This is a genomic window from Ligilactobacillus hohenheimensis (genome assembly GCF_947381805.1).
Lineage (GTDB): Bacteria > Bacillota > Bacilli > Lactobacillales > Lactobacillaceae > Ligilactobacillus > Ligilactobacillus hohenheimensis.
Window position 1 is genome coordinate 115,344 of record NZ_CANCXC010000002.1, and the last position, 57,358, is coordinate 172,701.

Sequence of the window (57,358 nt, forward strand, 5' to 3'; positions counted from 1 at the left end):
CATTGATGCAAAGGATTCACTGGCACAGATTTTCGCTCAGCGGAAGGATACGACTAAGTCCTATAAGTGGATTTACGTATATATCACTAATATTGATAAGTTTAAGAAGGTCACAGAGATTGACGACTTAAGCTTTGAACAGCTAATGACGAACGCTAATGAGCGAAAAATTGCGATTATCTATGCGGGACTAGCTAATAAGTTCTATTCAGGCGGTCCGTACGCACAGTATGCTGAGAACGCATTGTTCACCCAGTCAATCGGTGAACAAACATTCTTTAACCTGACAACGTACCAGAAGGAGAAGCCATTGGAAAAAGGCCAGGCATATCTGGGAATCGATGGACAAATTGCGCGGTTTAAGCTTGTTGATTGATAAGGAGGATGATTAAAATGTCAGAAATCAAGGTAGAACCCAGTCAAGTACGGAGCGTTGCAAGTCAAATTCGTGGGGCAGCGGGATCGCTTAACAGTTCAAATAACATTTCAACGGACAGTGTTTCATCCCTAGTCGGATGTTATAAAGCAATTTCGGCGACCCAAGCCCTTGATCATATTAGTTCGCAATTAAACGCTGCAATTTCAAGTTACGCCGCGGCCTTTGATAACCTGGCGGAATCATTCGAAGAGACTGATCGGCATATTGCGGGTGATTAGGAATGGATAAGGATGAACTTTTAAAAAAGCGACATCAAGCAGAACAAGAGTATGACGATTTACAGGTCGAGCAGCATAAAATCCGGGAAGCTATTGATCAATTTGACTTATTGATTCAGCATCACCGCAAAAGCCGCGAAAAGGAAGAAGAAATTTTTCGTGGGAGCCGATACCAAGCTTTCTTTCAAGGTGTTGACCAATCAATGCAGAATGAATTTAATAACATAAATGCTGGACTTGATGACGCGTTATCCAATGTCAACAAGGAGATTAAGAAGAAGCAAGATCAGATTACGGCCATGATAAAGAAGGAAGGGAAAGCTGATGGGCAAACAGTTCAGGATTAATCTATCGCAGTTACAGGCTTCAAGTTGTCAAAGTGTTTGCCAGAAATTGGAGGATTCAATCAGTGGAATTAGTGGCGCCGTCAGCGAAGCTGCTTCCTTAGGAAGCATGAAGGGAATGGGGGCAACGCACGTACGGGCGTATGCCACGGAAGTGGTCGTTCCAATGTTGCGGGCGGCTATGATGTTGACGATGGGCGTTAATCAAGATGTTCAGCAACTCCCTAAGCGATACGTAGCGCAGGTTGATAGTAAAAGTCATGATGAGGATGAATTGGAACAAGAAATTCAAGATATTCAAAATGAGATTCAAATGACCGATAATATCATAAACATGGTCGGGAAGATTGATAAAGGAATTGCGAATAAGCTTAAAAATTCGACTAAGGGGGCGCGAAGTGATGAGGAGGCCCGTCTGAGAAAACTAAAGCGGATTTTGCGAGACTTTCGGCGCTATGACCGGGAATCAGGCGGGTTGTTTAGTGATTTAGACGCGTTACGCGAGGCGTTTGATACGGCAACCCGGGAAATTAAGTCATGTACGATTCAGAGTGGAAGTAAAGTCGGTTTCAAAATGCCGAAGGATATGTCGTGGGCGCATTATGTGAATAAAAAATGGAAGCAGATGGAGGAGCGGCAAAAGAATTTTTTGCGCGATGAAAATCGTAAAGTAAAAGAAAATATCGATGACGCTTCGTCTAAGTTAAACGATGGGATTAGCTTTTTAGCAGCTGCTGGGAAAGATTGTGGTAAAGGTTTATCCAAGGCGTTAATGGGCTCTGGTGACAGTCTTATTGCAACCAGTGAAGAGCTCGATAAGGGTAACACTGCATTGGGCTTTTTGATGAGTGGTGAAAAAGTATACAGCGATGTGAAACATGGGAAGAGTTTTGGGACTTCTTTTATGAAAGATTGCGGTGGTACATTAATTGGTGCAGCTGTTGTTGTATTTGCCCCAGAAACTGCTTCAGCTATTACTGTAGCGGCTGTTAGTTATGGGGCAGATAAAGCATATGATTACTTGTACGATCATTGGAAGCCGTTTAGGCATACGATGAACGATATTGGTCATGGAATTGATCATGGTATTCATGATATTAAAACCGCACCACGTGATTATAAGCGCGGCATGAAAAAGGCAAATAAAATTATTAGTCATACGCATGTTAGCGGATTACCCAAAGGTTACGAACCTGGTCCAAATGGATATTCGACAGCAAGCTACTGAAGGGAGTTATATCATCGTGAAACGAAATGCGTATGTTAAATGTGATAGTTCTTTGCGGGGAACATTAAAGCTCGGATCGGGGGAACGATTTGTGTTTGTGAGTGGAGGGAACATTCTGTTTATTTTATTTCCTTTCTTACAATGGTTTCTCCCAATTTCTTGCTGGCGCGATGATGATTTGGCGGAAGATATTACTAAACGTTCGAGTCATAAACGTTCCTTCATAGATGATGTTGTGATTCTAGGGGTGGTTCTTGTGTTAGTCAGGATTCCTTTGAATTACAGTATTCGTTTTCCGTTTCAATTACCTGCAGGCATCTGGACAGTATTGTTGACTTTAATAGCAGTTGAAATAATTCGTTACGTTACGCGAAAAATGCGGATTCCACGCAATAAAAAGATATATCGGGTCCTTTTTTATCCTAAGGGACACGGATTTAATCAAGGAATTCGTGGATTAATTTTGTATGTAGTGTTATTATTTTTCGCATTTGCATGTTTCCCATATGCCGTAAATCATATAATACTCACTTTATTAGTAGTATTGTGTGGAACCGGTGGTTTGTACATGGGACTAGTTGGCTCGATGGATTTACATGAGTGTGAAGTAAGATTTGTTAGTGAGGAATAGATTCATTAATGAATAGAAATTACAAGGCGGCCTACTCCGCCTCTTTGTGTAATAGGAGGTTAACCAGATGTTATTACCATTAGGAACAGTTTTATATTTGAAAGACGGCACGGTAAAGGTAGTTGTAATTAACCGGGCGATTGTTTTCGAAGTTGATGGTGAACAACAGCTTTTTGAGTATGAGGGATGTCGTTTCCCGGAGGGATCTAACGGTGATGATGGCCGGTTCTACTTCAATAACAGTGATATTGAAAAGGTTGTTTATAAGGGTTATGAGGACGAGGAAGAACAACGTTTCCAGCAGGTTTATGCCGATTTGCTTAAGGAAAAGAAGATTAAGCTAGCTGATGTTGATCAACTGCAAAAGCGGGTTGAGAAGCAAGAGGCTAGTCACGAAACAAAGGCAGAACAGGATCTCTTTGGAGAATAGCAGCGATAATGGGGGAATCGAATTATGGGCAAACAGTTCAGGATTAATCTATCGCAGTTACAGGCTTCAAGTTGTCAAAGTGTTTGCCAGAAATTGGAGGATTCAATCAGTGGAATTAGTGGCGCCGTCAGTGAAGCGGCTTCCTTAGGAAGCATGAAGGGAATGGGGGCAACGCATGTACGGGCGTATGCTACGGAAGTGGTTGTTCCAATGTTACGGGCGGCCATGATGTTGACGATGGGTGTTAACCGGGATGTTCAGCAGCTCCCTAAGCGATATGTAGCACAAGTTGATAGTAAAAGTCATGATGAGGATGAATTGGAACAAGAAATTCAAGACATCCAAAGAGAGATTCAAATGATGGATGAACTCACAAAAATGATTGGGAAGATTGACCAAGGCGCTGCAGATAAGCTTAAGAATTCAACGAAGGGAGTGCGAAGTGATGAGGAGGCCCGCCTGAGAAAATTAAAGCGGATCTTACGAGACTTTCGGCGTTACGACCGGGAATCAGGTGGGTTGTTTAGCGATTTAGATGCGTTACGCGAGGCATTTGACACGGCAACCCGGGAAATTAAATCATGTACGATTCAGAGTGGGAGTAAAGTCGGTTTTAAAATACCGAAGGATATGGAGTGGGCGCACTATGTAAATAAAAAATGGGACCAGCAAAAAAAGAAGGAGCATGTTAAAATTCCTGCACCTTCCGATAAAGTAACAAACTTTTTGAGTGATTTAGATAGCTTAATGGTTGGTGGAATGAAAGATGTAGCGAATAGTGGGAAGGTCTTAAAGGCACGAGAACTATACAGGTATTCATCGACAGTTGGTAAATTAGCCGATTGGGGACAGTATTTAATGTCAGCAATGAATTTTACGTCTGATTATAGGAAAAATAAAGATGTCGGCGTTTCGCTTATGAAGGATGTTGCCGGTGTTGCCTTGGGAGTAGGTGCAGGAGCGGTAGTAGGATTTTTTGGTGCGCCTGAAATTGGTGTTGCATTTGCCAGCGTTGGGGCATGTGATTTCTATAATTTGCTATATGACCATAGTAAGATATTCAGACATACGATGAATGACATAGGGCATGGAATTGATTGCGTAGGGCGTAGCATAGAAAAGGGACACCGCGAAATTGAACATGGAATGGATAAGGGTGATAGGATTATCGAGCATGCGCATGTTGGCAAGTTACCTGAAAACTCGATGCCGGGGCCTAACGGATACTCAACAACACCAAGCTTTTAGCAAGTCATTCTAATATGGGAGAAGAAATGAGACAAAAAGCATACGTAAAGGGAAATAAAAGTTTTTTAGGGACGATTACTCTCGAATCGGGAGAACGGTTTAACTTTGTTAGCGGTCAACGGTTTTTATATCTGATGTTTCCGTTTCTTCAATGGTTGATGCCGGTTTATTGTTGGAAGAAAAGTGATGATGTTAATCAAGACAGTAATATTAACTGGCCGTTAGTGCTCCTACTTGTATGTCTAGGACCATTGACTAGAAATTGGGGTGCCGGATTTCCGTCACCGTTTTATATTCCTCCTGTACTGAGTTTGGTAACTGCGTTCATTGTGGGAATAGTGTTTATTAAGTATATGACACATAAATTTAGGGTTCCACGGAATGTTGCCCTGTATAAAATACAGATTCATTTGGGAATAACGGGAGTGGTTATATTATTACTTGATTTATTGTTTTTATTTATCGAAGTAGGAATTATGTGGTTAACGTTTGCTATGCCATATGATTTTAGTGGCCCGTATTTATTAGTACTATTTACGTCGTTCTATTTTTATTTAAATAATATAGCAGCGCTTAACCTTAGAAAGTGTTCTGTCGAATTTCTAGAGAAAGTTGAAAATTAATTACCTTGACCCAATGGTTATTCAACGGTACCTAGTTTTTAATGATTGATTTAGCATTGGAGAAAAGATGAAACAAAAAGCATATATAAAGGGAAATAAAAGTTTTTTGGGAACAATTACTTTAGAGTCGGGAGAGCGCTTCAATTTTATTGGTGGTCAGCGTTTCTTATATTTAATGTTCCCATTTCTTCAGTGGGTGATGCCTGTTTATTGCTGGAAAGAAAGTGATGATGTTAATCAGGATAGTAATATCGAATGGCCGCTAGTATTCATACTTGTATGTTTAGGACCGTTGACTAGAAATTGGGGTGCTGGATTTCCGTCATCGTTTTATATCCCTCCTGTGCTAAGTTTGGTAACTGCATTCATTGTGGGAATAGTGTTTATTAAGTACATGACGCATAAGTTTAGGATTCCAGAGAATGTTACCCTGTATAAAATACAGATTCACTTAGGAATAATGGGGATAGTCATATTATTGCTTGATTTAATATTTTTGCTCATGGAAATAGGAGCTGTGTGGTTAACGTTTGCTATGCCATATGATTTTAGTGGGCCGTATATATTAGTAATAATTACGTCGCTTATCTTTTGTTTGAATAATATGGCGGCGCTTAATCTTAGAAAATGTTCCGTCGAATTTCTAGAGAAAGTTGAGAATTAATTACCTTTATCGAAATCAAGATTGAGAGGCGTAATTAATGAAACGTCAAGCAGAAGTGCGATGTGACAGCAAGTTACATGGTCAGATTAAACTCCAATCCGGGGAAATTTTCCTTTTCTTCGGTGGTGAAAATCTGTTATTTATACTATTCCCCATTTTACAGTGGATTATGCCAATCTATTGTTGGAAAAGCGGTGCTGATGTTGTTAATGTTGAAACTTGGGAAAAATATTATGCGCCGATTGGGACTGCAATATTGTTAGCAGTACTTTTCCCAATAACTGGTAATGCGTATCTTCCGGTAAAAATTACAGCGTTTATTTTAATTTTAATGTTAATAATCCTTAGTATTATTGTTGTGAAATTCGTTATGAAAGGATCACGAGTACCCAGTAATTGTAAGCTTTATAAGATACGACTTTATCCACGAAAGCAAGGACTTAGGAACGCATTTCTAGGATTAGTATTATATGTTTTATTAGGCGGAGGATCACTAATGCTTATTCCGTATGCCGAGAATGATATTGTCCCAATGCTTTTAATTGCACTTGTCGAACCAAGTGTAGTGTATTGCTTATTATTTGCGTTTACTAATTTTGGAAATTGTGTTGTTAGATTCATTAATGAATAGAAATTACAAGGCGACCAATGCCGCCTCTTTGTGTAATAGGAGGTTAACCAGATGTTATTACCATTAGGAACAGTTTTGTATTTGAAAGATGGCACGGTAAAAGTGGTTGTAATTAACCGGGCGATTGTGTTTGAAGTTGATGGTGAACAACAGCTCTTTGAGTATGAGGGATGTCGTTTTCCGGAGGGCTCCAACGGTGATGATGGTCGGTTCTACTTTAATAACAGTGATATTGAAAAGGTTGTTTATAAGGGTTATGAGGACGAGGAAGAGCAACGTTTCCAGCAGGTATATGCCGATTTACTTAAGGAAAAGAAGATTAAGCTAGCTGACGTTGATCAGTTGCAAGAGCGCATCGAAGAGCAACAGGCTAGTCATGAAACAAAGGCAGAACAGGATTTATTTGGAGAATAGTAACGATAATGGGGGGATCAAACTATGGGGAAACGGTTTGACTTAAGTGCTTCGCAAGCGCAAGCAAGTAGTTGTCAGCAGTCATGTGCAGAGTTAGGTAACAGCATTCAACAGATTAGTGCGGCAGTTGTTCAGGCTGCGTCAAGTGATGTAAGTGGAATGGGGAGCACTCACGTTAAAGATTACGCCGAAGCTGTGGTGGTTCCAATGTTGCGGGCGGCGGTAATGCTGTCAGAAGCAGTTAAGCAGGGAACAACTCAGTTACCGCAGCAGTATATCGCTAAGGTGGATTCTAAAAGCCACAGTGAGGATGAATTGCAGGAAGAAGTTGCGAGTGCCAAAAGCGAGATTTCAATGATTGATGATGTGCAAAAAGCACTCAATAAGATCGATAAATCAGTTGGTGATAAATTCGCCAACGCTACTAAGAAGGTACTCACAGATGCGCAAGCCCGCCTTCAAAAGGCAGAACAAATTCTTCAGAACTTCCGGAATTATGACGTGGAATCAGGCGGGCTTTTTGGCGATATAGATGCGTTGGGCGCTGCTTTTGACCAAGGGGCACACGTTATGCAGTCAGCGACTGTTGTGAATGGCAGTGCTTTTGAGGTTCCAAACGTTTTAGATTGGGCAGATTACATTAACGGCAAGTGGAAGAAGTATGGAAAGTTAATAGAGAAGGTTACAGATAGTGATTTAATTCAGACGGGTAAAGAAACTATCTGGGAAAAACTAAAGGACGAAGGCGTTAGTCTCCTAAGGTCGGGAATAGAAAAGGGAACGGGCCACATAAAGGAGGGCTTGCTGGATTTACAGTTGGACTCATATCTTAACGGCGATATTGGAACTAGGAGCATGTTATACCTAACGGGCGCAAGATTTACTCCTGTAGTGGGGGATTATTTAAGTAAAGGAACTGCGGTTACTTATGCTGCATACCAATGGGGAAAAGCTCTTAATGAATTTGGTCATGATTTAAAAACAAAAATGAATCCAGGAACGGCGATTAATAAAGACCTGATGGGACCCATATTAGGAGCAGGAGCAGGTGTTATTGTTTCGTTATTTGGCGGAGAAAAGTTTGCTGGAGATGCCGATATTGCTGGTAATGAATTATGGAATTATATGTATCGGAAGCCATGGTTTAGACATCCCGCTAATCGCGTAACGAATTATATTACTGATACGTATGGCCGTAATGCGCATGATATTGATCGAATTAACAAAAAGTATCACATGAATATCCCTGTATTACCGGAAATTAATTAGGGGGTAAGGAGATTGAAAAAAGGTCATATTACACCAGATACTAATCGCGGGCGAATTGCCGTCGAAGGAATGGGGAATTGGTGGTTTTTTGTTATGGACATTAAGCATATTTTGATGCCATTCTCATTTTTCAACCGACCAATTTCATTATATGAAATTGATGATAAGGGGATTCAGTTACCTGCTGACGACCCTCATCCTTTTCTGCATTCCTTGGATAGAATTGGGATATTGGGACCATTGAGCGTAGTAATCATGCCACTTTTAAGTTTAATAACATTAAAGCACGCCCACCCAATTATGAATATCATTATTATGATTTCTGTAGGATTGACAGTTACTTTATTGGTGTATCGCCGAAACGGGCTCAAAAAGGTACGGATTTTAAGAAAGAGACCAGCGATTATTCACGCCGATCGTTCTGAAGTAATTGCTCGCAGTATCATAGGACCGGCTGGTATGTGTTTTTTTATACTATTTCTTATCGTAGAAATATTTGATAATAATTTACTCGCAGAATTCTTTGCTGGATTAATATTAGCTTTTATATTTCATATGTACGATTTGTCGGCGTTTAATGTTGGTGATGTTCAGGTTGAGTTCCTCGATGAAGAGGAATCAAAAGACAAACCAGAATTGGGGGAATAGGTTATGTTATTACCATTAGGTTCGATTGTTTACTTAAAAGAAGGAACTACAAAGACGATGATTATTAATCGGGCGATTGTGGTTGAAATTAACGGTAAGGAACAGATGTTTGAATACGAGGGCTGCTTGTATCCGTTAGGCTCAGAAGAAAAGAAAAACTATCTTTTTAATTCGGGGCAAATCGACAAGGTAATTTTTAAGGGCTACGCCGATGAGGACGAAGAACGATTCCAACAGGTCTTTACTGAATGGCAGGAGAAGAATCAGATTCCGTTGGCAGAAGTTGAGCAGAGCGAACAGGACGAAGAGGATAAGCTCTTTGGCGGTAAATAACAGTTGTTGCATAGGGAGAGAGTAGGATTATGGGGAAACGGTTTGACTTAAGTGCTTCACGGACTCAAGCAAGTAGTTGCCAACAGTCATGTGCAGAGTTAGGAAGCAGTATTCAACAGATCAGTACGGCAGTTAATCAGGCTGCTTCAAGCGATATAGGCGGAATGGGAGGCACCCATGTTAAGGAGTACGCTGAGGCCGTGGTGGTGCCAATGTTACAGGCGGCAGTAATGCTGTCGGATGCAGTTAAGCAGGGAACGACTAAGTTGCCACAGCAGTACGTTGCTAAGGTGGATTCTAAGAGTCACAGTGAGGATGAATTGCGGGAGGAAATTAATAACGCAAAGACTGAGGTTTCAATGCTTAGTGACATGGAGAAAGTGTTGAGCGCGGTTAGTAAATCATTAGGAGGAGTACCCTTAAATGCCGTTAAAGGGGCGCATGCTGATGCTCAATCGCGCTTACAAAAAGCAGAGCAAATTCTGCAGAAATTTATGGGGTATGATGGTGAATCAGCCAGTTTCTTCGATGATGTGGAGGGATTATGGGAGGCCTTTGCCCAGGGTGCAAATGTCATGCAATCGGGGGTAATTAGTAATGGTGAAGGCTTTATAATTCCAGAAGATCTAGAGTGGGCGGAATATATTTCTGATAGATGGGGAAAGTCCATCAAAAATCATCGTGATGAGATAGAAGATAAAGCGGACGATGTGATTAGTCTTCTTGCAGGATTGGGAAAAGATGTTGCGAAGAAGGGAAAGGTTTTTCACGCACGGGAATTGTATCGGGTAGCTGATAAAGGAGGCAAGGGTGCCGACATATTTCAGTATATTACATCGGCATTTGATTTCCGGCGTGATTTTAAGAAGACGCACGACTTTGGTGTTTCACTTATGAAGGATTTTGGAGGTGTGGGGGCTAGTGCCGTGGCGGTTAAAGTATTTTCAGATTTTTCAGACCCTGCTGTTGCGGTTATTGGGACTATAGCGGGTGATTCTTATAGTTTGTTATATAAACATTTTCCGCCATTTCGACATGTGATGAACGATATAGGCCACGCAGTTGACGTTTTAGGAAAGGAAATAGAAGCCGAGCCAAAAGAGGCTAAAAAAGAGTTACACGAAGAACACCAAGTTACTAATCGTATGAGCCCTAAATTAGACAGTGGAACTATGCACGATATAGAAGAAGAAAAGCAAATAAACAATGATATGGCAAGAGGGTTTAATTAGGATGGAGGTAGTTCATTGAAACAAAAGGCATATGTAGAAGGAAATAAATATTTCTTGGGAAAGATCACCCTTGAATCAGGAGAAAAGTATAACTTTATTAGCGGTCAACGTTTCTTGTTTTTAATTTTTCCGTTTTTACAGTGGTTCATGCCAATTTATTGTTGGAAAACAACCGACGATGTTAATCATAAAAATGATATTAGTTGGCCACTCTATGTTTGGTTAGTGCTTGCAATAATTGGGTATTTATGGAGTAGAAATGGCAGTGCAATTATCTTTCATATTCCGCCAGTGATTAGTATTGCATTTAACGTAGTACTAGGGATTCTTTTTGTTAAGTATGGGTCACATAAATATACAGTTCCGCAGGGTGTCACTCTGTATAGAGTTCGGCTTTATCCGGGGAAAGGTGTTCTTCGGATACTTCTAGGGATTTTACTTTGGATAGGTATCGTTGTTGAGGGGATTTGGCTTACAATTAAAATGCCAAATAATTTAGTGGGGCCATATTTTTTATTGCAGGTTATACCAATGCTTTTTTGGATTGATAGTACCTTTACGTTATATCTTAAAAATTGTCAGGTTGAATTCCTTGGTGAAAAGGAGCCTGCGGAAAGGCAAAAATAATCGTTACTGGGACTGATGGGAAAGGAAAAGACGGTGAAGCAAAAAGCACATGTTGAAGGGAATGATTCCTTCTTAGGAACAGTTACTCTTGAAGCGGGAGAGCGGTATAACTTTATTAGTGGGCAACGCCTCTTATTTCAGGTTTTCCCGTTTTTACAGTGGTTCATGCCGGTTTACTGTTGGAAAGCGGCCGATGATGTTAACCAAGAAAGTGACATTAAGTGGCCTGTTTGGGTTTTGTTGGTGTTTGCAGTGATTCTATATTTATGGAGTCGGCAAAATAACACGATTACATTTTACATTTCGCCAATAATTACTGTTACGTTTAGCGTAATACTCGGAATTATTTTTGTGAGATACAAGACACATAAATATGTGGTTCCTCAGGGGGTAACTTTGTATAAAATTCGGCTCTATCCGGGGAAAAGTGCTATTCGAGTAATTTTAGGGCTCTGTTTACTTACGTTGGCAGAACTTGCTATGGGTTGGCTTGTGATTGCTAAGCCGAGTGTTTTGATAGGACACTGTGGCCTATTAATGATGACACCAATGTTTTTTTGGCTTAGTAATACGGCTACGCTAAATCTTCGGGATTGTCAGGTTGAGTTTTTGGGAGAAATCAATAATTAATGAGGGGGAGTTCCAATGAAACCAATTACACAACATGGTTATGTCTCCATGCAGCAAGCAATTCGTGATTTGATCCAGGGAATAATTAACTTTAGGGGCCGGACAACCCGGCGGGGGTACCTTCCGGCGTTTATTTATTACGTTGTGGTGATTTTCGTTGCCCTAATGGCGCTGGGAATCGCCCTAATTTCAAGCCTAACAAATGACCCGAATATGGCATTAATGCAGTTAATTATTGCGGTAGCTTTGCAGGTAGTTACGGAATTGGCGTTAATGGCCGTAACTGTTCGCCGCTTCCGGGATGCGGGTTTTCGGACATGGGTAAGTGTTATTTTGTTGCTCTTTTCGGGATTGTTAGTTTATTTTGCGGCGTTAATGTTACCAACTGATTGTATGTTGCGGTACCGGGAGACACCGGTGGTCCGGTTGATTGTGCGGAAGAGTGAAGGGTAATTAGCGTCGGAAAGAGTGTCGTTCAGGAGGCTTTAAGCATGAACAAAATTCGGTTTATTAAGTGGGGAGAAATTCCCCGGCTTGGTTCCAACAAGAATGAACGGATGTTAATTTCGTTTGACCTTAAAGAACACAGGTTTGTAAAGATGAAGAACCACTTTAAGGGGCAACGGGTGGAAGAAATGGTCGTTGCTGCACTACTACTAACTGCGATTTTGGGACCCTTCGATCATTTTTCTGATATTCCGATGCACGTCCACTGGATAATCGGAATGATTGTGGGCCTGCTGGGCGCGTGCGCATTTCATTTTAAGCACCAGAATAATCCGGCTGATTTTGAAGCTGCTCCATCCGAGGCAGTCGTAAAGAAGGCTAACCACACTTTACTTAAGGCGGCTGGAACATTGGTTGTAATTGATGCGTTGCTGATTGCGCTTTACTTCTTTAAGAAGTGCTTAGGAACGTGCTTATTGGTTTATTTCGTGATTTTTATAACGGTGATTTTTGCGTTCACCTTTATTGAAATGGGCTATGTTTGGGTGCGGTTTGTATTGCCGCATAAGTATGAAGTGTAAGAAAGATCCGGTATTACTTTCGACAAGAAGTCAAAATTTCACATTTTGTGTTCAATTTGACCTCGCATAAATTATTTGAATTGATAGACTGGTTTTGTTCGGTAACCCAAGGAGGACCAATGAAACCAGTCCATTTTGAATACGTTTTGTCTTCGTCCCGGGAGCGGGTGATTCATGCGGTTTTGCATCGGCTTCACCTTACGCCGGGAACTCCGCTGTATGAAGATCTCTTCGTGGAGGGGCAGCTGCTTTTTGCGGCGGCCTACGCCGATTACTGTACCAGGTTTACCGCTCAGGACGAACACCAGATTATTATGTACGCTAGTCAGCGAATCCGGTGGGGATTAATCGATTATCTCCGGCGGGAACGGCGTCACCAGGCAACGGTCAATTACGGTCTAAGCCCCGCCGCAGTGGGGGGGGGGGTAGCGCGCACCTGGTCACCCATTCCTTGCCGGACGGGGCAATCGAAACCCAGCAACTCCTTGCCCGGGTTTTACGGGAGGCCTCTCCCGGGGAACGAACCTTTTTGATTGGGCGGCTGGCCCGGGACTTGTCGGTCAAGGAAATTGCCCGGGAAGCCGGGGTGGCTCCCGGGACGGTTTACCGGTGGCGCCGGCAGTTGCGGGCGCGGATGATGCGGTTGCGGGATGAGACGTAAAAAGAGTTGTGGTGGGGGTGCGAGGCGGGTATACTGGGCGTAACTAAGAAACATAAATTCACCAAAACAAAACGGGGATGGCCGTGACCATCCCCGTTTGTTCGGTAACCAGCGTGCTTAGTGTGTCACTGGCGCTGCCTTCTCTTCCTTGAAGAGTGGCGCAGCCGTCGTATCAACGTACTCTGCGGCGACCGGATGCGCCAGCAGCTCACTGCCGTCCGCCGTCACAAAGAGCTTGAGTGCGCTCAACTGGTCCATGACCTGGTGAACGGCGTCCTTGTCGTGGGTTGTGGCGACGTTGGTTAGCCGAATATGATGCGTTTTGCCCTGGCTATCCCGGAACGTGAGGTTTAAGACTTTCATTTAATTTCCCCCTTTCAGTGGTGCGGTGGTGACTACTGAACCGCAATCGTGCGGTTCCCCGCCAGCGTGATTGTCTTGACCGGTTCGTCGGTCAGCTGACTAATCAGCTTGGCGAACTGCTGGATGCTTTGGTCGGTTGCCGTGGGGCTGACGTTGTTAAACGCCCGCTGCCGCAACCGGGCACTGTCCTTGACGGTGCATCCCAGCCGGATGGTGAGCTTGTTCCAATGATCGTTGTTCATGGCGTTCCCTCCTGATGATTATTTTGTAAGCTTACACTCTTAATAACGAAGGAGCCGGCGATTTTTGACGCGTTTTGGGATATTTGTCTAAAATAATCCGGCCGCACCCACAAAAAGCATCATGAGCTTTTTTCTCATTAAGTGAGCTGTTTATGAGTAATTGTTGTGAGTAATCTTATTTTCCTGTATAATTGGTAGTACACTTCGCTGTTTGCCGGCGGGTGAACGGCAACGTAAAACTAACGACAAAGGAGACTTGTTATGAACCAGAAAACGAATGACCATTCTTTCTTCGGCCATCCGCGCGGCCTAGCAACGCTATTCTTCACTGAAATGTGGGAACGGTTTAGTTACTACGGGATGCGGGCCATCCTGCTGTACTACATGTACTACGCTGTTTCCCAGGGCGGGCTAGGGTTTGATAAACCGACCGCAATGTCCATCATGTCGATATACGGTGCACTGGTTTACCTTGCCGGGGTCGTCGGCGGGTTTATGAGTGACCGGGTATGGGGCAGCCGGAAAACGGTGTTTATCGGGGGTGTCCTGATTATGCTGGGACATATTGTTCTGGCAACCCCGTTTGGCCGTCTCGCACTGTACGGCTCAATCGCCCTCATCGTGATGGGGACGGGGCTGTTAAAGCCAAACGTTTCTGACATGGTTGGGGGACTATACGCTCCTGGTGATACGCGGCGTGATTCTGGGTTTAATATCTTTGTTTTCGGGATCAACGTTGGGGCCTTTATCGCGCCGTTAATCGTGGGCTGGTTAGGACAAAAGGTGAACTTCCACCTCGGATTCTCCCTGGCCGCGATTGGAATGTTCTTTGGACTCGTTCAGTACGTGATTGACGGGCGGAAGTACCTCCCGAAGGACAGCCTTTACCCGAACGACCCAATTCAACCGGACGAGTTAAAGCGGATTTTAACCAAGGTTGGCCTGGGAGTAGTTGCTGGGGTACTGGTGCTGGTTGTTCTGGGAATCTTTGGGCAGCTGAACATCAGCAACGTTATTTCATTAATCACGCTTGTTGCCGTGATGATTCCGGTGGTCTACTTCGTGATGATGCTGAGCAGTAAAAAAGTATCCGGAACGGAGCGCTCGCGGGTGTGGGCGTACATTCCGCTGTTCATTGCGTCCATTTTATTCTGGTCAATTGAGGAGCAGGGGTCCGTTGTATTAGCGCTGTTTGCGGCCAACCAGACGCGGCTGACAATTGGTAACTTTACGATTCCGGCCAGCTTCTTCCAAAGCATGAACCCACTGTTTATCATGCTGTACGTTCCGGTCTTTGCTTGGCTGTGGACGAAGCTGGGTAAGCGGCAACCATCATCACCAATGAAGTTCTCACTGGGATTATTCTTTGCCGGGATCTCGTTCCTGTGGATGATGCTCCCGGGAATGCTTTTCGGGGTGCACGCTCAGGTTAGTCCGTTATGGCTAATTATGAGTTGGGCGCTGGTAATTATCGGGGAAATGTTGATTTCACCAATTGGGATGTCGGTGACAACTAAACTGGCACCCCGGGCTTTCCAGTCCCAGATGATGAGTATGTGGTTTCTATCAGACGCGGTGGCGCAGGCGTTTAACTCCCAGTTAGTTAAGCTGTACACCCCCCACACGGAAGTCATGTACTTCGGAATTGTGGGCGCCATTACCATCGTATTTGGGGTTATCATGGTGCTGATGGTGCCCCGGTTGAAGCGGTTGATGGCCGGAGTGCGTTAATTCAAGGTTAATAATCAAAAAATGCGCGGAACCCCTTGCGCAAAAGAAAAAAAACGGGTATAGTAATTAGGTCGGTGACGGCAATTACTATTATGGAGGAGTAGCGAAGTCTGGCTAAACGCGGCGGACCGTAAATCCGCTCCTTCGGGTTCGGTGGTTCGAATCCACTCTCCTCCATCATATTGGGCTATGGCCAAGTGGTAAGGCATCAGGTTTTGGTCCTGACATGCGCAGGTTCGAATCCTGCTAGCCCAATCGGTAAAGAGGTTGTGACGTGAGTCCAGCCTCTTTTTTCGTTATACTAGGGCTAAGATCAGAGGAGGGGTTTTGTGTTATTACTAACAGCTTCACTCGCCATTATGGGAATCATCTTTTTGCCGGTGGCGATTTTTTATTTAATCAGTTCGTGGCGGAATTACGGAAAGTGGTTGATGCCCGTCATTACGATTGTGGTCTGCCTGGGCTGCGCGGTTGGCGGTGGCTGGGGGTTCGCCCGGGCGTGGCGTGCGAACCATGCCCCATCGACAGAAGCACCGGTGTCGGCCCCGACTACCCCCCAGTCAGCGCAGGAAAGCCAGTCGCAGCCCTTGGTAATTACGGGGATGCCTGAATTAAACGCGGCGCACGAGCAGGCGAAAACCCAGCAGCAGATTTTAGGGGACATGCAGCGGACCTTCAAGCGAATTGGAACGGTTAGTTTTGACCAGCAAACTAAAACTTACCGGATAATGCCGACTAGCAACCAGGAAGTTCAGGCGATTAACTATGTTTTGCAAAATCCAGGAATGGCCCAGAAGGTGGGGTATAACAAGTTAACCGGAGGAATTAAGCAGACGGCAAAGAACTTACAACCGACGTTGGGTCCTGGTTACACGTATCAGCTCCTTAAACCGGGCGATGCCAATACCGTGATTTACTCCGTCCGGGACGGGAAGGTCTTAGTGGACGTCGTAAACGGAATTAAGTAGTGGGATTGAAAACGCTTGTTTAGATGGTCTATACCGATTATAATAGTGGTATTAACTGTGAAAGCGAAAGGGTGACCAAAATGAGTATAGTGTTACGGCATGCGGTAATTTATACGGGTGAGGAGCGGATCGACGACGGTTACGTGCGCTTCAACAAGCAAATTGAGGCGGTCGGGCCGATGAGTGACCTGCGGATTCAGGCGGGTGATGAACTCGTTGACCTGAACGGGCAGATTGTCGTCCCGGGATTTATTGACGTGCATACGCATGGGGGCTACGGCTTTGATGCGATGGACGGCGATCCTGACCAGATTGATGAACTAGCAACGGACATGGCCCGGAACGAAGGGGTAACGACCTACTTTGCCACGACAATGACGCAGTCGGTTGAAAACATTAACCACGCGATGAAGGGTATTCGGCAGGCGGCGGAACGAAATCCGCTGATTCAGGGGGTGCACCTTGAAGGGCCGTTTGTTTCGGTGAAGTACAAGGGGGCCCAGCCGGAGAAGTACATTCAGGCGCCGAATACTGATTTACTGGCCCAGTGGAATGAGTTATCCGGTAGCCGGGTGCGGATGATTACGTACGCCCCGGAGTACCCGGAAAGCCGGGCATTCGAGGACTACTGCCTGGAAAACGGCATTGTGCCGTCTGCGGGGCATTCCAACGCTACCCGCGAACAGATGCTGCAGTCACGGGCAACCCACATTACACACCTCTACAACGCGCAGCGGGAGTTTAAGCACCGTGAGCCAGGAGTGACGGGGCATGCTGTTCTGGAAGATAACCTGTACTGTGAGATTATTTGCGACGGGTTCCATAACGTTCCAGACATGGTGCGGTTGGCATACGAGTTGAAGGGTGCAGATAAACTGGAGCTCGTAACGGACTCGATGCGGGCCAAGGGAATGCCTGAAGGGGACTACGAACTTGGTGGCCAAAAGGTCATCGTGAAGGACGGCCAGGCGCGGCTAGAAGTCGGAAACTTGGCGGGTTCCGTTTTGAAGTTTAACGTGGCATTCAAGAACATTATCAGGTTTACGGGCTGCCGGATTGAGGACGCCGTTAAGATGTCCTCGGTTAACCAGGCACGCGAATTCCACCTGGAACAGAAGGGCGGCATTGCGCCGGGGAAGGATGCTGATCTAAATGTGTTGGACCAGAACCTTGATCTTCAGCGGACGTACTCCTTCGGGCGGTTGATGAAGTAGTTTTTAAATCGAAGGTACAATGAAGTTTAATAACGAACGTGGTGAAGCGGGAAACCGAACAAATTAATTGGTTCGGGGACGCTTGTGCTGCGTTCGTTTTTTTATGCGACGATAGGGGGAATACCCACGGTTAGATGGGGGATTCTGCGTGATTTGTGCTATCATTAAACCTAACGATAACGGTGAAAAGTGAGGCAAAATGGATGGGATCACCAATCTACATTCAAATTCATAATCAAATTCGGCAGGCGATTGAACAGGGTAAGTGGCAGGTTGGCGACCGCATTCCCGCAGAGCGGATTCTCGCGGAGCAGTTTGGGGTATCGCGGATGACGCTCCGGCAGGCCATCCAAACGCTGGTTGACGAGGGAATTCTCGACCGCCGTGTTGGGGCGGGAACGTTTGTGGCCAGCCAGAAGGTGCAGGACCGGATGGCGGGGGTGACCAGTTTCACCGAGCTGACCCGCTCGCAGGGGAAGGTTCCATCCAGTAAAACCATCTCGTACGTGATTACAACGCCAACGCTCAGTGAACGGGAACGGCTGCGCCTGAACGATAAGGCGCAGGTATTACGGATGGAGCGGATTCGGTATGCCGACCAGGTGCCGATTTGCTTTGAGGTGACGACGGTGCCGGCCGACCTGGTTGCTTCGTTTGCCAGGGAGGAGGTCACCACTTCCCTGTATGAGGCCCTGCAGGACCGGGGATACGCGATTGGGCGAGCCCAGCAGACCGTTTCGGCAACGCTTGCCTCTGAACGGATTGCGGAGTACCTGGATACTAAGCGGGGCGCGGCCCTCTTGCGGCTCCGGCAGGTCACCGAGTTGCGGGACGGGCGGCCGTTTGAATACACCCGGACCCAGTACGTAGGAGACCGGTTTGAGTTTTACTTAGAAAATAACCGGTAAAATCGTTAATAGTGAACCGGCAGGAGAACTGGGGCTGGAGCGTCCACTTTTTCCTGCCGGTTTTTTAGTTTTGTTTATTAGTAAACTTGTGCCATAGAATGAGTGTCAGGTAGTGGGGAAGGGCCATCATCCGTCCTAACCGCCGGGGATCCTGAAGAAGACGGTACAGCCACTCAACGTGGTGCTCCTGCCAACTCTGCGGGGCCCGCTGAACCACGCCGGCTAACACATCGAAACTGCCACCGACTCCCATCCACAGGGCGGGCGTTTGGTCCCGAAATTGATGGATAAACATTTCCTGTTTGGGAAAGCCGAGGGCGACAAAAACAAAGGCGGGGCGGGCGGCCTTAATCTGGGCGGCAACTTCCGCAGCCTCATCGGGGGCAAAGTAGCCGTCGTGGCTTCCAGCGATGACCACCCCGGGATATTGCTTCCGGACGGCGGCAAGGGTTTGCCGGAGTACCGCTGGCTTGGCGCCCAGGAAAAAGACGCGGTCGTGGTGAAGGCCAGCGTGTTGGAGGAGAGTGCGCATCAGGTCAAAACCGGTCACCCGCTCCGGAACGGGATTTCCGAGCAGTGCGGCGCCCTTTACGATGCCAATCCCGTCGGCCGTCACGTAATCGGCTGTTTGGAGTACTTGCATGTAGGCCGGATCCTTGCGGGCAGCGAGGACAATTTCCGGGTTAGCCGTCACAATGAACCGGTTCAGCCCAGCCTGATGGTCAGCAATGAGCTGGGCAACAATTTCCTGCATGGTTGCCTTGACAAACGGAATGCCAAGGATGTCACTAGTACTGAATTTCACGGGGAACCTCCTCTCGTGCCGGCAAACTACTACCGGCAGTCCAAATTTAAAATAAAGTGTGGTAGAATTACCACAAACAATGCTTATTATAAGGTATTCGACGATAAAGAATAAGTGGGGAATTACAGATGCAACAACAATATCCGGATGATAGCCTGGCCCTTCATACTGATTTGTACGAAATCAATATGATTAAAACCTACTGGGAGCAGGGAATTGACCAGCGCCAAGCAGTGTTTGAGGTTTACTTCCGGTCACTTCCATTTGAAAACGGGTATGCGATTTTTGCGGGCCTTGAACGGGTCGTAGACTATATTCGTAACCTTCGTTTCACCGAAAGCGACCTGGCGTACCTGCAACGGGTGGGTGATTATCCGGCTGCTTTTATCGACTATCTCCGGCACTTCAAGTTCCGGTCAACCGTTCGGTCCGTTGTGGAGGGGGAAGTGGTGTTTAACAATGAGCCCCTCATTGAGATTCGGGGACCGTTGGTGGATTGCCAGTTGGTTGAAACGGCGATCCTCAACGCGGTTAACTACCAAACCCTAATCGCAACGAAGGCTTCCCGGGTGCGGTCGGCGTGCGGGGATGACCTTTTGATGGAGTTCGGAACGCGTCGGGCGCAGGAGTTTGACGCGGCGCTGTGGGGAACCCGGGCCGCCTACATTGGTGGGTTTGACGCGACGAGTAACGTCCGCGCGGGGAAGCTGTTTGGGATTCCCGTTAGCGGGACCCACGCCCACGCGCTTGTCCAGGCGTACCAGAACGACTACGATGCGTTTATGGCGTACGCCCAAACCCACCACGACTGTGTTTTCCTGGTGGACACCTACGATACGCTTCGGAGTGGGGTGCCTAACGCCATCCGAGTTGCGCGGGAAATGGGCGACCGGATTAACTTCCAGGGTGTGCGGATTGATTCGGGTGATATGGCTTACATTTCCAAACGGGTGCGGGAACAGCTGGATGAAGCCGGTTTTCCTAACGCACACATCTACGCGTCAAACGATCTGGATGAAAAGACGATTACCAGCCTGAAGATGCAGGGAGCCAAGATTGATGCGTGGGGTGTCGGAACGAAGTTGATCACTGCATACGACCAACCGGCGCTCGGGGCGGTTTATAAGATGGTGGCCATGGAAAATGCGAGCGGCGAGCTGGAGGATACGATTAAGATTTCCAGCAACGCCGAAAAGGTGTCCACGCCCGGGCAAAAGCAGGTGTGGCGGATTACCCGCAAGAGCGACGGAAAGTCGGAGGGAGATTACGTTGCCCTCCTAGACGAGCAACCGCAGAACCAGGATGAGTTGTACATGTTCCACCCCCAGTACACGTACATTAATAAGACGGTGCGGGATTACCAGGCCCGGCCGCTTTTGCGGGAGATTTTTGCGGATGGTAAACAGGTCTACGAGCTCCCGTCACTGGAAACGGTGCGGGACTATTCCCGGGAGCGGCTCAGTAATTTATGGAACGAGTATAAGCGAGACCTCAACCCGCAGGATTATCCGGTGGACTTGTCCCAGAAGTGTTATGACAACCGGATGAGGATGATTAAGAAGGTTCGGCAACAGGTTGCGCAGCAGGCAACCAACGGAAAGGAAGAGAAATAATGCGCCCAATGCAGCAGGAAATTATTAACGCCTTGTGCGTGCAGGCCTCAATCGACCCGCAGACGGAAATTCGGCGGTCGGTTGACTTTTTGAAGGATTACCTGAAGAAAAACACGTTTTTAAAGTCCCTTGTGCTCGGAATTTCCGGGGGCCAGGACTCAACGCTGACGGGGAAGCTGTCCCAGATGGCGATTAGTGAGCTCCGGGAGGAAACCGGCGATGATGAGTACCAGTTCATCGCTGTGCGGCTGCCGTACGGGGAACAGGCTGATGAGCAGGATGCCCTGGACGCGATCGACTTTATCGGTGCTGACCGCACGGTGCGGGTCAACATCAAGGAGGCGGCCGATGCGATGGTGGCGGCCTTGGAGAAAAACGGGTTGACCGTGAGTGACTTTAATAAGGGAAACATTAAGGCGCGGCAGCGGATGATTGCCCAGTACGGGATTGCCGGGGAATTTCACGGTGCGGTCGTGGGAACGGACCATGCGGCTGAGGCGGTCACTGGTTTCTACACCAAGTTTGGTGACGGCGGGGCCGACATTACTCCAATTTGGCGGTTGGATAAGCGCCAGGGACGGGCAATGCTGGAGTTGCTCGGTGCTCCGGCGCACCTGTACGAAAAGACCCCAACGGCTGACCTCGAAGATAACCGGCCGGCATTGCCGGATGAGGTGGCGTTGGGGGTAACGTACGATGATATCGACGATTATCTCGAAGGGAAGGACGTTGCGGCTGACGCGGCGGAGAAGATTGAGCAGTGGTACCAGAAGACGCAACATAAGCGGCACCTTCCGATTACGGTATTCGATGATTTCTGGAAATAACGCGTAGTTATATTATGGAAGTCTTTCCGGGGTTCAGGAGCGAATCCCGGATTTATTATGCGGGAGGAAACGGAATGACGGATGAGGAGTTGCAACGGTTAGTGGAACAGCTTTCCCTAACGGCGTTTCAGCGGCCGTTTACCCACCAGGCAACGTTTAACCGCCGGCTGCGGACTACCGGCGGGCGGTACTTGCTTGCAACGCACAACATTGAGATTAATCCGCGGATGATTACGGCGGGCCAGGATGCGTTAGCGGGGATTATTAAGCACGAGTTGTGTCATTACCACCTCCACCTAACCGGTAAGGGGTACATGCACCGCGATCATGATTTTAAGGTATTGTTGGCGCGGGTCGACGGGTGGCGGTATGCCCCAGCCCAGAAGCGACCGCCAAAGTACGTTTACGTGTGCCGTCAGTGCGGGGCGCAGATTTTGCGACAACGGCGAATGGATCCACGGCGGTATGTTTGCGCCCGGTGTGGAGGCCGTATTTCTCTGGCTGCAAAAAATCGTTGACATTCATCGCGGGCTTGGTATAATGATATTGTTTCGCGGGTGTGGCGGAATTGGCAGACGCGTCAGACTAAGGATCTGGTGGTCGTTTAGATCGTGATGGTTCGAATCCATTCACCCGCATATTTAACAGTTCGATACTTTCCAACCAAAACGCTGATATATCGGCGTTTTTCTTTTTATAGCGGTCGGTAAAAACCGGCTTTTTTCGTGCTCGCGAACACGATTTGCACACGAAATGCACACAAAAAAACGGGGTTAATCATTGCTATACCAGGCTTTTGGAATGACGTGTTTTGTGAGCAGAGTTAAGGTATGAACACAAAGTTGTAGTTTACTATATATGGCACTGGTGTGTGAATATGCCAGTGCTTTTTTAGTTAATTTGAAGTATAAAAAGAGCGTCCCTAAATGGAACGCCCGAACGTTTTTGTGACTTTGGCATGTCACGATGTGCTTCATACTCATTGCACCTGTATTGTAACATACGTTAAGGCACAGTCCATTAATGTGGCGATAACCGGATAACCATCGCATATGTAATAGAAAACTATTGTACTTGGTTAATTTATTTCGCGATTTAAAGGCCTTTAAGGACGCCGATAGTTGCACGGATAAAGGGAAACGATTAAAATCGTTTATAAAAGGTTAGATTTTTACGATACTTGGAAGAAAGTAGTGGAATTATGATACACTCAAGCATGTAGTGTATGAGAAAGAGCTCATATTTTTCGGGAGAGAAGTGAACAGGTTTTATGACGAAAAAGGCAATCGGTTGGGCCGCGGGGCTAATTGTCGCTCTCGGTGCGGGAGGCTATGTCCTTGCGCGCTATAATACGAATAGTATGGCGCATGTCATCTACCAGAAGGTTGCGCATACTAATTCTGTGGACACGGACTTTTTAAGGCCGAAGAAGGGGCCTGCCAAGGTGGATACGGATGCTAGTCTAAAAAGCATCCGTAAGGACTTAACGGATGAAAATTATACTGGCGCCTACGTAATTGCAAGGAACGGAAAGGTTTCTCAAACATATTTTACGGGGAAAAACGCCGGTCAGATGGACGGCAAGTTTTACCTCGCGACCGACACGGAGAATATGCTGACGGCGGCAGCGATTTTGCACCTGGTTGATCAGGGAAAGCTAAAACTTTCGACGCCGATTAACGAGTATTACAGCTCGTTGTCAACCCCGGACAGGGTGACGGTGCGGTCGCTTTTGAACATGACATCGGGACTATCAAATAATTCGGTTCCAAGTGATCAGCTATCAAACGTGTTGAACTGGAACATTGATCATGCTGAGGCAGGATCAACGGGACAATATGATTACCAAGAGGTTAATTACGTGTTGCTTGAAGGGATTATCTCCCAGGTAACAAACCAGTCGTATCGCAGCTATATTACCGATACGTTCCTCAAGCCGAACGGTCTAACCGGGGTTAAGTTTGTATCGCAGATTGATAATGATAAGCTGGCAACCCCGTACAATAACGGGCATGCGGTTTCCGATTCCACCGTGACAAAGGCAATGAACAGCCAGATGGGGCGGAATCAGCTGGTGGCCACTCCGAAGGCAATGCTCCGGCTGACCCAGTTTTTGATTAAAAATTATGGAAATAACCCCAACTTTACTGGGAGTCAGCCCACTGGAAGGCTGATTAAGAAGGGTACCATGTATTATGCTTCGGGGAAGGTTACCGGCTACCGGACGGCGGTTGCGGTTAGTCAGGATGGCAAGACCGGGGTTGTGTTGATGAGCAACGATTCAAACGGTAAAGACGGGTTAACGGCGCTTGTCAAAAAGTTATTTAACAATTTAAAATAATTATCAGGAGAAATAGTTATCAGGAGGGATATTCACATGAACGAGGCGGATAGCCAACGGGATTCATTAAGATTTAGCGACATTGGTGAAGTCTTGGGGATTTTGCGAAAGCGGAAGAATGTAATTATTTGGACAACGGTGATTTGCGCAGTCCTCACGTTATTTGTTTCACTCTTTGTTATTACTCCCAAGTATAGTTCAAGCACGGACATTCTCGTTAACCGGAAAGTCGATAATTCGCGGGAACAAATCAATGCTCAGGGGCAAATTCAAGCGGATGTCCAGATGATAAGTACGTACAAGGACATTATTACTAGCCCGACAATTCTTAATACGGTAAGTGGGCGGCTTGCTGATAAGGGTTACCATATTAGTGCGGGAGCAATCCGGAAGTGCATCAGCATTAGCAACCAGCAAAATTCACAGGTGTTCACGGTTGCCGTAAAGGCAAAGAACCCGCAACTAGCGGCGGCGATTGCTAATACCACTGCGGATGTTTTTAAGACCAAGGTCAAGAAGATTATGAGTATAAATAATGTTTCGATCTTGTCAAAGGCCGTTGCCAATTCTTCACCGGTTTCGCCGAAGGTCGGGTTGAATACGATTATCGGAATCGTTATCGGGTTGGTTTTAGGCTTGATTTTAGCATTTGTTTCCAATGAACTGGACTGGACGATTACGGATGAATCGTTTATTACGGATGACCTTGAATTGAATAACCTCGGAATTGTTAGTGAAATTCCAGCAAGTAAGGTTAAGAAGTTGATTTCAACGGGCCGGATTACTTCACGTGGTTCAGGAAAACGGAGGGTTTAATTGATGGGACTTTTTGATCGGTTTAAAAAGAATAAAACAAAGCTTGACGAGGATAGCATGAAGTACGGGGTCGCGTTAATTACCCGCGACGACCCGAAGTCAGGGATTTCAGAACAGTACCGGACGATTCGGACCAACCTGAAGTTTTCGTTCCTAGACCCGAATTTTAAAATCCTAGCAATTATGTCGGCCCTGCCGTCTGAGGGGAAATCAACGGTCAGTGCCAACCTGGCAATTACCTGGGCAGAGGAAAAGAAGCGGGTACTGTTGGTTGATGCTGACTTGCGGCGGCCAACGGTTCACCGGACATTTCACGTGTCAAACCGCTATGGCCTATCGAACATCATTACTTCCTCGTCCAGGACAGTGAATATTTCTGAGATGATTGATAAAACGGAGGTCGAAAACTTAGACGTTTTAACAAGCGGCCCGATTCCACCAAACCCAGCGGAATTGCTGGGGTCCGACCGGTTAAGTCAATTATTGGATTTCTTAAAGGAGAAGTACGATTTCATTATTCTGGATGCCCCTCCGGTTGATACGGTTACTGATGGCCAGATTGTTGCCGCCCGGGCAGACGGCGTTGCGTTGGTCGTGCCCCAGGGAATCGCAACCAAGGATGCGGTGACCAGCGCCGTTAAGCTCCTCAAGCAGGTGAACGCCAACATTTTGGGGGTCATTATGAACAGGTTTACCGCCCAAAAGGCAAGCGGCTATTATGGTGGCTATTACGGGGGATATTACGCCGGCAGCTACTATGGGAGTAGCGATTCTTCAAGAAGGGGCTCGAAAAAAAGAGGGAGAAAGTAATGACACTGGTTGATTTACATTCGCACATCTTACCGGGCGTCGACGATGGCTCCCCGGACTTAGCAACTTCCCTGGAATTAGCCCAAGAAGCGGTTGCGGACGGGGTAACGCATATGTTACTCACGCCCCATCACATGGATAGCAACTATGTTAATCATAAAAAGGATGTAGTTGAAAGAACGCAGGCGTTCCAGCAGGCCCTCGAGCAGGAGCAAATACCGCTGAAGGTTTTTCCGGGACAGGAAGTGCACTTAACGGAGCACCTGATTGAAGCAATCGACCATGACGACGTTTTATATGCTGATGCGGGGAACCGCTACCTTATGTTGGAGTTACCCCATACGCACGTTCCAGAATATTTTATGCGCAACATCTTGCCGGAGTTGCAAACCCGGGGAATTACCCCGGTAATCGTTCATCCTGAGCGGAATCAGGGGATCCAACGCAATCATCAGTTGCTCTATGACATGGTTAGGGCTGGGTGCTTGACCCAACTAACGGCAAGCAGTTACCTGGACGCCTTTGGTGAGCATGTTACCCAGTTAACACAGGAGATTATTGATGCCAACCTGGGCACAACCTTTTCTTCGGACGCCCACGCGTATAAGGGGAGGAGGAGCCGGATGAGTGCTGCTTATCAGAAACTGGCTGATAATGACCGTGACAAGGCGGTTACATATACCGGAAATGCCAAGGCGATTTTAAACGGCGAGGATGTCCCGGTGCCGGAAATTCAAGCGATTCGAACGAAGAAAAAGAGTTTATGGGATAAGCTTTTTAAGAGCAGGAAATAGAAAGGATAACTGTTTATGAGTAGCGTTTTAATTACTGGTGGTGCGGGGTTTATCGGCTCAAACCTTGCAGACCGCCTAGTCGCCCAGGGAGACAGGGTCACAATCGTTGATGATTTATCAATGGGGTTAGTTGAAAACATTCCGGATTCGGACCAGGTGACGTTTTACGAGGAGTCGATTACTAATAAGGAGTTCATGGAACACTTATTAGTAAAAAACAAGTTTGATTATATTTACTTATTTGCCGGGGTTGCGAGCGTGGCGGATTCAGTTGCCCGCCCGTACGAAACCCACCAGGTCAACCAGGAGGCAAACGTTTTTCTGCTAGAGGTCATCCGGAAGCGGAAACTGCCGGTTAAGAAAATTCTGTTTGCGTCCTCGGCCGCGGTTTACGGGGACGACCCGCAGCTGCCAAAGACGGAACTGTCACGGATTAAGCCGTTAACACCGTATGCAATCGACAAGTTCGCGTCGGAACGCTACATGATTGACTACGGTAATTTGTACGGCCTTCCAACGGTTGCGGTGCGGTTTTTCAATGTTTTTGGCCCCAAGCAGAACCCTGCTTCCCCGTATTCAGGAGTCATTTCGATTATTACGGACTGCATTCGCGAGGGGAAGACGTTCACCCTCTACGGTGATGGTGAACAGGTGCGGGACTTCGTTTACATTGATGATGTTATCAATGCGCTGCTTCTGTTGACTCGCGGAGATAAGGCGGCCGAAGCCCACGGCGTGTACAACATTGCTGCCGGGAAGAAGACAAGCGTTAACGATATGATTGCGGCGTACGAGGGGATTACGGGAAAGAAGCTCGCTGTCAAGCAGGAAGCTGCCCGGCAGGGTGATATTAAGTACTCATATGCTGATATTAGTAAATTAGCGGGCTTAGGCTACGAGCCGGTTTATAACATTGAAACCGGGTTAAAGAAGTACTGGGATTACGGTGACAACGAAAGAGATGCAGAGGCGTGAGAAGTAACGTACCAAAGGGAATTTCCCAGGTCCGACGGTTAAGCCGGGTTCAACCAGCTGAACGCCAGGCACTAAAACAGAAAAGGGTTGAGGCGACCGAGGAGGTGTCCACCAGCTATTCGTACGAGCGCAAGCTGAAGGCACCGCTTAAAAGCGCTTATTTACCGGTTAAACGGCTATTTGACGTTTTATCAGCGAGCGGATTAATGGTTGTAACGGGCCCAATCGTGTTACTTTTCGGGGTTTTGGTTAAGTTGGAAACCCCGGGGAGTATGTTCTACAGCCAAGAACGCGTTGGGTTAATGGGAAAACGGTTTAAGGTAACCAAGTTACGCTCAATGTATACGGATGCTGAAAAGAATAGCGGGGCTGTGTGGGCATCAAAGAACGATTCCCGGGTAACACGGGTCGGCAAGTTTATCCGCAAAACACGGATTGATGAGCTGCCCCAACTATGGAGCGTTATCAAGGGGGATATGAGTATGATTGGTCCGCGCCCGGAACGGCCCGAATTAACCGAAAAGTTCAGTGAGGAAGTTAAGGGGTTTGAGCAGCGGCTCCGGGTTCTCCCCGGGCTAAGCGGCTACGCTCAGGTTCACGGCGGGTACGACGTTACCCCTGAAGAAAAATACAAGCTCGATAAGTATTACATGGATAACATCAGTTTGAAGGAGGACCTTAAGATTATCCTTGAAACGGTGCGCGTTGTTTTAACAGGTGATGGAGCAAGGTAATGAAGATTGTATACGTAATTACTAAGGGAACATGGGGGGGCGCACAATCCCACGTATTTAGTCTAATTAAGGACCAGGTTACGCGGGGAAATGTCGTCGAGCTGGTTGTCGGCGAGTGTGGCCGACTGGTGGATGACGTGCGACAGAACTTCCCCCAGGTCAAGGTCTACCAGGTAGCAACGCTGACCAATAGTTTAAGGCCAGATAAGGTGTTAATCACCGTGGGTAAGCTCCGGAAGATTCTCAAGCGCTCCAAGCCTGACATTGTTCACCTTCATTCGACCGTTGCGGGGACGGTAGGAAGGATTGCTTCAATTGGGCTGAACGTGAAAGTCCTTTTTACGGTTCACGGAAGCTCTTTCACCCCAGGAGTGGGGAAGAACCGGGAGCGGTTTGCCAAAATAGTCGAACGGGCCCTGATTCCCTTTACCGATAAAATAATCTTTGTTTCACGGTTTGACCGGGATTTATGGAACACCCAACTAAGGGGATTCCAAAAGAAAAATAAGGGAATCGTCATCCATAACGGGGTTGAGGATCAACAGTGGCCCCCTGAGGAGCACGCCACTGACAAACTAGAACTTTGCATGGCGGCGCGGTTTGCCACGCCCAAGAACCAGGAGTTATTAATTAATACGATAAAAAATAGCGCCCTTTCAGGTAGGGTACACGTTACCTTTTTGGGGGAAGGGGAGTTTCTCGAGAAGTGCAAGCAGCTTGTTGGTTCGGCGACCGCATCGTTTTCCTTTATGGGCGCTGTCAAGGACGTAGCGCAATACTATCAGCACGCCGACATTGTGGTGCTGATTTCTAACTTTGAGGGGTTGCCAATCTCACTGATAGAGGCACTTCCGCTCGGGAAGCCGATCATCGCCTCAAATGTTGGGGGGATTCCTGAAATTGTCAGTGCCGCTAATGGCTTTCGCGTGGATAATACCCAGGAGAGCATTGGCCGTTGCCTGGAAGAAGCGATTAATAAGCCAGGGCTACTAGCCAAGATGGGCGAAAATTCCCGGCGTTTGTACGAACAGGACTTTAAAATTCAAGGGATGTTAGACAAAACCAATAACGTTTACAGGGATTTAATGGGCGAATACAGAAAGTAGAAGTAGTGTTATGGACTTTAATATAGACTTCGTGGTGACATGGGTAGATGGAAGTGATCCCCAGCTAATCTCCAAGAGGAAGCCCTTCCTCAAGGAGGAAAGTGATGAGCGCTTTCGCGACTACGGGATATTTAAGTACTGGTTTAGGGCGGTTGAAAAATACGCGCCGTGGGTGCATAAAATTTATTTAATCACCGACAATCAGCTTCCCCGCTGGTTTAATAGGGATGCCGAAAAGGTCGTGGTGGTTGACCACACGGACATCATCGCGGAAAAGTATTTACCGACCTTTAATTCAAACGTCATTGAGCTCAGTATTAATAATATTGCCGGCCTTGCGGAACATTTTGTGGTGTTTAACGACGACATCTTTTTAAATGATTACGTCAGGCCGGATGATTTCTTTGACATGCGAACGGGTCTTCCTAAGGACATTGCCGCCCAAAATGTGATTATGCCCATCGAGGACTTTGACCACATCACCGCGAACAACGTGATTACCGTCAACAGAAGGTTTAACAAGAAGCGGGTCATGCTAAAGGCACCCTTTAAGTACTTCAATCTTAAGTATGGTTACTGGAACGTGTTAAGTCTGTGCCTCCTTCCATGGCCGCGCTTTACGCGGTTTGTGGACCCGCATATTCCCTTTTCGTTTACGAGGAGCAGCTTTCAGCGGTTCATAAGTGATAATCATGACTACGTGGAACGGACGATGCGCAACCGGTTCCGGGGTACGGAGGATGTCTCCATTAACGGAATCCGGTACCAGGAATTGGCGCTAGGAAATTTCAAGCCAAGGAGTTACCGCTTTGGGAAGAAGTATGATTTAACCCAGTTGCAGAAGATCGAGAAGGACATTAAAAAGGGGACGCATAAGGTTATCTGTATCAACGATACCGCTAAGGTTGACGCGGCGACCTTTGACAGCAGCACCCAAAGGTTACGGGAGCTGTACGGGTTAAAGTTCGCGGAAAAGTCGGCCTTTGAATTGTAGATAGGAGGAGCACTATGCCACGAGTAACAAGGATGTTTGTTTTTTCTTTGAAGTATACGTTAGTATGCTTGCTGGTTGTTGCGTTCCTCCTGTTTTGTAATCGCCTTTTTAAACACAATAAAAAACGGGGGGCGCTGGTTAGCCTGATTGCCCTGGGCGTTGTCTCCGCGATTAGTTGTAATTTTTCATCGGACGGTGAAGTCTACTATGTCCTATACAACGAGGTTCTCAGCTACTTCAGTTCCCTGAAAGCAGTCATAACGTTCAGGTATCAGAACGCCTTTCAAGCGTTATGCTACCTGGTACAAAAGTACATCGGGGGGTCATACACCATCTTCTTTGTCACCACGGCAATTTTTGTTTTAATGCTGTGGATGATTTTTAGGAAGCATTCAGCGAACCCGCGCTACTCGGTGATGATATGGCTGTTAGCGGGCTTTTTTGCCGTGTCGTGCAACATTTTAAAGCAGTACATGGCAATGTTAATCATGTCCTTCGCATATTTTGCCTTACAGAAAAGAAGGTACCTGCTTTTTTGCGGCCTAACCTTTTTGGCGAGCCTCTTTCACGTTTCGGCCCTTATCATCGGAATAATTTTTGTCGTTGTGCGGAACGCGCGGTTCAGCGCCCAGAAGTTAGCTTATTCGGTCGGGGCGGCCTGCATGTTGGCGGTCTTTATTGTCCCGTGCATCGAACTCATAGTAAAGATTCCGGTTTTCGCAAAGTACGCAATCTACCTGACAATTTTCCAAAAGGTCCAGCTGCGGTTGATGCTGGGACCGTTTATCAACCTGGCCTTTTACCTTCTTGTTATTGCCCTCTTTCACGGCTCAAGGGATAAAATGCCAGAGTACATGAATAAATATCTGACTTTGATAATGATCGGGATTTGTTTCTCAATTATCGGGATGCGGTTTGTGTACGTCGCCAGGCTGTCGTATTACTTTTACCAGTTCGTTCCGTTGCTATTGGCAGACGGAATTGAAGGAAAAATAATAACAGGGAATAGGAAGATTTGTTTGGGGATAGCGCTCGTTGTTTTCTGCTTCTTATTCACGATTTTCTCCGGCGAATTGAGCTACTTCAACTATTCAACGATTTACAATGATTATCCGGTTCCGTTAAGGATATTTATGAGTAGGTAATAATATTGGAAAGCAGAACAAAAAACTCAGTAAAAAATATTATATATGCCGTAGTGGGGCAGGTTTTTGGGCTATTAGCTAGTTTTATACTACGGATTGTATTCGTGCACACGCTCTCCAAGGATTATCTGGGGGTGGACAGTCTATTTACGAGTATCGTTTCGGCCCTGTCGTTAACGGAACTAGGGATCGGGTCGGCGATTAATTATAGCTTATATAAACCCCTAGCCGAAAACGATGTCGAACAGATTAAGGCATTAATGAAGCTCTATAAGCGGGCCTATATTTCCATCGGCATTGTTGTTTTTGCTGTTGGGGTACTGCTCGTGCCGACCCTGCCCTTTTTTGTGCACCGGGGGAATATTCACCACTTAGACCTAATTTTTATCCTGTTTATCATTAATAGTTCAATCTCCTACTTTTACTCGTACAAAAAGTCACTAATCGTTGCGGATCAATACAGGCACATTACCGTCGTGTATACGTATGTCTCGTTTGTAATAATGAGTATCATTCAGGGGATCCTGTTGGTGGTTACCAGGAACTACGTCGTATACCTCCTGGTAATGATCTTCTTCACGTTCGTTCAGAACTTTTTGATTTCAAAAAAGGCGGATAAGATGTATCCGTATTTGCTGGAGAAGGATACGAAGAAGTTAGATTCTAAGACCCTCAAGTTAATCGCGAAGAATACGTACGCAATGAGCCTGCACAAGATTGGTGGGACGGTGGTCACGTCAACTGATAACATTGTTATCTCCCGGTTCTCTGGGATCGTTGAAGTGGGGAAGTATTCAAACTACCAGATGGTGACCAACGCACTAAACATCGTTTTTGGGCAGATTTTTAACTCGGTAATTGCCAGCGTGGGGAACCTGGGGGCGGAGACGACCGGAAAACTAAAAGACAACTTTGAAAAGGTGTTCTTTCTTAGTTTTTGGCTGATTTCGTTTGTTTCGTGTTGCTTGTATATGGTCTTTAACCCTTTCATCAGGATATGGGTCGGAAGCGTCTTCGTTCTAAAAGAGAGTGTGCTGATTGCCATTGTCCTGAACTTTTACATTTATCAGATGAGAAGGCCGGTGTTGACTTACCGGGATGCGTTGGGAATCTACTGGTATGACCGGTTTTTGCCGTTAATTGAAGCGGTGGTCAACGTTGGTTTTTCCATCATTCTGGCAAAACACCTGGGAATCCTGGGAACGTTGCTGGGGACCATCATCAGTATGACGTGTTTGAACCTCTGGATTGAACCGCTGATTTTATACAGGTATGGGCTCCGCTCAAGCGTTTTTGAGTACTATAAGGTGTTCATTAAGTATACGGTCACGGCAGTCGTGAGCGTTGCGGTAATCAGGCTTATTTCCATTTTTGTTTTGTGGAACGTATCAAACGTATTATTACAGATAGTCGTTAATATTATTCTCAGTGTGTTTCTTTATAACGTGTTGTTCATGGTGTTTTACCATAAGGACGCCGCTTTTGATTATATGATTGGGCTCTTAAAGAGAATCGTTTGCGGAATGACCGCAAGAAGGGAATCATAATTTTGGTTGAGAGAATTTTACAAATTTTACCCGGGAGTATGAACATGGGCGGGATTGAGCGTTTCCTGATGGGAATGTATAAAAACCTGGATAGGACGCGTTATCAGTTTGACTTTGTGGTTCATTCACCGGAGGAAAATTACTTTGAGCCGGAGATTCAGGAGATGGGGGGAAGGGTCTACCACCTGAGTCCTAAGGCAAAACACCTTTTTAAATATAAAAAGGAATTAATGGAAGTGATGAAGAACTATCACGTCGTGCATATTCATTCTTCGTATGCCTTTTCCTACTTCGAAGCTAAGTGGGCAAAGCAGTTGGGGAAAAAGGTGATCGTTCATTCGCATAGTTCCAAGCAGCTGGGGAAAAAATTACTGGTTCATCAGCTCTTAAAAAGAGGGCTTAACAGTAATATTGACGTGAAGTGTGCTGTCAGCCGGGAAGCGGCGCAGTTTATGTTTACCAGGAATAGTACCGTTAAGTTGATTTTCGGGTTTGACATTAGAAAATTTGTTTTTTCAAAGGAAAACCGCGATGCCATTAGGAAGAAAATTAGTGTAGCCCCCAACGAGTACTTAGTGGGGTGTGTTGCGCGGATGGACGACCAGAAAGACCCGTTATACACCAACGAAATCTTCAAGCGGCTTGCAGGAGTGCGTGGGGTTAAGTGTGTTTTTATCGGGGACGGTAAGTACAAGGAAAGCATCATGCAGCAGGATCAGGGCAGTGGAATAATTTTTACGGGCAACGTCCGGGAGCCCGAGAAATACCTGAGTGCCCTGGATGCGTACGTCCTGCCGACAAGGTATGAGGGGATTGCAACCTCAATTATTGAAGCGGAGATTAACGGGCTAAGGGTGTATTCATCGCAGGAAGGCACGCCTAGTGAGGCGAAAATAAGCAATAATTTAACCGTCCTCAGCAAGCAGAACGTGGATGAATGGGGACAGCGTATTCTGGCGGACAGGGAAAAGGAACCGCACAGAACGGTTGCCCTGCAGGAGTACGCCAACTTCGATATTGTTAAGTGTACTAGGGACATGGAAGAAATATATAATCAGTGGCTCTCCTAGGGAGCGCTAGAATGGTTCCCGGATATGTTAAAATGGAGAAGACCGCTGTAATTACCTTACAGGGGTGGAGAACTGGATTCATCTTACTTTATGGAAACAGACGAAAGAGGCTAGTTACATGAATGACAATGAAAAATTATCGCGGACGCGGGATCACCATCAAGCTCCTAAAAAGAAGAAGCACGTTGTAAGAAATGTTATTTTATGGGTCGTGGCGGCCTTAGTTATTTTAACCGGTGCGGTTTCTTTAAAGGCATTCAATAACTTAAAGGGAATCACGAATAAAATGTACCAGAAGGTGGACGTGAGTGGTTCACGGAACACGGCGTCCTTACTCGCGCAGAAGAAGCCCGTTTCGATTTTAATTCTGGGAACCGACACCGGCGCCCTGGGGCGGCATTACAAGGGCCGGACTGATACGATGATGATTATGACCCTAAACCCCAAGAAACATCAGACAACGTTGGTAAGTATTCCGCGTGACATGAAGGTTGACCTGGCTGATTTTCCGCAGTATTCGCCGGCAAAGATTAATTCGGCGTATACCTACGGTGGGCCAAAGGAAGCTATCAAGACGGTTGAAAACCACTTCAACGTCCCGATTGACTACTATGTTTTGGTTAACATGGGTGGGCTTGGGAAAGCCATTGACGATGTTGGGGGCGTCACCGTGACGTCGCCGTTGACCTTTAGTTACGGTGGCTCAAGCTTTACGGAGGGTGAAGCGGAACACATGAACGGGAAGACCGCCCTTAACTTCACGCGGATGCGGCACCAGGATCCCCGGGGTGATTATGGCCGGCAGGAACGGCAACGACTGGTAATTACCGCACTGATGAAGAAGTCAATTTCCCCGTCAACGATTCTGAACACGAACTTCCTCGATTCGATTTCGTCCCAAGTAAGGACTAACCTGACGCTTGGTGATATGAAGAAGTTGGCATCGTACCGTGGGGCGACAAAGAACGTTAAAAGTCTCTACGCTCAAGGGTCGAACCAAACCCTTGATGGGATTGACTTCCAGGTTGTTTCGGTTCAGGAACGCCAGCATATTTCCAACGTTGTTCGGAAATCGCTGGGATTAGCCCCGTCAACGATTGACACTAAGTAGAGAATACGGACACATACTAAGGTTCTGGGTGGGACCACGGAAGGCTGTGACGGGGGTCACGGCCTTCTTGCTGTTTCCGCATAGTTTGGAGTAAACGGGCTGGGTAAATGCGTCCGGGAAAATGTGTTTTACGGGTGAAATGCGAAAGTATGTTCGGCGTGGTAGAATAGAATTACTTTAAGTTAGTACGAACGGAGGGGAAGCACGCATGATTGAACGGCAGGCGGACCGGCAGTTTGAGCTGGTGTCCAAGTATCAGCCAACGGGGGACCAACCCCAGGCCATCCAGCAGTTAACGGCCGGACTCCAAAACGGTACGAAGGAACAAATCTTGCTGGGAGCGACAGGGACGGGGAAGACCTTCACGATTTCCAACGTGATTGCGCAGGCCAACAAGCCAACGCTGGTGCTTGCCCATAACAAGACGCTGGCCGGGCAGTTATACAGCGAGTTCAAGCAATTCTTCCCGCACAACGCGGTTGAGTACTTTGTTAGTTACTACGATTTTTACCAGCCGGAGGCGTACGTTCCGTCCAGTGACACGTACATTGAAAAGGATTCCAGCATTAACGACGAGATTGATAAGCTCCGCCACTCCGCGACGAGTTCGTTGCTGGAGCGGAACGACGTGATTGTGGTGGCGTCGGTCTCCTCCATCTTTGGACTGGGGGATCCGGCGGAGTACCAGAAGCACGTGCTTTCCCTGCGGGTTGGCCAGCAGCTTGAGCGGGACGATCTGTTGCGGGCGCTGGTTGACATTCAATACGACCGTAACGACATTGACTTTCAGCGGGGGCGTTTCCGGGTGCACGGCGATGTTGTCGAGGTGTTCCCGGCGTCCCACGATGAGCGGGCGTTACGGATTGAGTTTTTTGGCGATGAAATCGACCGGATGCGTGAAATTGATCCGCTGACCGGCGAGGTGTTCGGCGACCGGGATCACGTGGCGATCTTCCCGGCGTCGCACTTCATGATTGACGGGGTCCACCTGGATGCGGGAATCAAGGCCATCCAGCAGGAACTCGATGAGCGGGAGGCCTACTTCGAAAAGGAGGGCAAACTCCTGGAGGCTCAGCGCCTCAAGCAGCGGACTACTTACGATATTGAAATGCTGCGCGAGATGGGGTATTGCCCGGGGATTGAAAACTACTCGGCGCCACTGGAAGGGCGGAAGCACGGGCAGCCACCGCACACGCTGCTGGACTTTTTCCCGGACGACTTTTTGATCGTGGTCGACGAATCCCACGTGACGATGCCGCAGGTGCGCGGAATGTACAACGGCGACCTTGCACGGAAGCAGGTGCTGGTGGACTACGGGTTCCGCTTGCCGAGTGCGGTGGATAACCGGCCGTTGAAGCTTAACGAGTTTGAACAGCACGTCCACCAGATCATCTACATGTCCGCGACGCCCGGCCCGTACGAGTTGGACCGGACCGACCACGTGGCCGAACAGATTATCCGGCCGACGGGGCTACTGGATCCCGAGATTGAGGTGCGGCCGGTGATGGGTCAGATGGACGACCTCGTGGGCGAGATTAACAAACGCGTTGCTCAGAACGAGCGCGTGTTTGTTACGACCCTTACCAAGAAGATGGCCGAGGATTTGACGGACTACCTCAAGGACCTGGGAATCAAGGTGAAGTACCTGCACTCGGACATCAAGACGCTGGAGCGGACGAAGATTATCCGGGACCTGCGGCTGGGTAAGTTTGACGTGTTGGTCGGCATTAACCTCCTGCGGGAGGGAATTGACGTGCCGGAGGTTTCCCTGGTGGCAATATTGGATGCCGACAAGGAAGGCTTTTTGCGCAACGAACGCTCGTTGATTCAGACGATTGGGCGGGCTGCCCGGAACGAACACGGGCACGTCATCATGTACGCGGATGAGGTGACGGCTTCGATGCGGACGGCCATTGATGAAACCAAGCGGCGGCGGACGCTCCAGCAGCAGTACAACCAGGAGCACCACATTACGCCGCACACGATTAAGAAGAAGATTAGCGCGGCGATTTCCGTAACGAGTGGCACGCCGGAGAATGCGGACGAACCCGAAAACGAGGTCGAGTTTAGTAAGATGAGTCGCGCCGAACAGCATGAACTGATTAACAACCTGGAGCAGCAGATGCAGCGGGCGGCGAAGGAATTGAACTACGAAGAAGCCGCCACGCTCCGGGATACGATTATGGAATTGAAACTACAGATTGGTGAGTAAACGGAAGGTGAAAGTGTGGGACAAAATAAGATTGTGATTCACGGAGCACGTGAACATAATTTGAAAAACATTGACGTCACGATTCCTAAAAACAAGCTGGTGGTGGTGACGGGGTTATCCGGCTCCGGGAAAAGTTCGCTGGCATTTGACACGCTGTACGCGGAGGGGCGCCGGCGGTACGTGGAGAGCCTGTCGGCATACGCCCGCCAGTTTTTAGGCCAAACCAGCAAGCCGGACGTGGATGCCATCGACGGGCTTTCGCCGGCCATCTCCATTGACCAAAAAACAACGTCCCATAATCCGCGCTCAACGGTCGGGACGGTAACGGAAATTAACGACTACCTGCGGCTGTTGTGGGCGCGGGTTGGAACACCGGTTTGCCCACACGATGGGCACGTAATTACGCGCCAGTCGCCCCAGCAGATGGTCGAACGCATCCTGCAGCTGCCGGAGCGGACCAAGCTGCAGCTGTTGGCGCCGGTGGTCCGGGATAAGAAGGGCCAGCATAAGCAGGTGTTGGCGAAAATTCGCCGGGCCGGGTTTGTCCGGGTGATGGTTGACGGGAAGCGTTACGACCTGGACGAGGTGCCGGAACTGGAAAAGAACAAGAAGCACGCCATTGCGGTGATTGTTGACCGGATTATCGTGAAACAGGGGATTCGCTCGCGGCTCTTTGATTCGGTGGAGGCGGCCCTCAAACTGACCCACGGGTTCATGACGGTTGACGTGATTGGTGGCGAACCGCTGCAGTTTTCCGAGAATTTTGCCTGCCCGTACTGCGGGTTTACGATTGGCGAACTCGAGCCGCGGCTGTTTTCGTTTAACGCGCCGTACGGGGCTTGTCCGGCGTGTGACGGGTTGGGTTACAAGATTGAAGTTGATCCCGACCTGGTTGTTCCGGACAAGAGCCTGTCGATTGAAGCGGGCGCGGTGGTCCCGTGGAACTCAGCAACGACGCAGTACTACCCGACGATGTTGCGGCAGGCCTGTCAGCAGTTTGGCATTCCGCTTGACGTGCCGTTTGAAGAGCTCAGCAAGGCCGCCCAGCACACCATCCTGTATGGTGCTGGAAAGCGAGAGTTCCACTTCCGGTTCCAGGGGAGCGAAATGGGCGGCGCGCGCGACCTTGACATGCAGTTTGAGGGCGTGATTCCAAACGTTGACCGGCGGTACCACAGTAGCGGCAGTGATTTTACCCGCGAACTATTACGTAAGTACATGACGGAACTGCCGTGCCAGCAGTGTCACGGCTACCGGCTGAACGAGCGGGCGCTGGCCGTGCAGGTCGGGGGCAAAAACATCGGTGAGGCCACGGAGCTGCCGGTGGTGGACGCAGCCAAGTTCTTTAGTCAGCTGACCTTTGATGCGCAGGACGAACAGATTGCCCGGCCGATCCTCAAGGAAATTAATGACCGGTTGACGTTTTTGAACAACGTCGGGTTGGACTACCTGACGCTCAGCCGGTCAGCCCGGACGCTTTCCGGGGGTGAGGCCCAGCGGATTCGGCTGGCAACCCAGATCGGCTCGAATTTGTCCGGGGTAATGTACGTGCTGGACGAACCGTCGATTGGCCTCCACCAGCGGGATAACGGGCGGTTGATTAAATCGCTCCAACAGATGCGTGATCTGGGGAATACCTTGATCGTTGTGGAGCACGACGAGGAAACGATGCGGGCGGCTGATTACCTGATTGACATTGGGCCTGGTGCGGGCGCCAATGGGGGTGAGGTCATGGCGGCCGGAACGCCCAAGCAGGTGGCCCGCAGCCGGAAGTCCCTGACCGGACAGTATTTAGCTGGGAAGAAGTTTATTCCGGTGCCAGCAACCCGCCGTGAAGGAAACGGGCACGCCGTTACGGTTTACGGGGCGGCAGCCAACAACCTTAAGCAGATTGACGTGGCGTTTCCGCTCGGGAAGTTTATCGCGGTCACGGGTGTGTCGGGCTCTGGCAAGTCTACACTGGTTAACCTGATTTTAAAGCGGGCGCTGGCCCAGAAGCTCAATAACAGTATGGCCAAACCGGGCGCTTACCGGAAGATTACCGGGGTGGAACACCTCGAAAAGGTCATTGATATTGACCAGACGCCGATTGGGCGGACGCCGCGGAGTAACCCGGCAACGTATACCGGCGTGTTTGACGACATCCGCGGGCTGTTTGCGACGACGAACGCTGCCAAGATGCGCGGGTACGGCAAGGGGCGCTTTAGCTTTAACGTGAAGGGCGGCCGGTGTGAGGCGTGCCATGGAGACGGGATTATTAAGATTGAAATGAATTTCCTGCCGGACGTGTACGTGCCGTGTGAAGTGTGCCACGGGACGCGGTATAACTCCGAAACGCTCGAAGTGGAGTACAAGGGCAAGAACATTGCCGAGGTGCTGGCGATGACGGTTGACGAAGCACTCGAGTTTTTCGATGCCATCCCTAAGATCCGGCGGAAGCTACAGACGATTGCCGACGTTGGGTTGGGTTACGTCCAGCTGGGCCAGCCAGCCACGACCTTATCAGGGGGTGAAGCCCAGCGGATGAAGTTAGCAAGTGAACTGCACAAGAAGAGCAACGGCAAGACGTTCTACATCCTGGATGAACCAACGACGGGGTTGCACACAGATGACATTAAGCGCTTGTTGGGCGTATTGCAGCGGCTGGTTGATAAGGGCAACACCGTGACGGTCATCGAGCACAACCTCGACGTGATTAAGGTCGCCGACCACATCATCGACCTCGGTCCGGAAGGCGGGGACGGTGGTGGCACGGTGGTGGCCACCGGAACGCCGGAGGAGATTTGTGCGGTGCCGGAAAGTTATACGGGACTGTATTTGAAGGACAAGGTGCGGAGCCGGACCATCGGGCAAATAAATTAAGGCGCGCCGGTTTTCCAAAAAGCCCTATGCTATAATGTTGAACAAACGTAAACCAGAGAGGAGGTTGCTGGGATGGCCAATGACATGGACCTGGTAATTATTACTGGAATGAGTGGTGCGGGCAAAACCGTTACCATGCAAAGCTTTGAGGACCTCGGGTACTTCTGCGTAGACAACATGCCCCCGTTGCTTTTGCCAAAGCTGATGGAGTTGTTGCACAACTCGGCGGAGTACAAGCGGGTGGCGCTGGTGATGGACGCGCGGTCGCCTGAATTTTATAAGGAAATCGTGAACGTCTTACAGGAACTGGATACTCAGGGCGGGGTGCAGCCCCGGATTGTATTCCTGGATTCGTCGGACGAGGAACTGGTGGCCCGCTACAAGGAAACGCGGCGGTCCCACCCGCTCGCAATGGGCGGCCGGGTGCTGGACGGCATTAAGAAGGAACGGGCGATGTTGGCGGAAATGCGCTCGCGGGCGTCGGTCGTAATCGACACGTCCACGATTAGTCCGCGGCAACTCCGGGAAAAGATTTTCCAGAAATTTGCTACCGCAGAAAGCGAACCGTTCCACGTGCAGGTCGTGTCGTTTGGCTTTAAGTACGGCCTCCCGATCGACGCGGACGTCGTCATGGACGTGCGTTTCTTGCCCAACCCGTACTACGTCCCGGAATTAAAGGAAAAAACAGGGATGGACAAGGACGTATACGACTACGTGATGAACTCCCCGCGGACCGAGGAGTTTTATCAGAACTACCTTAAAACGTTGCGCTGCGCCCTTCCCGGATACATCGATGAGGGCAAGACCAGCCTGACGATTGCGATTGGGTGTACCGGTGGCCAGCACCGGTCCGTGGCGATTGCCCGGCGGTTGGCAGCGGACCTCCAGCAGGATGGTCAGTACCCGGTGCGGCTTTTCCACCGGGATAGTCAACGGAGAAAGGAGACCGTGAACCGCTCATGAAACTAACAGTTCGTGGAAGAAAGCCCCGCGTTGTTGTGATCGGCGGGGGAACGGGGTTACCCGTTATTTTAAACAACCTGCGGGCCTCCGGAGCGGATATTACGGCCGTGGTGACGGTTGCGGATGACGGCGGTTCGTCGGGGATCCTGCGGAACTACGTGAACGTGGTGCCACCTGGCGATATCCGCAACGTCCTGGTGGCCCTGTCGCGGCTCAGTGACTTTGAAAAGGAGATTTTCCAGTACCGCTTCCGGTCCGACGACCACTTCTTTGCGGGGCATGCGATGGGCAACCTCATCATTGCGGCGATGACCGAAATGATGGGGGACGACATCTTCGCGACCGTTCAGAAGTTGGCGGAGCTCATGCAGGTCGACGGCCACGTTTACCCGGTTGCCAACACGGCCCTTGTTCTCAACGCTGAGTTTGCGGACGGAACCACGCTGGCCGGGGAATCCGAGATTTCCGGCGTGGGCAAGACGATTAAACGGGTGTGGGTGACAACCCTTGACGGGAGTAAACCCGCCGCCGTTCCTGAAGTAATTGACGCCATTATGCACGCCGACCAGATTGTGCTGGGGCCAGGAAGTTTGTTTACCAGCATTCTGCCGAACCTGATGATTGAAAACGTCCGGACGGCGATCCAGCAGACCCCCGCCGAAGTGGTGTACATCTGCAACATCATGACGCAGAAGGGGGAAACCGAGCACTTCACCGATGCCGACCACGTCCGGGTGCTAAACGATCACCTGGGGGGCCACTACATCGATACGGTGCTGGTTAATACCGAACGGGTGCCCGCTGATTACATGGACCGGCAGCGGTACGACGAGTACCTCGACCAGGTGCGGTACGACTTTGGCGGGTTACGCGCGCAGGGATGCCGGGTAATTTCGGATAATTTCTTGCGCCTGCGTGATCACGGGGTGTTCCACAACGGCTCGAAGGTCGTAGCTGAACTCACTAAGCTGATGGGGCGGCCCCGGTCATGGGATGCGAACGAATACAACTAAGATAAGGGAGGGGTCGGTGTGGCCTCATACGCAAGCCAGGTAAAAAAGGAACTCACGATGCTGGACGTGCACGTCGCGGCGAACGCGAAGGCGGAGCTGATGGCCCTCATCCGGATGAACGGGGCCCTCGAGCTGGTAAACCACCACTTTGTGCTTAACGTGCAGACGGAGAACCCCGCGATTGCCCGGCGGATTTACCAGCTCCTTAAACGGTTTTATCAGGTTGAAGCCGAACTACTAGTGCGGCGGAAGATGAAGCTTAAAAAGAACAACCTGTACATCGTGCGCCTCAAGACTGGCAGCGAGCGGATCTTGCAGGACCTGGATATTTTGGACGGGTTTCAGCTCAAACCGACCGTGGATTCGCAAAACCTCCCGACCGACGCGGCGGTGCGGTCGTACCTGCGGGGAGCGTTTTTAGCGGGGGGCTCGGTTAATAACCCCGAAACGAGTCGCTACCACCTGGAAATCTACTCCCTGTATGCCGAGCACAACGACACCATTTGCGCGTTGATTAACCACTACGGGCTCAATGCGCGGAAGACCGAACGGCGGAGTGGGTACATTACGTACCTCAAGGAAGCGGAAAAGATTGCCGACTTCCTGTCGCTTATCGGAGCAACGACTTCCATGCTGAAGTTTGAGGACATCCGGATTGTGCGCGATATGCGGAACTCGGTGAACCGGATTGTTAACTGTGAGACGGCGAACCTGAATAAGGTGGCGGACGCGGCCAACCAGCAGATTGATAATATCAAGTTTCTTGAGCGGACGGTGGGGTTAAACCAGCTCCCCCCCAAGCTCCGCGAGGTGGCGGAGGTGCGCCTAGCCAACCCGGAAGCCAGTTTGAAGGAACTCGGCGAGCTAATTCCCGGCGGAATCTCAAAATCGGGGGTCAACCACCGGCTGCGGAAACTGACCGCTTACGCAGAAAAGGTGCGGGCAGGCGGCGCTCAGGGATAAGCCATGTTAAAACGAAAAAACGAACGGAACTGCGTTCGGATGAACCAAGAGGGTGTGTCAGTCGACACGCCCTCTTGGTGTATATGAAGAGTAATTGAAGATTCGGGGTAAATCCAATATACTGTCTCAATGGACGCGGGACGCGGATCCCGGAATTTATTAGAGCGGAGAGGAAACTATGAATCAGGTAACGGTAATTGGCAGCATTAATCTTGACCGGACGTTGCGGGTGCCGCAAATGGCTCAGTCGGGGGCCACAATGCACGTCAAGGAAGTCTTTACTGCTGGTGGCGGCAAGGGCGCCAACCAGGCAATCGCTGCGAGTCGGTTAGGGGCGACCACCCACTTTATCGGGGCGGTCGGCGAGGACCAGGAAGTCAGCAAGATGATGCTGACGCTGCTGGAAGAGGCGGACATCGACTGCACGGGGATTGCACAGCTTCCCAACCAAAACACCGGGCAGGCGTTTGTCATCGTGACCGATTCCGGGGATAACATGATCTACGTGCACGGTGGGGCTAACATGGCGTTTAAGCCGGATCACGTGACCGCCCACGCGGAAATGTTGGCAGCTAGTGATTTTGTGGTGGCCCAGTTTGAAACGCCGTTTGACTGTACCGCAGAGGCCTTCCGGATTGCCCGGGCTCACCACCGGGGGACGATTCTTAACCCGGCGCCGGCCACAACGGACGTGCCGGATGATTTGCTGGCTTTGACCGACATCATTGTGCCGAACGAGACGGAAGCGGAGATTTTAACCGGAATTCCGGTCACGGACGAGGATAATATGGCGCAAGTGGCCGCAAAGCTTCACGCCCGCGGGGTAGCAACGGTGCTGATTACCCTGGGGAGCCGGGGAACGTTTTATAGCACCCAGACGACCAGTGGCCTCATTCCCGCCCTCAAGGTTAAGGCCGTTGACCCGACGGCCGCAGGGGACACCTTCATCGGGGCCCTCAGCAGTGTGCTGCACGCCAACCAGGATAACTTGGTCGAGGCAATTAAGTTCAGTAACCGGGCGGCGGCAATTACCGTGCAGCGGTTTGGCGCCCAGCCGTCGATTCCGTATCTCCGGGAGATATAATTTAACCATAAACAACCCGCAGAGGTCATTCAGTTGACTTCTGCGGGTTTCTTTTTGTGATAGCTATTTGAGAGAGACTAACGGGAATTATCCGTTGGTGCCGTAATCTCCTTGTGGTGCAGGAGGGCGTTTAACCCCACGGCACAGATGCTGGCCACAACGATTCCGTTTCCTAAGAAGAGCTGCAGGGCGTGGGGGAGTGCCTGGAAGATGTTGGGGTAAACCGCAACGCCGAGCCCTGCTCCAATCGAAATGGCCACAATTAACGGGTTACGCTCATCAGTAAAGTCAACGTTGCCGAGCATCCGGATTCCCTGGACGCTAATCATCGAAAACATGACAAGCATCGCCCCGCCGAGGACCGGGGTTGGGATGATTGTTGCGAGCGCGCCAATCTTTGGTAAGAGGCCCATGATCATTAAAAGCCCCGCTGCCCAGTAGATGGGACGTTTGGTCCGGATTCCTGATAATTCCAGGAGCCCAACGTTTTGGGAGAACGTTGTGTACGGGAACGTGTTAAAAATGCCCCCGAGAATTACGGCCAATCCTTCTGCCCGGTAGCCGCGTTTAAGGTCCGCGGCGGTTGTTTCGCGGTCGAGGAGGTTGCCAAGGGCGAAGAATACGCCGGTGGATTCAACCATGGAAACCAGGGCGATGATAATCATCGTCAGACTGGGCGATAGGGCAAAGCGGGGGGTGCCGAAGAAAAAGGGTTGGGGGAAGTGGAACCACGCAGCCTGAGCGACCGGTTTAAGGGATACCATCCCCATCATGCCAGCGATCAGGGTTCCCCCAATTAACCCAATCAACACGGCAATGGAACGGATGAAGCCTTTGCCCCAGAACTGAATTCCGAGAATAATCAGGATCGTAATGCCGCCGATAAACAATGCGCGGAGGTTGCCAAAGGATGCGCTGGTTGCCGTGCCGCCGCCGAGGTTTTGAACCGCAATGGGGATTAACGTGAGGCCGATGACGGTGATTAGGCTCCCGGTAACGACTGGCGGGAAGAACCGCCGAATTTTAGCGAAGACCCCGGCGATGAGGAAGACAAAGATTCCGGCGACAATGATGGAACCATACATCGTCCCGATAGAATACGTCTTACCGATCATCTTTAGGGGCGCCACTGCCTGGATCGCACATCCTAAGATAACGGGTAGACCGATTCCAAAGTACCGGTTCCGCATGAGCTGGAGAAACGTTGCCAGCCCACACATGAAAATATCAATCGAAACCAGGTAGGTCATCTGGGGGCTGGTGAAGTGCAGGGCGGTTCCGATTAGGAGGGGCACCGCGACTGCGCCGGAATACATTGCCAAAAGGTGCTGGATTCCGAGAACGAATGCTTTATGGTGGGAAACTTCGTGGGTGAGTTGTTGCATGGTGTTAATCCTCCATAAATGTTACGTGGTGGTTGGCAAGTGATTTAATCCGGACAAGGGACTTGAGTGGGTACCCCTCTGCTCTGAGTGCCTTTCCGCCCGGTTGAAAGGCCTTTTCAATCACAATCCCAATTCCATCAAGGTGGCAGTGGGCCTGGTTACAAATGTCAATAAGACCGTGGACCGCCGCTCCGTTGGCTAAGAAGTCATCGATGATTAAAACGTGATCGTTTGCCGTGAGAAACTGCCGGTCAACGATAACCTGGTTGGTGGTGTGCTTGGTATAGGAAACGACGCTGGCAGCATAGTTCCCGTCAGTGAGTGTGGCACTCTTTGACTTTCGGGCAAAAACCACGGGAGCCTTGAAGGCTAGTCCGGTCATCAGTGCCGGGGCAATGCCGGATGCCTCAATTGTCAGGATTTTTGTGATGGGGTGGTTGGCAAATTCGGCATGAAAGGCCGCACCAATTTTCTGCATTAGCTGCGGATCAATTTGGTGGTTAAGAAATGAATTAACTTTGAGGACGTCGTCGTTGACCACAACGCCTTCCTGTTGAATGTGAGTAATTAGTTCGCGCATCATTTTTCCTTTCACGGTGTGATGAATCACTGGATAAAAGGATGCGGCTTTTCCGGACAAATAATGAATAAGAATGCTCATAGTCCGGGATTTACGGTCCCGGGTAGAAACTTACTAGCCGTATTCTAGTGATTATATCAGCACCAAAAAATTATTAACGGGATTAATTTTAACGCTGGAAGACGAGTCACGTCAATTATTATTTTCGAAATCGTTCGTTATACACGAACAATATGATTAATTCGGACGGTTGTGTTGACAATAATGTTCGGATAATATACAGTAATGCCTGGTTGAAATGATAATTCCAGAAAGGAATGGTTAGATGGAAGTCTTTGATTTTGATAATGTTCAGCTCGTTCCGAAGAAATGTGTTATTAAGAGCCGGAGTGAGGCCGACACCCAGGTAACGCTTGGTAACCGCCAATTTCGAATTCCCGTTGTACCAGCAAACATGGCGAGTGTAATTACCCTTGAAATCGCAGCGTGGTTGGCAGACCACGGCTACTTTTACGTAATGCATCGCTTTGAACCGGAGCAGCGGTTGGCGTTTGTCCAGGAAATGCACGCCAACCACCGGTATGCTTCAATTTCGATTGGAATTAAGGATCAGGAACGCGCATTTATTGACGAGTTACGGACGGCAGACGCCATTCCTGAATACATTACGATTGATGTCGCCCACGGGCACTCTGACTACGTAATGGAAATGATTAAGTACGTTAAGCAGCAGCTGCCAGCAACGTTTTTAATCGTCGGCAACGTTGCGACGCCGGAAGCTGTTCGCGATCTGGAAGCCGCGGGGGCAGACGCCACGAAGGTGGGGGTTGGTCCTGGCCGGGCCTGCATTACCAAACTAAAGACGGGCTTTGGCACGGCTGGGTGGCAGTTAGCGGCCATTCAGGCGTGCGCCGCTGCGGCCACTAAACCAATTATTGCTGACGGGGGAATTCGGACTAACGGCGACATTGCCAAGGCCGTTCGCTTTGGCGCCACCATGGTAATGGTCGGCTCGCTCTTTGCCGGGCACGTTGAATCACCCGGAGAGGTGGTCACCGTTGATGGGCGGAAGTATAAAAGGTACTGGGGTTCAGCTTCTGCGCGGCAAAAGGGGAACCGCCACCACGTTGAGGGGAAACAGCTCCTGGTACCGTTCCGGGGTTCGCTTGAAGCAACCCTAACGGCAATGGAAGAGGACTTACAGTCAGCCATCTCGTACGCCGGTGGCCGGGACTTGGGTGCCCTGCGGCAGGTGGACTACGTGATTGTTCCGAATACGATTTATAACGGGGACCACGAAGGCGGGAGTGCCAGCTGTTAACTAATAGAAGAACATGAAAAAATAGGCGGAGTGAGAGTCCCGGGCAAACCGAATCGTGAATTCGAGGCCGGGCTTTCGCTCCGCTTATTTATTCTGAATAATTATCCGCAAGGGTTATGGCTGAAACATCCCGTTATTCGTCTTCCTCCGCTGCGGCGAGGTCTTCTAGGGCAAAGGTGCTCTCGTCAAGCGGGAAGCCCTGGCGGTAGAGGGCCTGTTTGGCCTTTTGCATGCGCGTTCGCTGGTCAAAGCGGGCGTACCGCCGCCAAACCTTCGCCGCCGCTGCTTGGAGGAGTGCGGCTTCGTGTTCTTCGTCAACTTCTGGGGAAAACTGGGCGAGCGCCTGCGTAATGGTGTCACCCTCAAACCCCGCCGTCAGCAGCCCCTGTTTCACCTTGGTTTGCCGTAGCCGGGTGGGTTTATTCCGGTACCGGCGGGCGAGTTTTTGGACCAACGTAAGGGCGTTGGCGACCTGTTGTTCCGGCGGAAACTGGGTGAGGGCCTGCTCGATTGCTGGTACGGTGATACCCCGTTGCTGTAACTTTTGGCGGATGACCCGGGGCCCCTTTAGCTCGGTGCGGGCAACCGTCCGGACGTAGCTGTTGGCGTATTCCTGGTCGTCAAGGAGGTGCTGCTCCTTGAGGCGAGTGCACACCGTTTCAATTACTTCCGGCGGAACGTCCCGTTTGCGCAGGGCAGCGCGGACTTCCTTGGTTGTGCGGAGTTGGTGACTCAGGTAATCAAGCGCCTGGGAATAGGCCCGGGATGCAGCATCTGCCGCGGTGATTTGTTTAATCTGGTTGGCATCAAGTTCCTGGCCCTTGTGCAGCGTAAAGTCGACCAACACCTGTTCGCTCACCGGAAACGCGTACTGCCCGTCCAGGTAGACGTTAAAGCGGTGGGCGTGATGTTTTTGCACTTCAATTGCGGTGATGGTTTTCATGTCCTGGCCTCCTTTGTCAGCTTTATTATAGAAGAAGTGCGGGAGAGTGCCTAGTCCTTACGGGTGTATAATGGGAAAAGCAATTAATGAAGTGGAGCGGATGATATGGGACAAAACGTACGGGTGCACCGGAATCAGCGGGTGCTCCTGACAATCAAGCGCCTGGGGATCAACGGTGAGGGCGTCGCCTATTACAAACGAAAGATTTGCTTTGTTCCGGGTGCACTTCCGGGTGAACAGGTTATTGCGGCAATCACGGCCGTCCACTCGCGGTACCTCGAAGGCCGGCTGGTGGAAATTAAGCGTTCGAGTGCGGATCGGGTCACCCCTAAGGACCCGTATCCGGTAGGCGGGATTGAACTGGAACACCTGGCATACCCGGCACAGCTTAGGTTTAAGCGGGACTTAATCAAGCAGGCATTAGCCAAGTTTAAACCAGCTGGGTACGCGGACTACGATGTTCGCCCGACCATCGGGATGACTACCCCGTACGCGTACCGGAATAAAGCACAGTTTCAGGTGCGGCGGGGGCCCAACGGCAAACTCATTGCGGGGTTGTACCGGCGGGGAAGCCACCGGTTGGTTGATTTGCCAACGTTTAGTACTCAAACCCCGGCCACAATGAAGGTGATGCGCACCGTATTGGCAGCCATCGAGGAGCTGGGGATTGCGCCGTATGATGAGCGCCACCACACGGGGGTAGTGCGGACGATCGTCGTCCGTGAGGCGTTTGCCACCCACGAGCTGCAGGTGGTACTCATCACCCGCACCCGGGTCCTTCCGCAGGCCACGGTCCTGGCCCAGACAATTATGCAGCGGTGCCCGCAGGTGGTGTCCGTCATGCACAACGTTAACCCGGAGAAAACATCCCTGGTGTGGGGCGACCAGACCACGCTGGTTGCCGGCAAACCGACAATTACGGAGCGGCTGGGAGACGTGACGTTTGACCTTTCTGCGCGCGCGTTTTTCCAGTTAAACCCGCACCAAACGCTCAAGCTGTACTCCGAGGTTGGGAAGGCCTTAGACCTGCAGCTCGGCGAGGTGCTATGTGACGCGTACTGCGGGGTGGGGACCATTAGCCTCTTTGTGGCTGGCCCTGACCAGGAGGTGCGGGGGATGGACGTCATCCCCGCCGCAATTGCGGACGCCAACGAAAATGCCCGCCGGTCCGGCCGGAAGCACGCTCACTACGAGGTGGGGAAAGCCGAAGATCTTTTCCCGCAGTGGGCCCAGGCGGGGTTTGCCCCGGATGCGCTAGTTGTCGATCCGCCCCGGACGGGTTTGGATGCGCAGTTAATTAAGACGATTCTTCAAGCCCGCCCGCAAAAAATGGTTTATGTTTCGTGCAACCCGGCCACCCTGGCGCGTGACCTTGTGCCACTAACCATGGCGTACCATGTTGACTACATTCAATCCGTCGATATGTTCCCGCAAACCGCGCGGTGTGAGGCGGTTGTGAAACTTAGCCTGCGGTGATTTTAAGAAACGGGAATGGTTTTCCGGCGATTATTTGGTATAATACAGAATGATATCGGTGGAGATTACCGTGTAGAAAGCAGGGTTGAGCAGATGCGTCATTCAAATGGACCCAGAGAAGGCGACTTCATAACCATTAAGAGTTATAAACACGACGGGAGCTTACACCGGACATGGCGCGACACACTGGTTCTTAAAACAAGTGAAAATGCCATTATTGGCTGCAACGACCACACGCTGGTGACCGAAGACGACGGGCGCCGGTGGGTAACCCGCGAGCCGGCATTGGTATACTTCCATAAGCACTACTGGTTCAACATCGTCACGATGATTCGGGATAACGGGATTTCGTATTACTGTAACCTCGCATCCCCGGCAGTGCTTGACCGGGAGGCCCTCAAGTACATTGACTATGACTTGGACGTGAAGGTCTTTCCGAACGGCGAACGGCGGTTGCTGGACGTGGACGAGTACGAAGCCCACGGCGCTAAGTGGCACTATTCGGCGGAAACCGATAAGATTCTCAAGCATAACGTCCTGACCCTGGTCGATTGGATTGACCGTGGGCGGGGGCCCTTTTCGAAGGAGTACGTTGAGATTTGGTATAACCGGTACCTTGAGTTGTCACGCCGGCAGTAGCAGACCGGTTTATAACGATGCACGGGAGCATGACGTTGGGTCACGCTCCCGTGCTGTTCAGTGAGGAGGAAAAATTATGAATAAACGGCAGGAGGATCAGCGGCGAATTATTTTCTGGTCCTTAGAGCTGCTGATCGTGGCGACCCTGGTATGGGTGTGCACGAAGATTAGCTTTGTTTTTCGGCCGGTCGGAACGTTCATCTCGACTTTGGCCGTACCCCTGATTATTTCAGGCTTTTTATTTTACTTATTAAATCCGCTGGTGAACCTCCTCATGAAGGTGCACTACAAGCGGTGGCGGCTGACCCGCACCCTGGCGGTGGCCATCGTGTTCGTGGTTTTGATCGGGTTAATTGCCTTGGGAGCATCGTACCTGTTGCCCCGGGTGATTTCGCAGGTGGAACAACTGATCGGGAAGTTGCCCCACATTATTACGACCACCCAGCACGGGATTAACGCGTTTTTGAGCGATCCGCACCACCGCGAGTGGCTTCATCACGTGGATGTCCAGCAGGTCACCAAGCACCTGGGGACCAACACCACGGCACTGGTGCGGCGCTTCATGACGTCGTTAACCAGCAGCTTTGGCTCCCTGATTAGTGCAATTACCAACATTACGGTGACAATCATCACGGTGCCGTTCATGCTGTTTTACATGTTAAAGGATGGCTACCGTTTGATGCCGGCCGTCAAGCGGATGGTTCCCAAGCGGCACGCGGACAGCGTTGAGAATTTGCTGATGCAGATGGGCCACACGATTTCCCACTACATTCTTGGTCAGGCAATCGAGTGTACGTTTGTCGGAACCTTCTCGGCACTAGGCTACAGCCTGGTGGGCGTGCCGTATGGCCTGTTGGTCGGAATTTTTGCCGGCTTTACCAACATTATTCCGTACATTGGCCCGTACATCGGGCTAGTACCGGCACTGATTCTGGCATTAACGCATTCGTTTAAGACGGCCGTTCTGGTGATTGTGGTCTGCATCGTGGTCCAGCAGGTTGACGGGAACCTAATTTACCCGAACGTCATCGGGAAAACGCTGGCCATTCACCCGCTTACGATTATCGTGTTGTTATTGGTGGCCGGTAACATTGCGGGCTTGCCGGGGATGATTCTGGGCATCCCGTTCTATGCCGTATTAAAGGTGGTCGTGCAGTACTGCTACCATATTTACCAGCTCCGTTATGACGAGGAGAAGGGGGATGAGCACGCGTGAAACGGGTATTAACGTACGGGACGTTTGACCTATTACACCGCGGCCACGTTCGTCTCCTTGAGCGGGCGGCGGCCCTGGGTGATGAACTCATTGTGGGGCTTTCGACCGATGAGTTTAACCGGATCAAGGGCAAGCACGCCTACATGAGTTACGCCGACCGGGAATACATTCTCAAGGCAATCCGCTATGTTGACCGGGTCATTCCGGAACGGTCGTGGGACCAAAAGGTGGCGGACGTCCAGCGTTACCACATCGACACGTTTGTGATGGGGGACGACTGGCAGGGGAAGTTTGATTTTCTCAAGGACTACTGTGAGGTTATCTACCTGCCGCGGACGCAGGATATTTCAACGACGAAGATAAAGACGGATTTGTCGGAAAATTAAAGTGTGCCAAAACAGAGAAATCGCCGCTTGCGGCGATTTTTTTCGTGCTATACTTATCACGATATAACTAAATGGTAATGGAGAGAGAAAAGTGAAACGAACGTACTTTAGTGTTTTAGCGTCGACGTTTTTGTTTAGTTCCATGGAGATCAGTCTGAAGATCGCGGGGGCGGCGTTCAACGCCATCCAGCTCAACCTGCTGCGGTTCTTTATTGGGGGACTGGTGTTGGTCCCATTAGCATTGCACGATTTACATAAACAACACCGGCAGCTGCATTTCAAGGACTGGGGATTATTCGCCCTCACGGGGTTTGTGTGCGTGATTGTCAGCATGACGCTCTTCCAACTAGCAGTCCAAAACGCGCCGGCGGCTACCGTGGCGGTGTTATTCAGCTGTAACCCGGTCTTTGCTCTCATCTTTGCCTTTCTTCTATTGCACGAACGGATGGGGCGGGCCAACTTTCTGGCCGTCATTGTTTCGCTTCTAGGATTATTTATCATTGTCAACCCGTTCCGGATGCACCTCTCGGGGGGAGTCATCCTGGCCCTGCTGTCGGCGGTAACATTTGGCTTGTACTCGATTGTTTCCCGGTACGGGTCAACTAAGCGGGAACTGAGCGGGATTGTCATGACCTGCTTTACCTTCCTAGCAGGAACGGTGGAGCTCTTTATTCTGATGGTGCTGACCCACTGGGCGCCGGTTGCAACCGGGATGGCCCACGTGGCGGCACTGCACGAATTTATTCGGATGCCGCTAATTCAGGGAATTTCCTGGCACACTTTACCACTGCTGGCCTACATCGGAATCGGGGTTACCGGCGGGGGCTTTGCACTCTACTTTCTGGCAATGGAGTGGTCGGACGTTTCGACGGCCTCACTGGTGTTCTTTATCAAACCAGCGCTGGCACCAATCCTTGCGATGATTATTTTGCACGAAGTGATTACCGGGGAAACAATTACGGGAATTGTCGTGATCCTGCTTGGTTCCTTAATTACGTTTATCGGTAACCGCAACAAGGAACGCAACCTCGGGTAGAGGGTGTTTGATTGCTGATTGCTTGGCGCCTGCGGTATCATTAGAATAGATAATTATGGAAAAGAGGAGCGTCATGGTAAAGCTGGTTTTAGTGCGGCACGGGGAGAGCGTCGCCAACAAGGAGAACACGTACACGGGGTGGTCGGACGTGCCGTTGACCGCCCAGGGTGTTGTGCAGGCTAAGGCGGCGGGCCGTCTCTTACGGCAAGCAAAGTTACAGTTTAGTGCCGTGCACACCTCGGTGTTAATCCGGGCAATTAAGACGGCGAACCTCGTGTGCGAGGAATGCGACCAGCTGTGGTTGCCGCTGTATAAGACATGGCGGTTAAACGAGCGGCATTACGGGGCACTCCGGGGGTTGAATAAAGACGACACCCGCAAGATTTACGGGAAGGAGCAGGTGGCTCTCTGGCGGCGTTCCTTCTACGAGGTTCCGCCGAAACTGAATGCCCCTGACACCGATGACCGGCGGTACCAGCGTTATCCCCGGTCGATTCTTCCCCTGGCAGAAAGCCTGGAAATGGCGACGCAGCGGCTGCTCCCGTACTGGGACGATATGATTGCGCCCCGGCTTTTGCGGGGTGAGAACCAGCTGGTGGTGGCCCACGGTAGTTCGTTGCGGGCACTGTTAAAACACATTGAGCACATCAGCGATACCGGAATCGATGGCGTGGAAGTGTACAACGGCGAACCAATCGTGTACACCCTTGACCAGCGCCTTGAAGTGGTGGATAAGCGGATTTTAAAAACGAATCAGTAAGCGAAACGCAAAAACAACCGTAGTGAGAATCACCACGGTTGTTTTACTGTTAGCGGTGCAACAAGCGGTGGTACCGCTGTTCCCGCGTAATCTTTTCTGTTGTCTCGAAGATGAACCACTTACTAAAGAAGTAGTTAACGATTCCCACGCAGACCTGATCGAGGACCTTCACGAAGTCCTTTTGCCCGTGGAAGAACTGAATTCCCACAATCATAAAGAGGCTATCGAGAAGAAACGACAGGATTCGCACCCCGCAAAACGAGGTGAACTCGTGGAACGTGTGCTCCCACGGGCGAAACGCCGAGTGGAAGACAAACAGCTTATTCGTCATAAACGTAAAGAGCATGGCCACAATGTACGCGCAGATGTTTGCTGCCAGGTAGAGGTGGAGGCCCATCACCTTCACCAACTGGTGGAAAACCACGACGTTAATCGCACTGGCGAGAAAGCCATAGAACGTGTATGAGAAAAAGTCGGAGTGTTTGTGAATAAATTGCTTCATACTTAATTCCACCATACTTTACTTACACGCAACTCACATAATCATATCATAATCGCCCGGGTTTCCGAAGAGAATCCGGGGAACGTTGGAGTAATTTAATTTTTCAGGAATTGACGCGTTTCGCCCGAACCGGTACTATCGTAGTAGAAAGATAGGTGGCGGAAATGAGTAAGCTCGCAGTTAAATACATTACAAAACGGCAGGCCATGCCCGCCTCGGCAGAAGGGGACCACGAAGAGCACCCGGTTTTCTGGGAGCTGTGCGGCATTGACCTGCACGTCAATGCCGGCGAAGCCCTTGGCTTGGTGGGCGATAACGGCGCGGGAAAGTCGACGCTCATGCAGATTATGAGTGGTCGAATTACCCAGACGACGGGGTTTGTCAACGGGGCGACCCGGGTGAACCTCGCATCACTGACGACGATTGCGCCCAACGTGCGGCGCCTGCCGGTCGGTAAGTGGATTGAGCGGCGGATGGATGCGGCCGAAGTGGATGAACTGCAACGGCCGCACATTAAGCAGGCCATCCTCAACTTCGCGGAGTTGGGACAGTGGCAGTATTGTCCGGTGGGGCGCCTAGAGACGGGGCTGCTTGCCCGCGTTGCTTTAGGACTGGCGTTGTTTATTACCCCCGACGTTGTTTTAATTGACGAACTCCTGACGCTGTTAGACGCAAATTTCTACGCCAAGACCAGCGTCCAGATTAACAAGCTCAAAAAGCAGGGAGTGGCGTTTGTCATCGCCGACCCGCAGGACCGCGTAATCGAAAGTTTCTGCGAGCGAACCGTGTGGCTGGACTTTGGCCGGATCCGGGAAGCCGGCGCTACCCCGGAAGTGATTACCAAGTATGAGTTTAACCGCAACTGGTACCGGGCGTTATCATGGCCGGAACAGTTAGCATACATTAAGAAAAAGCAGCAGGAGCAGCTGGACTTCGACGTTGATACCGAGTACACCCGGTTTAAGAACGAGCAGTTTGATAAGGGCTACAGCATCAAGGATAAGGCACGGCTGCGGAAACGGTTCTTCGTGGAACACGGGGAAGACCCGTTGGCCGTTCCGGCAGAGGCGCAGGCCCCCCAGCAAAAGCCCAAGAAAAAGAAGAAGCACCACTGGGGACGGTGGTTGCTGTGCTTGTGCGTGATTGGCGTACTTGGCTGCGGGGCGTACTGGCTGAGCACGCACGGGGGCATTTCCCCGCTGGTCCGGTTAATGCACCATTTCCGTTAGGCACCGAGAATTAAAGGAGGGAGAGTGCCGTCACTGGCAGAATTAGAAGTATGGATAAGCAGGAATTAACGACAGCGATTGATAAGCGGCGGACGTTTGCGATTATTTCCCACCCGGACGCCGGGAAAACGACGATTACCGAACAGCTCCTGTTATTTGGGGGCGTTGTGCGGAAAGCGGGAACGGTCAAGGCCCGGAAGTCGGGGGCGTTTGCTAAGTCGGACTGGATGGAAATCGAAAAGAAGCGGGGAATCTCGGTTACGAGTTCGGTTTTGCAGTTTGATTATGGTGGCAAACGGATTAACATCCTTGATACCCCTGGACACGAAGACTTCTCCGAAGATACGTACCGGACGTTGATGGCGGTGGATTCCGCCGTCATGGTAATTGATTCGGCCAAGGGGATTGAGCCCCAGACCAAAAAGCTCTTCCAGGTCTGCAAGATGCGGGGAATCCCGATTTTTACCTTTATGAACAAGCTGGACCGCGATGGGCGGCCACCGCTGGACCTGATTGCTGAACTAGAGGATGTTCTGGGGATTGAGGCGTACCCGATGAACTGGCCGATTGGCATGGGAAAGGGCTTAGCCGGGTTGTATGACATCTACAACCACCGGATTGAGCTGTACCGGCCGGAAGACGAGAATAATCCGTACCTGCCGCTTGATGAGGACGGCCGGATTGCGGGCGACCATCCGCTTAAGGAGGATTCAACCTACCAGCAGGTCCTTGACGAGGTGGACCTGCTGCAGGAAGCTGGAAACGAGTTTGACGAGGATAAGATTGCCCGCGGGGAGCTGACACCAGTCTTCTTTGGGTCGGCCCTAACGAACTTCGGGGTAAAGACGTTCCTGGATGCTTACCTGAAGTACGCTCCGGCGCCGACCCCGCACAAGCAGGTTGACGGGGAGCTGGTGCCCGTCACGGACCCGTTCTCGGGCTTTATCTTTAAGATTCAGGCCAACATGAACCCGCATCATCGTGACCGGATTGCCTTTGTTCGGATTTGTTCCGGTGAGTTTGACCGTGGGATGGACGTCACCCTCCAGCGGACGGGCAAGCAGATTCGGCTGTCAAACTCGACCCAGTTTATGGCGGACAGCCGCGAGACGGTGGAGAATGCGGTGGCCGGTGACATTATCGGGCTGTACGATACCGGCAACTTCCAGATTGGGGATACGGTTTATACGGGCAAGCAGACCCGCCAGTTTGAAAAGCTGCCGCAGTTTACCCCGGAACTCTTCGTTCAGGTCAGCGCCAAGAACGTGATGAAGCAAAAGTCGTTCCACAAGGGAATTGAACAACTTGTTCAGGAAGGGGCCGTGCAGCTGTACCGCAGCTATAATACGGGGGATTACATCCTCGGGGCGGTCGGC

Annotated in this window: 62 protein-coding genes, 3 tRNA genes and 1 riboswitch (2 of these 66 only partly in view); of the genes, 58 read left to right on the forward strand and 7 right to left on the reverse strand. The window is 49.9% G+C overall.

Features of this window, described 5'->3' with window-relative positions; translation table 11 throughout:
- The 21 genes from essC to QOR60_RS04430 all read left to right on the forward strand — a co-directional run.
- Nucleotides 1-376: the 3' end of a type VII secretion protein EssC gene (gene essC, locus QOR60_RS04330; protein ID WP_283582137.1), read on the forward strand. It extends 3,794 nt beyond the left edge of the window; the window shows 376 of its 4,170 coding nt (coding positions 3,795-4,170); the start codon falls outside the window, past its left edge; it ends in the stop codon at nt 374-376.
- Between the two features lie 17 nt (nt 377-393).
- Nucleotides 394-657, forward strand: coding sequence for a TIGR04197 family type VII secretion effector (locus tag QOR60_RS04335; protein ID WP_283582138.1), 264 nt, complete (start codon nt 394-396; stop codon nt 655-657).
- 2 nt (nt 658-659) lie between these two features.
- Complete coding sequence (locus QOR60_RS04340) at nt 660-1,004, forward strand: restriction endonuclease subunit S domain-containing protein (protein ID WP_283582139.1); 345 nt, start codon at nt 660-662, stop codon at nt 1,002-1,004.
- Nucleotides 982-2,229 (forward strand): T7SS effector LXG polymorphic toxin, encoded by a 1,248-nt coding sequence (locus QOR60_RS04345; RefSeq protein WP_283582140.1) that lies wholly within the window; start codon nt 982-984, stop codon nt 2,227-2,229. The genes QOR60_RS04340 and QOR60_RS04345 overlap by 23 nt, the downstream gene beginning before the upstream one ends.
- Before the next feature lie 16 nt (nt 2,230-2,245).
- Nucleotides 2,246-2,860: a hypothetical protein gene (locus QOR60_RS04350; protein WP_283582141.1), complete on the forward strand. Its 615-nt coding sequence runs from the start codon at nt 2,246-2,248 to the stop codon at nt 2,858-2,860.
- 67 nt (nt 2,861-2,927) lie between these two features.
- Nucleotides 2,928-3,290 carry a DUF4176 domain-containing protein gene (locus tag QOR60_RS04355; protein ID WP_283582142.1) on the forward strand — a complete coding sequence of 121 codons (363 nt, stop codon included), beginning with the start codon at nt 2,928-2,930 and terminating at the stop codon, nt 3,288-3,290.
- 24 nt (nt 3,291-3,314) lie between these two features.
- On the forward strand, nt 3,315-4,538 hold the full coding sequence (locus QOR60_RS04360; RefSeq protein ID WP_283582143.1) for a T7SS effector LXG polymorphic toxin: 1,224 nt from the start codon (nt 3,315-3,317) through the stop codon (nt 4,536-4,538).
- A 26-nt stretch (nt 4,539-4,564) separates the two neighbouring features.
- Nucleotides 4,565-5,161, forward strand: a complete 597-nt coding sequence (locus tag QOR60_RS04365) for a hypothetical protein (protein WP_283582144.1) — start codon at nt 4,565-4,567, stop codon at nt 5,159-5,161.
- 67 nt (nt 5,162-5,228) lie between these two features.
- The gene (locus QOR60_RS04370) at nt 5,229-5,825 is read left to right on the forward strand and encodes a hypothetical protein (RefSeq protein ID WP_283582145.1); all 597 of its coding nucleotides are present in this window, start codon (nt 5,229-5,231) and stop codon (nt 5,823-5,825) included.
- Between the two features lie 37 nt (nt 5,826-5,862).
- On the forward strand, nt 5,863-6,456 hold the full coding sequence (locus QOR60_RS04375) for a hypothetical protein (RefSeq protein WP_283582146.1): 594 nt from the start codon (nt 5,863-5,865) through the stop codon (nt 6,454-6,456).
- Between the two features lie 51 nt (nt 6,457-6,507).
- Nucleotides 6,508-6,870: a DUF4176 domain-containing protein gene (locus QOR60_RS04380; RefSeq protein ID WP_283582147.1), complete on the forward strand. Its 363-nt coding sequence runs from the start codon at nt 6,508-6,510 to the stop codon at nt 6,868-6,870.
- Between the two features lie 24 nt (nt 6,871-6,894).
- Nucleotides 6,895-8,139: a hypothetical protein gene (locus QOR60_RS04385; protein ID WP_283582148.1), complete on the forward strand. Its 1,245-nt coding sequence runs from the start codon at nt 6,895-6,897 to the stop codon at nt 8,137-8,139.
- A gap of 12 nt (nt 8,140-8,151) precedes the next feature.
- On the forward strand, nt 8,152-8,787 hold the full coding sequence (locus QOR60_RS04390; protein ID WP_283582149.1) for a hypothetical protein: 636 nt from the start codon (nt 8,152-8,154) through the stop codon (nt 8,785-8,787).
- A 3-nt stretch (nt 8,788-8,790) separates the two neighbouring features.
- Entirely contained in the window at nt 8,791-9,120 is a 330-nt protein-coding gene (locus tag QOR60_RS04395; protein ID WP_283582150.1) for a DUF4176 domain-containing protein, read from the forward strand.
- Between the two features lie 29 nt (nt 9,121-9,149).
- The gene (locus QOR60_RS04400; RefSeq protein ID WP_283582151.1) at nt 9,150-10,352 is read left to right on the forward strand and encodes a T7SS effector LXG polymorphic toxin; all 1,203 of its coding nucleotides are present in this window, start codon (nt 9,150-9,152) and stop codon (nt 10,350-10,352) included.
- Nucleotides 10,353-10,367: 15 nt separating this feature from the next.
- Entirely contained in the window at nt 10,368-10,979 is a 612-nt protein-coding gene (locus tag QOR60_RS04405) for a hypothetical protein (protein WP_283582152.1), read from the forward strand.
- 15 nt (nt 10,980-10,994) lie between these two features.
- Entirely contained in the window at nt 10,995-11,609 is a 615-nt protein-coding gene (locus QOR60_RS04410; protein ID WP_283582153.1) for a hypothetical protein, read from the forward strand.
- Nucleotides 11,610-11,624: 15 nt separating this feature from the next.
- Nucleotides 11,625-12,062: a DUF805 domain-containing protein gene (locus tag QOR60_RS04415; protein ID WP_283582154.1), complete on the forward strand. Its 438-nt coding sequence runs from the start codon at nt 11,625-11,627 to the stop codon at nt 12,060-12,062.
- A 38-nt stretch (nt 12,063-12,100) separates the two neighbouring features.
- Nucleotides 12,101-12,637, forward strand: coding sequence for a hypothetical protein (locus tag QOR60_RS04420; protein ID WP_283582155.1), 537 nt, complete (start codon nt 12,101-12,103; stop codon nt 12,635-12,637).
- Between the two features lie 119 nt (nt 12,638-12,756).
- On the forward strand, nt 12,757-13,170 hold the full coding sequence (locus QOR60_RS04425) for a hypothetical protein (RefSeq protein WP_283582156.1): 414 nt from the start codon (nt 12,757-12,759) through the stop codon (nt 13,168-13,170).
- Nucleotides 13,167-13,298 (forward strand): transposase, encoded by a 132-nt coding sequence (locus tag QOR60_RS04430; protein WP_283582157.1) that lies wholly within the window; start codon nt 13,167-13,169, stop codon nt 13,296-13,298. Before QOR60_RS04425 ends, QOR60_RS04430 begins: the two co-directional genes overlap by 4 nt.
- 117 nt (nt 13,299-13,415) lie before the next feature.
- Here QOR60_RS04430 and QOR60_RS04435 read toward each other — a convergent pair whose 3' ends face one another.
- Complete coding sequence (locus QOR60_RS04435; RefSeq protein WP_283582158.1) at nt 13,416-13,661, reverse strand: DUF2922 domain-containing protein; 246 nt, start codon at nt 13,659-13,661, stop codon at nt 13,416-13,418.
- Nucleotides 13,662-13,693: 32 nt separating this feature from the next.
- Nucleotides 13,694-13,903, reverse strand: a complete 210-nt coding sequence (locus tag QOR60_RS04440) for a DUF1659 domain-containing protein (RefSeq protein WP_283582159.1) — start codon at nt 13,901-13,903, stop codon at nt 13,694-13,696.
- A 261-nt stretch (nt 13,904-14,164) separates the two neighbouring features.
- Here QOR60_RS04440 and QOR60_RS04445 point away from each other — a divergent pair, with 261 nt between their 5' ends.
- The 6 genes from QOR60_RS04445 (at nt 14,165) to QOR60_RS04470 (ending at nt 18,724) form a co-directional block, all read left to right on the forward strand.
- A complete protein-coding gene (locus QOR60_RS04445) occupies nt 14,165-15,634 on the forward strand; it encodes a peptide MFS transporter (RefSeq protein WP_283582160.1) in 1,470 nt (489 codons plus the stop codon).
- Between the two features lie 94 nt (nt 15,635-15,728).
- A tRNA-Tyr gene (locus tag QOR60_RS04450) sits at nt 15,729-15,811 on the forward strand.
- A gap of 6 nt (nt 15,812-15,817) precedes the next feature.
- Nucleotides 15,818-15,889 (forward strand) — tRNA-Gln (locus tag QOR60_RS04455).
- Between the two features lie 74 nt (nt 15,890-15,963).
- Complete coding sequence (locus QOR60_RS04460) at nt 15,964-16,602, forward strand: hypothetical protein (protein WP_283582161.1); 639 nt, start codon at nt 15,964-15,966, stop codon at nt 16,600-16,602.
- A gap of 80 nt (nt 16,603-16,682) precedes the next feature.
- Complete coding sequence (gene nagA, locus QOR60_RS04465; protein WP_283582162.1) at nt 16,683-17,816, forward strand: N-acetylglucosamine-6-phosphate deacetylase; 1,134 nt, start codon at nt 16,683-16,685, stop codon at nt 17,814-17,816.
- Nucleotides 17,817-18,019: 203 nt separating this feature from the next.
- Nucleotides 18,020-18,724, forward strand: coding sequence for a GntR family transcriptional regulator (locus QOR60_RS04470; RefSeq protein ID WP_283582213.1), 705 nt, complete (start codon nt 18,020-18,022; stop codon nt 18,722-18,724).
- 64 nt (nt 18,725-18,788) lie between these two features.
- Here QOR60_RS04470 and QOR60_RS04475 read toward each other — a convergent pair whose 3' ends face one another.
- Complete coding sequence (locus QOR60_RS04475; RefSeq protein ID WP_283582214.1) at nt 18,789-19,478, reverse strand: WecB/TagA/CpsF family glycosyltransferase; 690 nt, start codon at nt 19,476-19,478, stop codon at nt 18,789-18,791.
- Nucleotides 19,479-19,657: 179 nt separating this feature from the next.
- Here QOR60_RS04475 and QOR60_RS04480 point away from each other — a divergent pair, with 179 nt between their 5' ends.
- The 22 genes from QOR60_RS04480 (at nt 19,658) to rbsK (ending at nt 44,509) form a co-directional block, all read left to right on the forward strand.
- Entirely contained in the window at nt 19,658-21,142 is a 1,485-nt protein-coding gene (locus QOR60_RS04480) for a nicotinate phosphoribosyltransferase (protein WP_283582163.1), read from the forward strand.
- The gene (gene nadE / locus QOR60_RS04485; RefSeq protein ID WP_283582164.1) at nt 21,142-21,969 is read left to right on the forward strand and encodes an ammonia-dependent NAD(+) synthetase; all 828 of its coding nucleotides are present in this window, start codon (nt 21,142-21,144) and stop codon (nt 21,967-21,969) included. The genes QOR60_RS04480 and nadE overlap by 1 nt, the downstream gene beginning before the upstream one ends.
- Before the next feature lie 74 nt (nt 21,970-22,043).
- A complete protein-coding gene (locus QOR60_RS04490; protein WP_283582165.1) occupies nt 22,044-22,487 on the forward strand; it encodes a SprT family protein in 444 nt (147 codons plus the stop codon).
- A gap of 35 nt (nt 22,488-22,522) precedes the next feature.
- Nucleotides 22,523-22,607: transfer RNA gene (locus QOR60_RS04495), tRNA-Leu, on the forward strand.
- Between the two features lie 632 nt (nt 22,608-23,239).
- Nucleotides 23,240-24,310 (forward strand): serine hydrolase domain-containing protein, encoded by a 1,071-nt coding sequence (locus QOR60_RS04500; RefSeq protein ID WP_283582166.1) that lies wholly within the window; start codon nt 23,240-23,242, stop codon nt 24,308-24,310.
- Between the two features lie 36 nt (nt 24,311-24,346).
- The gene (locus QOR60_RS04505; protein WP_283582167.1) at nt 24,347-25,126 is read left to right on the forward strand and encodes a YveK family protein; all 780 of its coding nucleotides are present in this window, start codon (nt 24,347-24,349) and stop codon (nt 25,124-25,126) included.
- A gap of 3 nt (nt 25,127-25,129) precedes the next feature.
- Nucleotides 25,130-25,936: a CpsD/CapB family tyrosine-protein kinase gene (locus QOR60_RS04510; protein WP_283582168.1), complete on the forward strand. Its 807-nt coding sequence runs from the start codon at nt 25,130-25,132 to the stop codon at nt 25,934-25,936.
- Nucleotides 25,936-26,730: a tyrosine-protein phosphatase gene (locus tag QOR60_RS04515; RefSeq protein WP_283582169.1), complete on the forward strand. Its 795-nt coding sequence runs from the start codon at nt 25,936-25,938 to the stop codon at nt 26,728-26,730. The genes QOR60_RS04510 and QOR60_RS04515 overlap by 1 nt, the downstream gene beginning before the upstream one ends.
- Before the next feature lie 15 nt (nt 26,731-26,745).
- Nucleotides 26,746-27,705, forward strand: coding sequence for an NAD-dependent epimerase/dehydratase family protein (locus tag QOR60_RS04520; RefSeq protein ID WP_283582170.1), 960 nt, complete (start codon nt 26,746-26,748; stop codon nt 27,703-27,705).
- A gap of 104 nt (nt 27,706-27,809) precedes the next feature.
- Nucleotides 27,810-28,439 carry a sugar transferase gene (locus tag QOR60_RS04525; RefSeq protein WP_283582215.1) on the forward strand — a complete coding sequence of 210 codons (630 nt, stop codon included), beginning with the start codon at nt 27,810-27,812 and terminating at the stop codon, nt 28,437-28,439.
- The gene (locus QOR60_RS04530) at nt 28,439-29,545 is read left to right on the forward strand and encodes a glycosyltransferase family 4 protein (protein WP_283582171.1); all 1,107 of its coding nucleotides are present in this window, start codon (nt 28,439-28,441) and stop codon (nt 29,543-29,545) included. Before QOR60_RS04525 ends, QOR60_RS04530 begins: the two co-directional genes overlap by 1 nt.
- A 10-nt stretch (nt 29,546-29,555) precedes the next feature.
- Nucleotides 29,556-30,539, forward strand: a complete 984-nt coding sequence (locus tag QOR60_RS04535) for a Stealth CR1 domain-containing protein (protein WP_283582172.1) — start codon at nt 29,556-29,558, stop codon at nt 30,537-30,539.
- Nucleotides 30,540-30,553: 14 nt separating this feature from the next.
- The gene (locus tag QOR60_RS04540) at nt 30,554-31,684 is read left to right on the forward strand and encodes an EpsG family protein (protein WP_283582173.1); all 1,131 of its coding nucleotides are present in this window, start codon (nt 30,554-30,556) and stop codon (nt 31,682-31,684) included.
- Nucleotides 31,685-31,689: 5 nt separating this feature from the next.
- Nucleotides 31,690-33,231, forward strand: a complete 1,542-nt coding sequence (locus tag QOR60_RS04545) for a lipopolysaccharide biosynthesis protein (protein ID WP_283582174.1) — start codon at nt 31,690-31,692, stop codon at nt 33,229-33,231.
- 44 nt (nt 33,232-33,275) lie between these two features.
- Nucleotides 33,276-34,301: a glycosyltransferase gene (locus QOR60_RS04550; RefSeq protein ID WP_283582175.1), complete on the forward strand. Its 1,026-nt coding sequence runs from the start codon at nt 33,276-33,278 to the stop codon at nt 34,299-34,301.
- 118 nt (nt 34,302-34,419) lie between these two features.
- The gene (locus QOR60_RS04555) at nt 34,420-35,412 is read left to right on the forward strand and encodes an LCP family protein (protein ID WP_283582176.1); all 993 of its coding nucleotides are present in this window, start codon (nt 34,420-34,422) and stop codon (nt 35,410-35,412) included.
- Nucleotides 35,413-35,620: 208 nt separating this feature from the next.
- A complete protein-coding gene (gene uvrB, locus QOR60_RS04560) occupies nt 35,621-37,624 on the forward strand; it encodes an excinuclease ABC subunit UvrB (protein ID WP_283582177.1) in 2,004 nt (667 codons plus the stop codon).
- 15 nt (nt 37,625-37,639) lie between these two features.
- Entirely contained in the window at nt 37,640-40,486 is a 2,847-nt protein-coding gene (gene uvrA, locus QOR60_RS04565) for an excinuclease ABC subunit UvrA (protein WP_283582178.1), read from the forward strand.
- 72 nt (nt 40,487-40,558) lie between these two features.
- Nucleotides 40,559-41,449, forward strand: a complete 891-nt coding sequence (gene rapZ, locus QOR60_RS04570; RefSeq protein ID WP_283582179.1) for an RNase adapter RapZ — start codon at nt 40,559-40,561, stop codon at nt 41,447-41,449.
- A complete protein-coding gene (locus QOR60_RS04575) occupies nt 41,446-42,462 on the forward strand; it encodes a gluconeogenesis factor YvcK family protein (protein ID WP_283582180.1) in 1,017 nt (338 codons plus the stop codon). Before rapZ ends, QOR60_RS04575 begins: the two co-directional genes overlap by 4 nt.
- An 18-nt stretch (nt 42,463-42,480) precedes the next feature.
- Complete coding sequence (gene whiA, locus QOR60_RS04580) at nt 42,481-43,425, forward strand: DNA-binding protein WhiA (RefSeq protein WP_283582181.1); 945 nt, start codon at nt 42,481-42,483, stop codon at nt 43,423-43,425.
- 178 nt (nt 43,426-43,603) lie between these two features.
- Nucleotides 43,604-44,509 (forward strand): ribokinase, encoded by a 906-nt coding sequence (rbsK, locus tag QOR60_RS04585; RefSeq protein ID WP_283582182.1) that lies wholly within the window; start codon nt 43,604-43,606, stop codon nt 44,507-44,509.
- A gap of 77 nt (nt 44,510-44,586) precedes the next feature.
- Here the strand turns inward: rbsK and QOR60_RS04590 are convergent, their stop codons facing one another.
- Both QOR60_RS04590 and QOR60_RS04595 read right to left on the reverse strand, forming a co-directional pair.
- Nucleotides 44,587-45,894, reverse strand: a complete 1,308-nt coding sequence (locus tag QOR60_RS04590) for a nucleobase:cation symporter-2 family protein (protein ID WP_283582183.1) — start codon at nt 45,892-45,894, stop codon at nt 44,587-44,589.
- Between the two features lie 4 nt (nt 45,895-45,898).
- On the reverse strand, nt 45,899-46,474 hold the full coding sequence (locus tag QOR60_RS04595) for a xanthine phosphoribosyltransferase (RefSeq protein ID WP_283582216.1): 576 nt from the start codon (nt 46,472-46,474) through the stop codon (nt 45,899-45,901).
- Between the two features lie 60 nt (nt 46,475-46,534).
- Nucleotides 46,535-46,634, reverse strand: a riboswitch (purine riboswitch).
- 165 nt (nt 46,635-46,799) lie between these two features.
- On the opposite strand from QOR60_RS04595, the gene QOR60_RS04600 reads away from it, so the two are divergent.
- On the forward strand, nt 46,800-47,795 hold the full coding sequence (locus tag QOR60_RS04600; protein WP_283582184.1) for a GMP reductase: 996 nt from the start codon (nt 46,800-46,802) through the stop codon (nt 47,793-47,795).
- Nucleotides 47,796-47,928: 133 nt separating this feature from the next.
- Here the strand turns inward: QOR60_RS04600 and recX are convergent, their stop codons facing one another.
- Complete coding sequence (gene recX / locus QOR60_RS04605; protein WP_283582185.1) at nt 47,929-48,738, reverse strand: recombination regulator RecX; 810 nt, start codon at nt 48,736-48,738, stop codon at nt 47,929-47,931.
- Between the two features lie 105 nt (nt 48,739-48,843).
- Here recX and rlmD point away from each other — a divergent pair, with 105 nt between their 5' ends.
- From rlmD to QOR60_RS04635, 6 genes are all read left to right on the forward strand, one after another.
- Entirely contained in the window at nt 48,844-50,214 is a 1,371-nt protein-coding gene (rlmD, locus tag QOR60_RS04610; RefSeq protein ID WP_283582186.1) for a 23S rRNA (uracil(1939)-C(5))-methyltransferase RlmD, read from the forward strand.
- 93 nt (nt 50,215-50,307) lie between these two features.
- Nucleotides 50,308-50,853: a DUF402 domain-containing protein gene (locus QOR60_RS04615; RefSeq protein WP_283582187.1), complete on the forward strand. Its 546-nt coding sequence runs from the start codon at nt 50,308-50,310 to the stop codon at nt 50,851-50,853.
- Nucleotides 50,854-50,929: 76 nt separating this feature from the next.
- Nucleotides 50,930-52,069: an AI-2E family transporter gene (locus QOR60_RS04620; RefSeq protein WP_283582188.1), complete on the forward strand. Its 1,140-nt coding sequence runs from the start codon at nt 50,930-50,932 to the stop codon at nt 52,067-52,069.
- The gene (tagD, locus tag QOR60_RS04625) at nt 52,066-52,455 is read left to right on the forward strand and encodes a glycerol-3-phosphate cytidylyltransferase (protein ID WP_283582189.1); all 390 of its coding nucleotides are present in this window, start codon (nt 52,066-52,068) and stop codon (nt 52,453-52,455) included. The genes QOR60_RS04620 and tagD overlap by 4 nt, the downstream gene beginning before the upstream one ends.
- Nucleotides 52,456-52,546: 91 nt before the next feature.
- Nucleotides 52,547-53,491, forward strand: coding sequence for a DMT family transporter (locus tag QOR60_RS04630; RefSeq protein ID WP_283582190.1), 945 nt, complete (start codon nt 52,547-52,549; stop codon nt 53,489-53,491).
- Nucleotides 53,492-53,564: 73 nt separating this feature from the next.
- Nucleotides 53,565-54,251, forward strand: a complete 687-nt coding sequence (locus tag QOR60_RS04635; protein ID WP_283582191.1) for a 2,3-bisphosphoglycerate-dependent phosphoglycerate mutase — start codon at nt 53,565-53,567, stop codon at nt 54,249-54,251.
- Nucleotides 54,252-54,300: 49 nt separating this feature from the next.
- Here the strand turns inward: QOR60_RS04635 and QOR60_RS04640 are convergent, their stop codons facing one another.
- Nucleotides 54,301-54,753, reverse strand: a complete 453-nt coding sequence (locus tag QOR60_RS04640) for a GtrA family protein (RefSeq protein WP_283582192.1) — start codon at nt 54,751-54,753, stop codon at nt 54,301-54,303.
- A gap of 164 nt (nt 54,754-54,917) precedes the next feature.
- Here QOR60_RS04640 and QOR60_RS04645 point away from each other — a divergent pair, with 164 nt between their 5' ends.
- The gene (locus QOR60_RS04645; protein WP_283582193.1) at nt 54,918-55,982 is read left to right on the forward strand and encodes an ATP-binding cassette domain-containing protein; all 1,065 of its coding nucleotides are present in this window, start codon (nt 54,918-54,920) and stop codon (nt 55,980-55,982) included.
- A 50-nt stretch (nt 55,983-56,032) separates the two neighbouring features.
- Nucleotides 56,033-57,358, forward strand: partial view of a peptide chain release factor 3 gene (locus QOR60_RS04650; RefSeq protein ID WP_283582194.1) — the 5' portion only. 249 nt of this gene lie beyond the right edge of the window; 1,326 of the gene's 1,575 nt are visible here — the first part of the coding sequence; its start codon is at nt 56,033-56,035; the stop codon falls past the right edge of the window.

Bases quoted from the DNA above. Each gene is read 5' to 3' on its own strand.
- QOR60_RS04335 (WP_283582138.1), top strand. From the start codon at position 394: ATGTCAGAAATCAAGGTAGAACCCAGTCAAGTACGGAGCGTTGCAAGT.
- QOR60_RS04340 (WP_283582139.1), top strand. From the start codon at position 660: ATGGATAAGGATGAACTTTTAAAAAAGCGACATCAAGCAGAACAAGAG.
- QOR60_RS04345 (WP_283582140.1), top strand. From the start codon at position 982: ATGGGCAAACAGTTCAGGATTAATCTATCGCAGTTACAGGCTTCAAGT.
- QOR60_RS04355 (WP_283582142.1), top strand. From the start codon at position 2,928: ATGTTATTACCATTAGGAACAGTTTTATATTTGAAAGACGGCACGGTA.
- QOR60_RS04360 (WP_283582143.1), top strand. From the start codon at position 3,315: ATGGGCAAACAGTTCAGGATTAATCTATCGCAGTTACAGGCTTCAAGT.
- QOR60_RS04365 (WP_283582144.1), top strand. From the start codon at position 4,565: ATGAGACAAAAAGCATACGTAAAGGGAAATAAAAGTTTTTTAGGGACG.
- QOR60_RS04370 (WP_283582145.1), top strand. From the start codon at position 5,229: ATGAAACAAAAAGCATATATAAAGGGAAATAAAAGTTTTTTGGGAACA.
- QOR60_RS04375 (WP_283582146.1), top strand. From the start codon at position 5,863: ATGAAACGTCAAGCAGAAGTGCGATGTGACAGCAAGTTACATGGTCAG.
- QOR60_RS04380 (WP_283582147.1), top strand. From the start codon at position 6,508: ATGTTATTACCATTAGGAACAGTTTTGTATTTGAAAGATGGCACGGTA.
- QOR60_RS04385 (WP_283582148.1), top strand. From the start codon at position 6,895: ATGGGGAAACGGTTTGACTTAAGTGCTTCGCAAGCGCAAGCAAGTAGT.
- QOR60_RS04395 (WP_283582150.1), top strand. From the start codon at position 8,791: ATGTTATTACCATTAGGTTCGATTGTTTACTTAAAAGAAGGAACTACA.
- QOR60_RS04400 (WP_283582151.1), top strand. From the start codon at position 9,150: ATGGGGAAACGGTTTGACTTAAGTGCTTCACGGACTCAAGCAAGTAGT.
- QOR60_RS04410 (WP_283582153.1), top strand. From the start codon at position 10,995: ATGGGAAAGGAAAAGACGGTGAAGCAAAAAGCACATGTTGAAGGGAAT.
- QOR60_RS04415 (WP_283582154.1), top strand. From the start codon at position 11,625: ATGAAACCAATTACACAACATGGTTATGTCTCCATGCAGCAAGCAATT.
- QOR60_RS04420 (WP_283582155.1), top strand. From the start codon at position 12,101: ATGAACAAAATTCGGTTTATTAAGTGGGGAGAAATTCCCCGGCTTGGT.
- QOR60_RS04425 (WP_283582156.1), top strand. From the start codon at position 12,757: ATGAAACCAGTCCATTTTGAATACGTTTTGTCTTCGTCCCGGGAGCGG.
- QOR60_RS04435 (WP_283582158.1), bottom strand. From the start codon at position 13,661: ATGAAAGTCTTAAACCTCACGTTCCGGGATAGCCAGGGCAAAACGCAT.
- QOR60_RS04440 (WP_283582159.1), bottom strand. From the start codon at position 13,903: ATGAACAACGATCATTGGAACAAGCTCACCATCCGGCTGGGATGCACC.
- QOR60_RS04445 (WP_283582160.1), top strand. From the start codon at position 14,165: ATGAACCAGAAAACGAATGACCATTCTTTCTTCGGCCATCCGCGCGGC.
- nagA (WP_283582162.1), top strand. From the start codon at position 16,683: ATGAGTATAGTGTTACGGCATGCGGTAATTTATACGGGTGAGGAGCGG.
- QOR60_RS04470 (WP_283582213.1), top strand. From the start codon at position 18,020: ATGGGATCACCAATCTACATTCAAATTCATAATCAAATTCGGCAGGCG.
- QOR60_RS04475 (WP_283582214.1), bottom strand. From the start codon at position 19,478: ATGCAGGAAATTGTTGCCCAGCTCATTGCTGACCATCAGGCTGGGCTG.
- QOR60_RS04480 (WP_283582163.1), top strand. From the start codon at position 19,658: ATGCAACAACAATATCCGGATGATAGCCTGGCCCTTCATACTGATTTG.
- nadE (WP_283582164.1), top strand. From the start codon at position 21,142: ATGCGCCCAATGCAGCAGGAAATTATTAACGCCTTGTGCGTGCAGGCC.
- QOR60_RS04490 (WP_283582165.1), top strand. From the start codon at position 22,044: ATGACGGATGAGGAGTTGCAACGGTTAGTGGAACAGCTTTCCCTAACG.
- QOR60_RS04500 (WP_283582166.1), top strand. From the start codon at position 23,240: ATGACGAAAAAGGCAATCGGTTGGGCCGCGGGGCTAATTGTCGCTCTC.
- QOR60_RS04505 (WP_283582167.1), top strand. From the start codon at position 24,347: ATGAACGAGGCGGATAGCCAACGGGATTCATTAAGATTTAGCGACATT.
- QOR60_RS04510 (WP_283582168.1), top strand. From the start codon at position 25,130: ATGGGACTTTTTGATCGGTTTAAAAAGAATAAAACAAAGCTTGACGAG.
- QOR60_RS04515 (WP_283582169.1), top strand. From the start codon at position 25,936: ATGACACTGGTTGATTTACATTCGCACATCTTACCGGGCGTCGACGAT.
- QOR60_RS04520 (WP_283582170.1), top strand. From the start codon at position 26,746: ATGAGTAGCGTTTTAATTACTGGTGGTGCGGGGTTTATCGGCTCAAAC.
- QOR60_RS04530 (WP_283582171.1), top strand. From the start codon at position 28,439: ATGAAGATTGTATACGTAATTACTAAGGGAACATGGGGGGGCGCACAA.
- QOR60_RS04535 (WP_283582172.1), top strand. From the start codon at position 29,556: ATGGACTTTAATATAGACTTCGTGGTGACATGGGTAGATGGAAGTGAT.
- QOR60_RS04540 (WP_283582173.1), top strand. From the start codon at position 30,554: ATGCCACGAGTAACAAGGATGTTTGTTTTTTCTTTGAAGTATACGTTA.
- QOR60_RS04550 (WP_283582175.1), top strand. From the start codon at position 33,276: ATGGGCGGGATTGAGCGTTTCCTGATGGGAATGTATAAAAACCTGGAT.
- QOR60_RS04555 (WP_283582176.1), top strand. From the start codon at position 34,420: ATGAATGACAATGAAAAATTATCGCGGACGCGGGATCACCATCAAGCT.
- uvrB (WP_283582177.1), top strand. From the start codon at position 35,621: ATGATTGAACGGCAGGCGGACCGGCAGTTTGAGCTGGTGTCCAAGTAT.
- rapZ (WP_283582179.1), top strand. From the start codon at position 40,559: ATGGCCAATGACATGGACCTGGTAATTATTACTGGAATGAGTGGTGCG.
- QOR60_RS04575 (WP_283582180.1), top strand. From the start codon at position 41,446: ATGAAACTAACAGTTCGTGGAAGAAAGCCCCGCGTTGTTGTGATCGGC.
- rbsK (WP_283582182.1), top strand. From the start codon at position 43,604: ATGAATCAGGTAACGGTAATTGGCAGCATTAATCTTGACCGGACGTTG.
- QOR60_RS04590 (WP_283582183.1), bottom strand. From the start codon at position 45,894: ATGCAACAACTCACCCACGAAGTTTCCCACCATAAAGCATTCGTTCTC.
- QOR60_RS04595 (WP_283582216.1), bottom strand. From the start codon at position 46,474: ATGCGCGAACTAATTACTCACATTCAACAGGAAGGCGTTGTGGTCAAC.
- QOR60_RS04600 (WP_283582184.1), top strand. From the start codon at position 46,800: ATGGAAGTCTTTGATTTTGATAATGTTCAGCTCGTTCCGAAGAAATGT.
- recX (WP_283582185.1), bottom strand. From the start codon at position 48,738: ATGAAAACCATCACCGCAATTGAAGTGCAAAAACATCACGCCCACCGC.
- rlmD (WP_283582186.1), top strand. From the start codon at position 48,844: ATGGGACAAAACGTACGGGTGCACCGGAATCAGCGGGTGCTCCTGACA.
- QOR60_RS04615 (WP_283582187.1), top strand. From the start codon at position 50,308: ATGCGTCATTCAAATGGACCCAGAGAAGGCGACTTCATAACCATTAAG.
- QOR60_RS04620 (WP_283582188.1), top strand. From the start codon at position 50,930: ATGAATAAACGGCAGGAGGATCAGCGGCGAATTATTTTCTGGTCCTTA.
- QOR60_RS04635 (WP_283582191.1), top strand. From the start codon at position 53,565: ATGGTAAAGCTGGTTTTAGTGCGGCACGGGGAGAGCGTCGCCAACAAG.
- QOR60_RS04640 (WP_283582192.1), bottom strand. From the start codon at position 54,753: ATGAAGCAATTTATTCACAAACACTCCGACTTTTTCTCATACACGTTC.
- QOR60_RS04645 (WP_283582193.1), top strand. From the start codon at position 54,918: ATGAGTAAGCTCGCAGTTAAATACATTACAAAACGGCAGGCCATGCCC.